The sequence below is a fragment of the Saccharopolyspora sp. NPDC045839 genome (assembly GCF_056431645.1).
This window is the reverse complement of sequence record NZ_JBWKKH010000030.1, coordinates 39,745-97,415: the sequence shown is the minus strand read 5'-3', so window position 1 is coordinate 97,415 and position 57,671 is coordinate 39,745. Positions and strand designations below refer to the sequence as shown.

49 protein-coding genes and 1 pseudogene (1 of these 50 running past the window's edge) are annotated in these 57,671 nt (G+C 66.4%); 27 read left to right on the top strand and 23 right to left on the bottom strand.

Annotation, left to right across the window (positions count from 1 at the left end):
* From AC07EQ_RS32495 to AC07EQ_RS32470, 6 genes are all read left to right on the top strand, one after another.
* Window positions 1-362 carry the final stretch of a LacI family DNA-binding transcriptional regulator gene (locus AC07EQ_RS32495; protein ID WP_478391651.1) on the top strand. The gene continues 706 nt to the left of window position 1, outside the view, so only the last 362 of its 1,068 coding nucleotides appear in the window; its start codon lies off the left edge, out of view; it ends in the stop codon at window positions 360-362.
* Between the two features lie 49 nt (window positions 363-411).
* On the top strand, window positions 412-2,040 hold the full coding sequence (locus AC07EQ_RS32490) for an FAD-dependent oxidoreductase (RefSeq protein WP_478391650.1): 1,629 nt from the start codon (window positions 412-414) through the stop codon (window positions 2,038-2,040).
* Window positions 2,041-2,128: 88 nt separating this feature from the next.
* On the top strand, window positions 2,129-4,258 hold the full coding sequence (locus AC07EQ_RS32485) for a hydantoinase/oxoprolinase family protein (RefSeq protein WP_478391649.1): 2,130 nt from the start codon (window positions 2,129-2,131) through the stop codon (window positions 4,256-4,258).
* A gap of 142 nt (window positions 4,259-4,400) precedes the next feature.
* A complete protein-coding gene (locus AC07EQ_RS32480; protein WP_478391648.1) occupies window positions 4,401-5,057 on the top strand; it encodes a hypothetical protein in 657 nt (218 codons plus the stop codon).
* A gap of 30 nt (window positions 5,058-5,087) precedes the next feature.
* Complete coding sequence (locus tag AC07EQ_RS32475; protein ID WP_478391647.1) at window positions 5,088-6,356, top strand: TRAP transporter large permease subunit; 1,269 nt, start codon at window positions 5,088-5,090, stop codon at window positions 6,354-6,356.
* Window positions 6,357-6,383: 27 nt separating this feature from the next.
* Window positions 6,384-7,367, top strand: a complete 984-nt coding sequence (locus tag AC07EQ_RS32470) for a twin-arginine translocation signal domain-containing protein (protein WP_478391646.1) — start codon at window positions 6,384-6,386, stop codon at window positions 7,365-7,367.
* Between the two features lie 61 nt (window positions 7,368-7,428).
* On the opposite strand, the gene AC07EQ_RS32465 is transcribed toward AC07EQ_RS32470, so the two are convergent.
* The 3 genes from AC07EQ_RS32465 to AC07EQ_RS32455 form a co-directional block, all read right to left on the bottom strand.
* Window positions 7,429-8,157, bottom strand: a complete 729-nt coding sequence (locus AC07EQ_RS32465; RefSeq protein ID WP_478391645.1) for an alpha/beta hydrolase — start codon at window positions 8,155-8,157, stop codon at window positions 7,429-7,431.
* Window positions 8,158-8,859: 702 nt separating this feature from the next.
* Window positions 8,860-9,384: a DUF4232 domain-containing protein gene (locus AC07EQ_RS32460; RefSeq protein WP_478391644.1), complete on the bottom strand. Its 525-nt coding sequence runs from the start codon at window positions 9,382-9,384 to the stop codon at window positions 8,860-8,862.
* Between the two features lie 317 nt (window positions 9,385-9,701).
* Complete coding sequence (locus AC07EQ_RS32455; RefSeq protein WP_478391643.1) at window positions 9,702-11,123, bottom strand: MFS transporter; 1,422 nt, start codon at window positions 11,121-11,123, stop codon at window positions 9,702-9,704.
* Between the two features lie 312 nt (window positions 11,124-11,435).
* Here AC07EQ_RS32455 and AC07EQ_RS32450 point away from each other — a divergent pair, with 312 nt between their 5' ends.
* The 3 genes from AC07EQ_RS32450 (at window position 11,436) to AC07EQ_RS32440 (ending at window position 15,003) form a co-directional block, all read left to right on the top strand.
* A complete protein-coding gene (locus AC07EQ_RS32450; RefSeq protein WP_478391642.1) occupies window positions 11,436-12,569 on the top strand; it encodes a glycosyltransferase family 4 protein in 1,134 nt (377 codons plus the stop codon).
* A gap of 83 nt (window positions 12,570-12,652) precedes the next feature.
* Entirely contained in the window at window positions 12,653-13,678 is a 1,026-nt protein-coding gene (locus tag AC07EQ_RS32445; protein WP_478391641.1) for an NAD-dependent epimerase/dehydratase family protein, read from the top strand.
* Window positions 13,675-15,003, top strand: a complete 1,329-nt coding sequence (locus AC07EQ_RS32440; RefSeq protein ID WP_478391640.1) for a D-arabinono-1,4-lactone oxidase — start codon at window positions 13,675-13,677, stop codon at window positions 15,001-15,003. The genes AC07EQ_RS32445 and AC07EQ_RS32440 overlap by 4 nt, the downstream gene beginning before the upstream one ends.
* Window positions 15,004-15,101: 98 nt before the next feature.
* Here AC07EQ_RS32440 and AC07EQ_RS32435 read toward each other — a convergent pair whose 3' ends face one another.
* Both AC07EQ_RS32435 and AC07EQ_RS32430 read right to left on the bottom strand, forming a co-directional pair.
* Window positions 15,102-15,809 carry a DUF4232 domain-containing protein gene (locus AC07EQ_RS32435; RefSeq protein ID WP_478391639.1) on the bottom strand — a complete coding sequence of 236 codons (708 nt, stop codon included), beginning with the start codon at window positions 15,807-15,809 and terminating at the stop codon, window positions 15,102-15,104.
* Between the two features lie 408 nt (window positions 15,810-16,217).
* The gene (locus AC07EQ_RS32430) at window positions 16,218-17,054 is read right to left on the bottom strand and encodes a LysR family transcriptional regulator (protein ID WP_478391638.1); all 837 of its coding nucleotides are present in this window, start codon (window positions 17,052-17,054) and stop codon (window positions 16,218-16,220) included.
* Between the two features lie 95 nt (window positions 17,055-17,149).
* Between AC07EQ_RS32430 and AC07EQ_RS32425 the strand changes: the two genes are divergently transcribed.
* On the top strand, window positions 17,150-17,875 hold the full coding sequence (locus AC07EQ_RS32425; protein WP_358611268.1) for an SDR family NAD(P)-dependent oxidoreductase: 726 nt from the start codon (window positions 17,150-17,152) through the stop codon (window positions 17,873-17,875).
* Window positions 17,876-18,053: 178 nt separating this feature from the next.
* On the opposite strand, the gene AC07EQ_RS32420 is transcribed toward AC07EQ_RS32425, so the two are convergent.
* From AC07EQ_RS32420 to kdgD, 8 genes are all read right to left on the bottom strand, one after another.
* A complete protein-coding gene (locus AC07EQ_RS32420) occupies window positions 18,054-18,278 on the bottom strand; it encodes a hypothetical protein (RefSeq protein ID WP_478391637.1) in 225 nt (74 codons plus the stop codon).
* Window positions 18,279-18,579: 301 nt separating this feature from the next.
* Window positions 18,580-19,038, bottom strand: coding sequence for a RidA family protein (locus AC07EQ_RS32415; RefSeq protein WP_478391636.1), 459 nt, complete (start codon window positions 19,036-19,038; stop codon window positions 18,580-18,582).
* An 89-nt stretch (window positions 19,039-19,127) separates the two neighbouring features.
* Window positions 19,128-20,777, bottom strand: a complete 1,650-nt coding sequence (locus tag AC07EQ_RS32410) for a M24 family metallopeptidase (protein WP_478391635.1) — start codon at window positions 20,775-20,777, stop codon at window positions 19,128-19,130.
* A gap of 49 nt (window positions 20,778-20,826) precedes the next feature.
* Complete coding sequence (locus AC07EQ_RS32405; protein WP_478391634.1) at window positions 20,827-21,606, bottom strand: ABC transporter ATP-binding protein; 780 nt, start codon at window positions 21,604-21,606, stop codon at window positions 20,827-20,829.
* 20 nt (window positions 21,607-21,626) lie between these two features.
* A complete protein-coding gene (locus AC07EQ_RS32400; RefSeq protein WP_478391633.1) occupies window positions 21,627-22,652 on the bottom strand; it encodes an ABC transporter substrate-binding protein in 1,026 nt (341 codons plus the stop codon).
* A 21-nt stretch (window positions 22,653-22,673) separates the two neighbouring features.
* Window positions 22,674-23,525, bottom strand: a complete 852-nt coding sequence (locus tag AC07EQ_RS32395) for an ABC transporter permease (RefSeq protein ID WP_478391632.1) — start codon at window positions 23,523-23,525, stop codon at window positions 22,674-22,676.
* 245 nt (window positions 23,526-23,770) lie between these two features.
* On the bottom strand, window positions 23,771-25,393 hold the full coding sequence (locus AC07EQ_RS32390) for an aldehyde dehydrogenase (NADP(+)) (protein ID WP_478391631.1): 1,623 nt from the start codon (window positions 25,391-25,393) through the stop codon (window positions 23,771-23,773).
* Between the two features lie 51 nt (window positions 25,394-25,444).
* Entirely contained in the window at window positions 25,445-26,371 is a 927-nt protein-coding gene (kdgD, locus tag AC07EQ_RS32385; protein ID WP_478391630.1) for a 5-dehydro-4-deoxyglucarate dehydratase, read from the bottom strand.
* A gap of 110 nt (window positions 26,372-26,481) precedes the next feature.
* Here kdgD and AC07EQ_RS32380 point away from each other — a divergent pair, with 110 nt between their 5' ends.
* Window positions 26,482-27,384 carry a LysR family transcriptional regulator gene (locus tag AC07EQ_RS32380; protein ID WP_478391629.1) on the top strand — a complete coding sequence of 301 codons (903 nt, stop codon included), beginning with the start codon at window positions 26,482-26,484 and terminating at the stop codon, window positions 27,382-27,384.
* A 179-nt stretch (window positions 27,385-27,563) separates the two neighbouring features.
* On the opposite strand, the gene AC07EQ_RS32375 is transcribed toward AC07EQ_RS32380, so the two are convergent.
* The 3 genes from AC07EQ_RS32375 to AC07EQ_RS32365 all read right to left on the bottom strand — a co-directional run bounded on the left by AC07EQ_RS32375 (window position 27,564) and on the right by AC07EQ_RS32365 (window position 30,030).
* Window positions 27,564-27,989, bottom strand: coding sequence for an SsgA family sporulation/cell division regulator (locus AC07EQ_RS32375; protein WP_478391628.1), 426 nt, complete (start codon window positions 27,987-27,989; stop codon window positions 27,564-27,566).
* 353 nt (window positions 27,990-28,342) lie between these two features.
* Complete coding sequence (locus tag AC07EQ_RS32370) at window positions 28,343-29,140, bottom strand: inositol monophosphatase family protein (protein WP_478391627.1); 798 nt, start codon at window positions 29,138-29,140, stop codon at window positions 28,343-28,345.
* Complete coding sequence (locus AC07EQ_RS32365; RefSeq protein WP_478391626.1) at window positions 29,137-30,030, bottom strand: DUF5919 domain-containing protein; 894 nt, start codon at window positions 30,028-30,030, stop codon at window positions 29,137-29,139. Before AC07EQ_RS32365 ends, AC07EQ_RS32370 begins: the two co-directional genes overlap by 4 nt.
* A gap of 527 nt (window positions 30,031-30,557) precedes the next feature.
* On the opposite strand from AC07EQ_RS32365, the gene AC07EQ_RS32360 reads away from it, so the two are divergent.
* Together AC07EQ_RS32360 and AC07EQ_RS32355 are read left to right on the top strand one after the other, a co-directional pair.
* Window positions 30,558-30,869, top strand: a complete 312-nt coding sequence (locus AC07EQ_RS32360) for a hypothetical protein (protein WP_478391625.1) — start codon at window positions 30,558-30,560, stop codon at window positions 30,867-30,869.
* On the top strand, window positions 30,866-31,135 hold the full coding sequence (locus tag AC07EQ_RS32355) for a hypothetical protein (protein WP_478391624.1): 270 nt from the start codon (window positions 30,866-30,868) through the stop codon (window positions 31,133-31,135). Before AC07EQ_RS32360 ends, AC07EQ_RS32355 begins: the two co-directional genes overlap by 4 nt.
* Before the next feature lie 269 nt (window positions 31,136-31,404).
* Here AC07EQ_RS32355 and AC07EQ_RS32350 read toward each other — a convergent pair whose 3' ends face one another.
* The 6 genes from AC07EQ_RS32350 to AC07EQ_RS32325 all read right to left on the bottom strand — a co-directional run bounded on the left by AC07EQ_RS32350 (window position 31,405) and on the right by AC07EQ_RS32325 (window position 39,445).
* Window positions 31,405-33,318, bottom strand: coding sequence for a ThiF family adenylyltransferase (locus tag AC07EQ_RS32350; RefSeq protein WP_478391623.1), 1,914 nt, complete (start codon window positions 33,316-33,318; stop codon window positions 31,405-31,407).
* 115 nt (window positions 33,319-33,433) lie between these two features.
* Entirely contained in the window at window positions 33,434-34,312 is an 879-nt protein-coding gene (locus tag AC07EQ_RS32345; RefSeq protein ID WP_478391622.1) for a cytochrome P450, read from the bottom strand.
* Between the two features lie 458 nt (window positions 34,313-34,770).
* Window positions 34,771-35,967: a cytochrome P450 gene (locus tag AC07EQ_RS32340; RefSeq protein WP_478391621.1), complete on the bottom strand. Its 1,197-nt coding sequence runs from the start codon at window positions 35,965-35,967 to the stop codon at window positions 34,771-34,773.
* Window positions 35,964-37,094, bottom strand: a complete 1,131-nt coding sequence (locus tag AC07EQ_RS32335; RefSeq protein ID WP_478391620.1) for a terpene synthase family protein — start codon at window positions 37,092-37,094, stop codon at window positions 35,964-35,966. Before AC07EQ_RS32335 ends, AC07EQ_RS32340 begins: the two co-directional genes overlap by 4 nt.
* Before the next feature lie 82 nt (window positions 37,095-37,176).
* Complete coding sequence (locus AC07EQ_RS32330) at window positions 37,177-38,442, bottom strand: phenylacetate--CoA ligase family protein (RefSeq protein ID WP_478391619.1); 1,266 nt, start codon at window positions 38,440-38,442, stop codon at window positions 37,177-37,179.
* Window positions 38,443-38,470: 28 nt separating this feature from the next.
* The gene (locus tag AC07EQ_RS32325) at window positions 38,471-39,445 is read right to left on the bottom strand and encodes a 3-oxoacyl-[acyl-carrier-protein] synthase III C-terminal domain-containing protein (RefSeq protein ID WP_478391618.1); all 975 of its coding nucleotides are present in this window, start codon (window positions 39,443-39,445) and stop codon (window positions 38,471-38,473) included.
* Window positions 39,446-40,448: 1,003 nt separating this feature from the next.
* Here AC07EQ_RS32325 and AC07EQ_RS32320 point away from each other — a divergent pair.
* The 7 genes from AC07EQ_RS32320 to AC07EQ_RS32290 all read left to right on the top strand — a co-directional run bounded on the left by AC07EQ_RS32320 (window position 40,449) and on the right by AC07EQ_RS32290 (window position 45,843).
* Window positions 40,449-41,426 carry a hypothetical protein gene (locus tag AC07EQ_RS32320; RefSeq protein ID WP_478391617.1) on the top strand — a complete coding sequence of 326 codons (978 nt, stop codon included), beginning with the start codon at window positions 40,449-40,451 and terminating at the stop codon, window positions 41,424-41,426.
* Window positions 41,427-41,481: 55 nt separating this feature from the next.
* A complete protein-coding gene (locus AC07EQ_RS32315; protein WP_478391616.1) occupies window positions 41,482-41,865 on the top strand; it encodes a GntR family transcriptional regulator in 384 nt (127 codons plus the stop codon).
* Window positions 41,866-41,882: 17 nt separating this feature from the next.
* On the top strand, window positions 41,883-42,737 hold the full coding sequence (locus AC07EQ_RS32310) for an ATP-binding cassette domain-containing protein (protein WP_478391615.1): 855 nt from the start codon (window positions 41,883-41,885) through the stop codon (window positions 42,735-42,737).
* Between the two features lie 324 nt (window positions 42,738-43,061).
* Window positions 43,062-43,418 (top strand): hypothetical protein, encoded by a 357-nt coding sequence (locus AC07EQ_RS32305; protein ID WP_478391614.1) that lies wholly within the window; start codon window positions 43,062-43,064, stop codon window positions 43,416-43,418.
* Between the two features lie 231 nt (window positions 43,419-43,649).
* Window positions 43,650-44,078 carry an SsgA family sporulation/cell division regulator gene (locus AC07EQ_RS32300; protein WP_478391668.1) on the top strand — a complete coding sequence of 143 codons (429 nt, stop codon included), beginning with the start codon at window positions 43,650-43,652 and terminating at the stop codon, window positions 44,076-44,078.
* Between the two features lie 182 nt (window positions 44,079-44,260).
* Entirely contained in the window at window positions 44,261-44,881 is a 621-nt protein-coding gene (locus AC07EQ_RS32295) for a helix-turn-helix transcriptional regulator (protein WP_478391613.1), read from the top strand.
* 326 nt (window positions 44,882-45,207) lie between these two features.
* Window positions 45,208-45,843 carry a DUF742 domain-containing protein gene (locus AC07EQ_RS32290; RefSeq protein WP_478391612.1) on the top strand — a complete coding sequence of 212 codons (636 nt, stop codon included), beginning with the start codon at window positions 45,208-45,210 and terminating at the stop codon, window positions 45,841-45,843.
* On the opposite strand, the gene AC07EQ_RS32285 is transcribed toward AC07EQ_RS32290, so the two are convergent.
* Entirely contained in the window at window positions 45,737-46,951 is a 1,215-nt protein-coding gene (locus AC07EQ_RS32285) for a PTS transporter subunit EIIC (protein WP_478391611.1), read from the bottom strand. The genes AC07EQ_RS32290 and AC07EQ_RS32285 overlap by 107 nt on opposite strands.
* Window positions 46,952-47,563: 612 nt before the next feature.
* On the opposite strand from AC07EQ_RS32285, the gene AC07EQ_RS32280 reads away from it, so the two are divergent.
* From AC07EQ_RS32280 to AC07EQ_RS32250, 7 genes and pseudogenes are all read left to right on the top strand, one after another.
* Complete coding sequence (locus tag AC07EQ_RS32280; RefSeq protein ID WP_478391667.1) at window positions 47,564-48,481, top strand: glutaminase; 918 nt, start codon at window positions 47,564-47,566, stop codon at window positions 48,479-48,481.
* Between the two features lie 393 nt (window positions 48,482-48,874).
* Window positions 48,875-50,293 (top strand): type VII secretion integral membrane protein EccD, encoded by a 1,419-nt coding sequence (gene eccD, locus AC07EQ_RS32275; protein ID WP_478391610.1) that lies wholly within the window; start codon window positions 48,875-48,877, stop codon window positions 50,291-50,293.
* Window positions 50,294-50,337: 44 nt separating this feature from the next.
* Entirely contained in the window at window positions 50,338-51,696 is a 1,359-nt protein-coding gene (gene eccB / locus AC07EQ_RS32270; protein ID WP_478391609.1) for a type VII secretion protein EccB, read from the top strand.
* 11 nt (window positions 51,697-51,707) lie between these two features.
* Window positions 51,708-52,001, top strand: a complete 294-nt coding sequence (locus tag AC07EQ_RS32265) for a hypothetical protein (protein ID WP_478391608.1) — start codon at window positions 51,708-51,710, stop codon at window positions 51,999-52,001.
* Between the two features lie 24 nt (window positions 52,002-52,025).
* Window positions 52,026-52,316: a WXG100 family type VII secretion target gene (locus AC07EQ_RS32260; RefSeq protein WP_478391607.1), complete on the top strand. Its 291-nt coding sequence runs from the start codon at window positions 52,026-52,028 to the stop codon at window positions 52,314-52,316.
* Window positions 52,317-52,421: 105 nt separating this feature from the next.
* Window positions 52,422-55,601, top strand: a complete 3,180-nt coding sequence (locus tag AC07EQ_RS32255; protein ID WP_478391606.1) for a hypothetical protein — start codon at window positions 52,422-52,424, stop codon at window positions 55,599-55,601.
* A gap of 2 nt (window positions 55,602-55,603) precedes the next feature.
* Window positions 55,604-57,671, top strand: a pseudogene (locus AC07EQ_RS32250) (hypothetical protein); the annotation flags it as partial.

Here is a 57,671-nt window from a genome sequence, read left to right as displayed (position 1 = left end):
CCGCCCGGCCCGGCGCCGACATCACGCCGACCTGGGCGCGAGCCCGGGTTGCCGAGGGGGTCACCGCGTTCGTCGCCGAGGAGACCGACACGGGTGCCGCGTGGCGGCAGTTGCTCGCGGCTGTCGAGGGCGCCGGGCTCGACGTGCCGGGCGAGGTCTCCCTTGCACTGCTCGGTTCTCCTCCGGCCGACCTCGCCGGACGGCCGCAGCCCACCGGCTTCGACGTTCCCCGGGCCGAGCTCGGAGCGGCCGCGGTTCGGATGGCCACCGTGCTGCTAGCCGGCGAGGAGGCCGCCGAGCCCCTGGTGGCCTGCACCTTCCGCCCGGGTCGCACGGCCGGCCGGGCGGCCGTTCGGCCTTGAGCCGCAACCACATCCGACGCATCACACGTGCCCGAGGAGGCAGCACCACATGCCCACTCCCATCGCCACCCCCGCGGAGACCGAAGTCCTGATCGTGGGCGGCGGACTCGGCGGTGTGGCCGCCGCCCTGGCCGCCTGCCGGGCAGGGCGCACCGCCGTTCTGACCGAGGAGACCGACTGGGTCGGTGGCCAGCTCACCGCCCAGGCCGTGCCGCCCGACGAACACCCGTGGGTCGAGCAGTTCGGCGTCACCGCCTCCTACCGGGCGCTGCGCGAGGCCATCCGCGCCCACTACCGCCAGTGGTACCCGCTGCGGGCGCAAGCCAGGGACCTGGTGCGGCTCAACCCCGGCGCTGGGCGGGTCAGCAAGCTCTGCCACGAGCCGCGTGTCGCGCTCGCCGTGATCGAGGCGATGCTCGCGCCGCACCGCGCCGCCGGGCGGCTGACCGTGCTCACCGAGCAGCGGCCCGTCGCCGCCGAGACCGAAGGCGACGCGGTCCGGGCAGTCACCGTCGAGGACGTCCGGGACGGCACCCGCCACACCATTGCGGCCCCGTACATCATCGACGCCACCGAGACCGGCGATCTGCTGGAGCTGGCTGGTGTCGAGCACGCGATCGGCGCCGAGGCGCGCAGCGAACACGCCGAGCCGCACGCCCCCGAGATCGCCGATCCCCTCAACCAGCAGGGCATCACCATCTGCTTCGCGCTCTCGCATTATGACGGCGAGGACCACACCATCGACCGGCCCGCCAACTACGAATTCTGGCGCTCCTACCGGCCGGACTTCTGGCCCGGTCCGCTGATCGGCTTCCTCGCCCCGGACCCGCGCACCCTCGAAGCCGTGCCGCGCACGTTCCAGCCGAACCCGGACGATGATCCGCTCGACGTCGACGCCGACCAGAGCGCGGACGCGGGCGACAAGGAGCTCTGGGCATTCCGGCGCATCCTCGCCCGCAACTTGCACCGGCCCGGGGCCTTCGACTCCGACATCACCCTGGTCAACTGGCCGCTCAACGACTACTGGCTCAAGCCGCTGCTCGGGGCCGGCGAGGAGACCGCCCGGCAGGCGCTCGCCGACGCCCGGCAGTTGTCCCTTTCCGTCCTGTACTGGTTGCAGACCGAGGCGCCGCGTCCAGACGGGGGAACGGGTTTCCCCGGCCTGAAGCTCCGGCCCGACGTCACCGGCACCGCAGACGGTCTGGCCAAGGCCCCCTACATCCGCGAATCCCGCCGGATCAAGGCCGTCACCACCGTTACCGAGCGCGACGTCGCCATCGAGCTGGTCGGCCCCTACGGCGGCACCCGCCACGCCGACTCCGTCGGTATCGGTGGCTACCGCATCGACCTGCACCCGTCCACCGGCGGCGACAACTACATCGACATCGGGTCGGTGCCGTTCGAGATTCCGCTGGGTGCGTTGCTGCCGCGCCGCATCCGCAATTTGTTGCCTGCCGGCAAGAACATCGGCACCACCCACATCACCAACGGCTGCTACCGCCTGCACCCCGTGGAGTGGAACGTCGGCGAGGTCGCGGGCGCGCTCGCCGCGCACTGCCTGGACGAGGGCGTGCAGCCGCACCAGGTGCAGGAGGAGGAGAAGAGGTTCGAGGAGTTCGCCCGCGTGCTCGACAGGGCAGGTGTCCAGCGTCACTGGCCGAACGTCCGCGGCTACTGAAAAGACCGGCCGGGACAGTTCCTTCCGCCCGGAAGCACCCCACCCGCGTCATTCGCTCGACCTGCGTACGACACAAGGAGGTGTCCCTATGACCCGGCACCGCATCCGCGTCGGCATCGATGTGGGTGGAACCTTCACCGACGCCGTGGCGGTCGACTCGGCCACGCTGGCGCTCGTCGCCCAGGTCAAGGTCCCCACCACCCACCACCATCCCGACGGCGTCGCGCACGGCATCGTGGCGGCGCTGATTCGGCTGCTCGAAGACGTCGGCTGCGTCCCCGAGGACGTCGCTTTTCTCGCGCACGGCACCACTCAGGCCACTAACGCCCTGCTCGAGGGCGATGTGGCCCCGGTCGGGCTGCTCGGCATCGGCACCGGCCCGGGCGCGGTCTCCACCAAGCGCCTCGCCGCCCTCGGAAACCTCGAACTCACCCCGGGTAAACGGCTGCCGTTGCACTACGCGCACGTCCGGGATCCCGACGATCCCGCGGGTGTCCGCACTGCTCTCGAGCAGGTCACGGCCGCCGGAGCCGAAGTGCTGGTCGCCAGCGAGCCGTTCAGCGTCGACCTGCCCGACGGCGAACAGGCGGTGCTGGCGGCCGCAGGCTCCTACGGGCTGCCCATGACCGCCGCGCACGAGATCACGTCGTTGTACGGGCTCCGCAAGCGCACCCGCACCGCTGTGGTCAACGCGGCCATCCTGCCGAAGATGCTGGCCACCGCGGACCTGGTCGACTCGAGCATCGCTGCGTCCGGTATGACCGCTCCGCTGATGGTGATGCGTTGCGACGGCGGGGTGATGTCGCTGGAGGAGATGCGGCGGCGTCCGCTGCTGACCGTGCTGTCGGGCCCCGCCGCCGGAGTCGCCGGCGCTCTGATGCAGGAGCGGGTCAGCGATGGCGTGTTCCTGGAAACGGGTGGCACGTCCACCGACATCAGCGTCATCCGCCGCGGCAAGGTCGCGGTCCGGCACGCCACCATCCTGGGCAAATCCTCGTACCTGTCCGCATTGGACGTGCGCACCGTCGGTGTCGGCGGCGGCTCGATGGTGCGGCTCGCCGGTGGCGGGGTGCGCGCGGTCGGGCCGCGCAGCGCCCACATCGCCGGGTTGCCGTACGCCTGCTATGCGAGTCCAGCGGATTTGCGGGACGCGAAGCTCGTCGCCATCAGCCCGTTGGACGGCGACCCGGGCGACTACGTGGCCCTCGAAGCCGCGGGCGGCCGCTTCGCCATCACCATGACCTGCGCGGCCAACGCACTGGGCCGAGTCCCAGAAGGCGACTTCGCCGCGTGCGAACCGGAGGTCGCTCACACCGCGTTGGCACCGCTTGCCGAGGCACTGGACACCGACGTGGCGGGTGCCGCGATGCGGGTCTTGGATGCGGGGGTGAAGCAGGTTCAAACCGTCGTGGACGCGGTGGTCCGCGACTACCGCCTCGACCGCGACACCGCCGTCCTCGTCGGTGGGGGAGGGGGCGCGGCCGCCGTCACCCCGCACCTGGCTGCCAGCACCGGGCTGACCGGCCGGATCGCCAAGCACAACGAAGTGATCAGCCCGGTCGGTGTGGCTCTCGCGCTGGTTCGGGAGCAGATCGAACGGATCATCCCCGGCGCCACCCAGGAACACATCCTCGGCGTGCGCAACGAAGCCGAAGCGGCCGTCGTCGCGCAGGGGGCCGCACCCGGCGCGGTCGAAGTGGAAGTGACCGTCGACCCGCAGACCAGCACCGTGCGGGCCATCGCCACCGGCGCCACCGAATTGCGCACTCAGGACCGCGCCCGCCGCGCCGACGACAGCGAACTCCTCTCCGTCGCCGCGGCCAGCCTCAAGACTGATCCGCGGAAGGTCGAGGTGCTTGCCGTCACCGACGCCCACACCGTCTACGGAACCTTGCAACGTCGCCGCTTCCGCAAACCGCACCACCCAGTGCGCGTCCTCGACGCCGACGGCGTCGTGCGCCTGCACGCCGCCAACGCCCGTGTTGCCACGACTACCGTGGGGCAGGCACCGGAGCTGCTGGCGGAGCTGATCCGCGAGACCACGACCTACGGGGACGGCGGTGTCCGAGCGCCGTCGCTGCGTCTGCTGCTCGGCTCGCGGATCGCCGATCTTTCCGGCGTGCTCGAGGCGGGGCCGCTGCTGGCCCTGGCCCGCAGCGAGCTGCGCTCGCGCACGGTTGACGAGCCGGTGGTGGCGGTGCTGGAGGTACGCTCATGACCGCACAGTTCCGCCTCTCCGCGATTTGCAGTGGTGGTTGCGTTCGGCCCGAATCTCGCGTTTCGGGGTTTCTTATGGCTGGTTTGCGTCACGGTCCCCTGGGGTGCGGTTGATGAGGGCTGAGGTTGAGAGAAGGTGTCTCATGGCTGGTCCGCGAACCGCGTTCCGCCGCTCGCGCTTGGCCGATCTGTCCGCCGCACGCCGGGATTCGCTGGCCGCGGAGTGCGAGCGGCTGGCAGCGCTCACCGACGCCGAACTCGCCGCCCGGCTGCTGGCCGGCACTCCCACCCACGAGGCGCGCGACTCGGCAATGCTGGCCCGCTGGGCGGAGGTGTCCACCGGGTTCGGTGCCGAACTCGCCCGCTCCGGCGCCGGGCTCGACGACCCGCCGAGGGTGATCGAGCGCGACGGCGGGCTGGACCGTCGGCTGATGGCCCGCTACCGGTCCCGACCAGTGTCCACTGTGGAGCTTTACGTTGACGCGCTCGCCCTCGGCGAGGAACTGGTCGTGTTCCTCGGTTGGCAGGCGTGGTTTTCGCCCGGCTCGTTGCGCGCGACCGCGCTGGCCCACGAAGAGGCGCACGCGCGCCTGCACGACACTGCAGTCCGCCGAGCGCTTCGCCACCGCCTGGGGCACATCTCCCTGCGCCTCGGCCGCTTCCGCATCCTCGGCCACGTCGCGGGTGCCGATGAGGTCGCCGCGCACGGGTACGCCGGCGCCGCCGTCGGCCTGGGCCGGACCCCGATCCTGCTCACCGCCGCGCTGACCGGCGCGGTCCTGGCCCTCGGAGAGGACTGAGGCCCAATGGGAGTCGTCATCCTTGTGCTCATGCTTGCCGGCGTCGGGCTGATGCTCGCCCGCAAGCTGCCCACCGCTTTCGCCCTCGTCCTGCTCGGGGTGGCCATCGCGATCGCGGCGGGCGCCCCGTTCACCGGCGAGGACAGCATCATCGACACCGTGCTCCAGAAGGGCTCGGCGGCGCTGGCCTCCACCATGCTGGCCGTGCTGATCGGCTCGTGGCTGGGCAAGCTCATGGAGGAAACCGGCATCGCCGCGACCCTCGTCCGCAAGATCGTCGAGTTCGGCGGCGACCACCCGACCATCGTCGCGCTCGGAGTGCTGGCCGTTTCCGCGCTCGTCGGTACGGTCACCGGCTCGGCTCCCGCCGCGATGATGGCGGGCATCGTCGGCATCCCCGCGATGATCGCCGTAGGGGTGCCCAAGACGACCGCGGCCGGGACCATCCTCATGGGGATCGCCGTCGGCGTGCCGTTCGAGCTGCCAGTCTGGCAGTTCTTCTCCACCGCCCTGGAACTGCCGATCGACACCGTGCGCGGCTTCATGGTCAAGCTGTTCCCCTTCGCCCTGCTATTCGCAGTTCTGTTCGTGCTCGTGGAGACCCGGCGCAAGGGAGTGGAGCACTCCTGGTCGCTGACCTCGGGCGTGGCCCGGCCGGAGCGCCGCGGGCGCGGGCGCGCCCGCCGCATGGGCGACGCGCCCTGGTACGCGCTACTCGCCCCTGCCATCCCGCTGGTCCTGGCGCTCGGCTTCGACCTCGCGATCATCCCGTCGATGCTCGCCGGTGTGCTCTACGCGCTGATGACGACGACAAGGCCGGCCGAGATGAACCAGCGGATGCTGCGCACGCTCTACGCCGCCTTCGAGGTCGCTGCTCCACCCATCGTGCTGTTCGTCGCCATCGGCATCCTGCTTGCGGCGGTCAAGCTGCCCGGCGCGATCGAGGCGCTCAACCCGCTGGTCGGGGCCGTCGCCCCGGGGCACCCGGTCGTCTTCGTGCTGGTCTTCACACTGCTGGTGCCGCTGTGCCTGTACCGGGGGCCGCTCAACGTCTTCGGCCTCGGCGCCGGGATCGCGGGTGTGCTGATCGCGGCGGGCATCTACCCGGCGGTCGCCGTGCTGGGCCTGACCGCCTCGTACAATCAGGTTTTCGGCGTTTCCGACCCGACGAGCACCCAAACGGTGTGGGCGGCGCAGTACTCCGGCGTCAGCCCGCAGCGGGTGATGCTGCGCACCCTGCCCTACGTGTGGTGCGTCGCGCTGGGCGGCTTGTGCGTCACTGCCGCCACCTACCTCTGACCCACCGTCCGAAATGGAGTCTCCTTCATGGAACTGGACCGTCGTAGTTTCCTGCGCACCGCGACGGCGGGCGGCGCCCTGCTCGCAGTTGGCGGCGCCCTGCCCGCATCCGCCGCCCCCGGTCGCTTCCCCGACTACCGCCACGTGCGTACCCTTCTCAAGCCGGAGCAGCTCAAGTACAACCCCACCGGCGAAATCATCTTCCCCTGCGTCCGCGGCGTCTACGACCGGCTGAGCAACCGGATCGGCCGCTACTACCTCTACTACGCCCCACACGACGCCCCTGGTGGCATCTGCCTGGCCTACGCCGATTCGCTGGAGGGCCCGTTCACCGAGTACCCGCACAACCCGATCGTCGCCAACGAGTGGCAGCCGCACTACAGCGTCAAGCACGTCTCGTCCCCGCACGTGCTGTGGCACCGCGAGGCCCGGGAGATGTGGCTGTACTTCCACGGCGACAACAACACGACTCGCCTCGCACGCTCGAAAGACGGCATCCACTTCACCTATGACAAAGCCGTGCTGACCACCTCGATGATGCCCGCGGGCACCACCGAGACCTCCTACGCCAGGGTCTTCCGCCACCACCTGCCCTCCCGGGGTGCCCGCTACGTGATGGTCTTCATGCGCAACACCACCGCCAACCACCGCGACATCTGCTGGGGCTGGTCGCCCGAGGGCCGCAACTGGACCTTCGACCACGAGCCGCTGATCGACCACGCCAAGGTCGGCGCGGTCAACGTCGGCGGCCCGCACTTGCTGCACAAGAACGGCAGCACGTACGTCGTCTACAACAGCGACAAGGAGAGTGGCGGCAACATCCTCATCACGGAGGTCGGCAACGACTTCTCCCGGCGCGACCACCTCGGTGTCTTCTACGACTCGCGTTCCACCGCGCCGGAAAACGGCCGCGCGGCCGCGCCGGCCTTCGGGACGGACAGGGGAGTGCCGTACATGATCTACGAGGCCGGGGAGCGGTTGTCCGGCGTTATCGCCATGGCCCGCGGTTGACTGCAGCCCGCATGGCGGGCAACGTCCGAAGTGGCCATTCGTCACTCGAGGAATGCTGTTTTTAGTGGGCAGCCTGGCTGAGAAGCCACGACACCGTCACGTCGATGACTTCGCTCCCCATGTCCCGGAAGCCATGTCCGCCGCCTTGAACGCGGTGCCAGTCCGTGCGCAGCCGCCGGGCTGCCACTTCATGGGCCACCTCGTAGGAGACGTGCTCATCCGCATCGCCATGCACGACGAGCGCCGGTATGTCGCTCGCGAGAAAGGCAGCTCGCGGGTCGAGCTCCGCGAACTCTTCGAAGAGCCGCGCGCCCAGTTCGAACCGTCCCTCGATGTCGAGGAAACCCCGCTGCTGCAAGGAGGTCAAGTCGCCGTAGAGCTGCCGCCCGCGCGGCAGCTCCGGTTGCAGGAAAGTCCGACGTAGATCGAGCACCGGCTGCCACAGCACCACCGAGTCGATGGGCAATTCGCCCAAGGAGAGCGTGGTGCTCACCGCGCCGAAGCTCGACGCCACCACCGACACCGGGTGCCCCGCCGACTCCACGGCCGCCTGCAAATCCAACCGCTCTCCCGCGATCGTCATGTCGCGTGGCCTGCCCTCGCTGCGGCCGTGCCCACGGAAAGAGAACCGCAGCACCGAGAACCCCGCAGTCGCAAGCCGATCCGCCAGAATCGGGAACAGTCCTTGCTCTCCGAGGTCGGCGGTGATTCCGTGTGCCAGTACCACAGCATCCGCACCGCCCTGATGCCACACAGCCTCAAGGCGGACACCGTCGGGCGTGGTGATCACAGGTGAACCTCGGTCCGGATTGGACCGGCCGCTGCAACCACTCTCGTGCAGGCAAGGATGGAGAGGTCTTCTGCGGTCGCGATCCGGGCGATGCCCGCCTGTCGTACGCTGAGCCCCGCTGCCACTGCAGTACCTCCCTGCCGAAAACGCGGATCAGGCATTGAGACTGAATGACACATGCCGCGTGGATCAAGCCCCTGGTCGATTTTTGTCCAACAGGACTAATAAGTATTGGCGACTTGACAAAAGCGGTGGCGACGACGGCTCCGCCCACTCCCACAAGTCCTCTGGCGCCAACGCCTGATCATCTGAGCATCCCAAGACGTGATCAGCACCAGAATCAGGCGCACCGATCATTTTGACGGACGCGTTCGCGCCGCTCGTCGACGAGTCCTGCGTAGTGCTCGGCGTTGACTGGTAGGAGGTCGAAGCGAACCTGGCACGCAATCCGCCGGTCGCTCGACTGAGGAAGCTGATGGGAAGGCTTCCAGGCAGCAGATGCGGTTCCTACTGCCTGGCGCAGCACAGTCCTGTCTGGACTGTCCCTATCGTCAATCTTCCGCGCCACGCTGCGAAACGCTTCCAGCACACAACATGAACCGCTAGTAAAAAGCCGCCGCCCGGATGGGCCGTGGCATTGCGAAGGCCCGCACCTCTAGTGGTGCGGGCCTTCGGCTCAGGCATCGGTGCTTGGGGTGACGCTCAGCCCGCTGCGCTCTGGGTGATCGGGGTGGCGTAGGGCGCGGAACCCTTGATCGGCTCACCGGCCGGCCACGCGGCGACCTCGTGGGCGCCCTGACCGTTCGGAACACCGGGGAGTTCGAATTCGACCGAGGCGGGAATCACCGGGTTGGGGGGATTCGCGGTCCGCTGCGAGATCCGCGAGATCCCGAACATGGACCCGTCCACGATGACCGGTTCCCCCGGGCTGTCGTCCGACTCCACCACGACCCCCGGGACCGGGCCCGATTCGCTGTACAAGCCCACCTTGAGGGGAGGCCCCTGCAGCGTGCACTTGGTGGTCGGGTTCGCTGCGGTGTACTTGATGAGGAACGCTTCGAACTCACCGGGTTCGGCGAGGTCCTTGGTCACCGTGACGTTGATGTCGTCGCTGGTGCACGGGGCGTCGCCGGGGTTGGCGACCGCCGAACCAGCGGTCAGCGTGGAAAGGCCGGCGGCACTTGCGACGGCGGTCGTGGCGATGATGCGGCGGAACTTGGCGGTCATGATCTGCCTCCTGTTCGATCGTCTTCTCACAACGCAGGACGTTCACCGGCCGCTCGGGATGCTCGCGGGTGCGATTGGTCACCGAAAAGCAACCTCGGCCGATCTGCGACGTCGTTCGTCCAGTGCGCTGGTCACGCACGCAGCCGGGCGGGAAGCAAGGGGAGTACGACTTGTTCGCGTCGGCCGAAGTTTCCTTGACGTCAACGGGATCCGAGTTCCGAATCCCACGATGGAAGCGCTAAAGGGGCACCCCGGTGCCGCCGCCTCGTCCGGCAGTAGGGGTTCCCGATTTTGCCTAAAATTGGGGTATCCCTGCGTCAGCCGACACCTGCAGGGCGCGGCGGACGGATTGTGCGCACGGCGTCGCCGGCATGCGGGTGGAGGCGTAACGCCCCGGCGGTGGCGATCAGCGCGGTCAGCCCGAGCAGGGTGAAAGCCACGGTGTAGGCGGCTCCGCCGCGGGCACCGAACACCAGCTCACCCAAGGGCTCGCCGAGCCGCAGGGCCACCGTGGCCACCGCGATAGCCAGCCCGGTAGACAGCTGCTGCGTGGTGGCGGCCAGCGTGTTGGCATCGCGCATCTGCTCGGGCGGGACATCGCTGAGCCCGATCGTGGCGTAAGCGGTCAGCCCTACCGAGCGGGCGACCCCGGACAGCAGGGCCAGCCCGGCGAGCATCGGCCACGGGGTGGACGAGGTGGTGAAACCGAGACCGGTCGTGCACAGAGCGAGGGTGATCGTGGCGGCGAGCAGCACCGGCCGGAAGCCGAAGCGGTTGAGCAGCGGAGTGGTCGCCGGTTTGATCGCCAGATTACCGACGAAGATGAACAGCACCAATGCGCCCGAGCTGGTCGCGCTGTAGCCGAACACCTCCTGGCACATCAGCGAGAACAAGAACGGTGCGGCTCCGACCACGATCCAGAACAGGAACCCACTGGACTGGGAGAGCCGGAAGGTCGGCACGCGCAGCGTGTGCAGGGTGACCAACGGGCTTGGGGTGCGCAGCAGGTGCCGGCCGGCAACGGCGAGCACGGCGAGGCACAGCGCGGTCAGAGTGGCGGTCACCGGCCAGCCCGCGTCGGTGTCCGAAATCAGGTGCGCGGCATAGGTGATCCCGCCGAGCCCACCGCAGGTGAGCAGCAGCCCGAGCCAGTCCAGCGGCCTCCGGGCGGTGCCGCTGTCGGCTTCCCCGATCAGCTTCCAGGCCACGGCAAAGGCGAACACACCTAGTGGCACGTTGATCAGGAACAGCCACTGCCAGGACGCATACGTGGTGATCAGTGCGCCGGCCAGCGGTGCGACGACCGGTGCCAGCAGACCGGGCCACACGATGTAGGCCATCACCCGCAACAGGTCCGGTTTATCCGTCCTGGACAGCACGACCATTCGCCCGACCGGCACCATCATCGCGCCGCCGACGCCCTGCACCACCCGCATGGCCACCAGCACCGGAAGGCTGCCGCTCGCCGCGCAACCGAGCGAGGCCAGTGTGAAGATCGCTATGGCGGCCAGGAATACCGGCCGGACACCCAATCTGCTGGTCAGCCAGGCGCTCAGCGGGATCAGCACGGAGAGGGTGAGCAGATAGGCCGTCATCACCAGGCCGACTGCGGTCGGTGGGACACCGAGCGACTCGCCGATGCTCGGGGCGGCCGTGGTGACGATCGTGCCGTCCAGGTTCTCCATGAAGAAGCAGCCGGCAACCAGGAATGCGGTATTCCGGTGGCGGGCGTCGATCATGGCTGTCCGAGTCCTCAGGCGTGCATTTTCATGGGATGGCGAACGCGCACCGCGCCTCGATCCGCTCACGAGCCTCGGTGCTGACCGTGACATCACACTGTCCGGCCCTGTCGGGGAGACAGACAACACGGCGCGAGTCGGGCACGACAGAGATCCGGTGGAAAAGGGCAGAGAATAGTGCACTTTTTCCCTGGTTCGCTGGGCTTGATGCGCTGATCCCGAGTAGGAAGTGAGGACCGCCGACCGCAGCGCTCTTGGGCCGCACGGCATCCGGAGGTCATCATCGCCAGTCAACGCGCCGCACGCATAGTTGTGCACGATTACCTGGGACATCCCTTCCAAGCCGAACTAAGCCGCGAACTGGCCCGGCGAGGACATCGTGTCCGCCACGTGTACTGCTCGACGATCGCAGTCGGACAGGGGAAGTTGCGGGTCGGCGAAACGGATTCCGACCGCCTGTCGATCACCGGCATGCCTCGGCAAGGACACCGCGGTTCGGGTTCCGGCACGTACGGGCAGGACGTCGGCGGACTCATCAGAGACTTCGCGCCCCACGTGGTGATTTCGGGGAATAGCCCGGTCCCGGTTCAGCGGCACATCCAGCAAACCTGCGCTGAGCGGGGAATCCGGTTCGTGTACTGGTTGCAGGATGTCTACTCCGCGCGCGCACCCAGCGGCGAGACCGGCCACCACGACGAGTGGGAACGCACTGCACGGTGCGAGAAAGCCACTTTGCTGAGCAGCGATGCGGTTGTCGCCATCGCAGAGCCGTTCGCGGTTTTCGTTCGCCAGTGCGGGGTGCCGCCGGAGAACATCACGGTGATCGAGAACTGGGCGCCGCTTGCGGAAATGGAATGCGACGGCGACGACTGGGCGCCGGCGAGGTCCGACCGCAGCTCCGGAAAGCACATCTTCCTCTACTCCGGCACGCTGGACGATCGCCACGGCGCAGACCTGCTGGTGCGGCTGGCGAAGGCCTGCGACGCCCGGCACAGCGGCGTCTTGTACGTCGTCAGCGAGGGAACTGGCCGCCTTGCCTTGGAAAGGGCGCGCCAACTGGGAATACGTCGGCTGCAGTTGTACGACTTCCAGCCCTACGACCGGGTCCCGTCCATGTTCGCAGCGGCTGACGTGCTGCTCGCTGGGCTCAGCACAGAAGCGGGTCAGATGTCGGTTCCCTCGAAGGTGCTGGCCTACCTTTGCGCCGGGCGCCCGGTGCTCGCTGCCATCCCTTCGGCGAATCGTGCCGCGCAGCTGCTGGAGGAAACCGGAGCGGGGCTCGTAGTCAACCCAGATGACCCGGATGAGTACGTGGCGGCAGCGTTCGCCCTGCTCGCTGACTCCGCACGTCGTCAGCGCATGGGTGAGGCAGGACAGCAGTACGCCCGCCGCGCTTTTGCGATCGAACCTATAGCCACCCGCTTCGAGGAGGTTCTCGTGCCCTGACGGCCCGCCGAAACTCGCCAGGCAGGCCTGCGGATGGCCGGTCGAACTGTCGAAGCAGTCGCCCTTGTCCAGATCGATTACACATGTTCATCCTGACCAGGGAGTTGGTTGCCATGAGTGACCACAGGAGTTCAGCCCTCGTAGCCGGTGGGGGAGGTTTCATCGGCGGGCACTTGGCCGCTCGACTGCTGCGCGAGGGCTACCGCGTACGAGTGGTCGACTGCAAACCGGTTGACGAGTGGTTCCAGGTGCATCCCGACGCGGAAAACGTCGTGGCCGACCTATCGCTTCTCGACGCAGCGCGTGCGGCGGTCGACGGGATGGACGAGGTTTACAACCTAGCCGCCGACATGGGCGGCATCGGTTTCATCGAAGGCAACAAGGCGCGCTGCATGTTGTCAGTGCTGATCAACACGCACCTGCTCATGGCCAGCCGTGACGCCGGCGTGGACCGATTCTTCTTCTCCTCCTCCGCCTGCGTCTACGCCGCCGCCCACCAGGTCGCCCCGGATCTCGAACCATTGCGGGAAGAGATGGCTTATCCGGCGATGCCCGAAGACGGTTACGGGTGGGAGAAGCTCTTCGACGAGCGCATGTGCCGACACTTCGCTGAGGACTTCGGCCTGCGCACCCGGGTAGCCCGCTTCCACAACATCTACGGCCCGCACGGAACGTGGGACGGCGGACGCGAGAAAGCCCCGGCCGCGATCTGCCGGAAAGTTGCCGCTGCGGTCATCAACAACGACGACGAGATCGAGATCTGGGGCGACGGGGAGCAGTCCAGGAGTTTCACCTACATAGACGACTGCGTCGAGGGCATTCGCCGCATCATGCGCAGCGACTGCGACCAGCCGCTCAACCTGGGTAGCGACGAGCTTGTCACCATCAACGAACTCGTCGATCTGGTCCAGGAAGTCGCTAGCAGCTCACTGAAACGGCGCTACAGCCTTTCCGCTGCCCAAGGTGTGCGGGGACGAAACAGCGACAACACGCTGATCCGCGAACAGCTCGGCTGGGCACCATCCGTCTCGCTGCGGGAGGGAATGTCCGAGACTTACAGTTGGATTTACAAGCAGGTCGGCTACGCCTCGCACAGGTTCCTGCCATGACTGGCATCGCAGAGCGCCCCGACGCCCGATCGATGTGGACGAACTGGGCTGGGTCCGCCCGATGCACCCCGGCCCGTCGCGTCAGCCCGCGTAGTGAGGACGAGTTGGCCCAGTACGTGCGAGACGCATGTGCCACCGGTCAGCCGCTGCGCCTCGCCGGATCCGGGCACTCCTTCGCGCCGCTGGTCAGCACGGATAGCACCATCGTTGATCTGCACGAGTACGCCGATGTCATCGCGGTGGACCCCGTCGGCATGACGGTCACGGTCCAAGCCGGCACACCGCTCTGGCGCATCAACGCCGAGTTGGACCGGTACGGACTCGCGCTCGAGAACATGGGGACCATCAACGTTCAAACCGCGGCCGGCCTGGTCTCGACGGGGACTCACGGTTCGGGCACCCGATATGGCTGCCTGTCGAGTCAGATCGCGAGTATGCGGCTCATCACCGGACACGGGGAACTCGTGGAGTGCTCGGCGACGTCCGAACCAGACGTGTTCTCGGCCGCTCGTCTGGGCTTGGGCGCACTGGGGGTTATCTCTACGATCACATTTCGTTGCGTACCGGCATTTTCGCTCGGCCTTGAGGAGAGAACGGAGCCATTCGCCCGGCTGATCGGGCACCTGCCCGAACTCATCGCGAACGTTGATCACCCAATCTTCTTCTGGCCGATGTGGAGCGACTCGGTACACATCCGGGCCATGTCGCGCACGACGGCGCCGCGCAGGCCCCCGTCGCGGTGGCAGGCCTGGCGAGATCACTATCTGGCGGGCCATGTCGGGCTGCATGGCGTGCTCCGGACCCACCGGCGCAATGCCGCGCTCGTGCCATTTGCTTCCAAAGTCCTGACGCGCCGCCCGCTTCGGTCGTTCGTCGACGTGAGCCATCGGGTTTTCACGTTTCCACAACGCGTCCGGGTGGTGGCGATGGAGTACGCCGTGCCACTTGAGGCGTTGGGGCAGGCGTTGCAGGAATTGCGTCGAGCACTGCCGTCGGCCGGCGAGGTGGTTTCGCTGCCCCTGGAGATACGGGTAGCGCCCGGAAATGACATCCCACTCAGTCCGGCTTACGGGCGCCCAACCGGTTACGTCAACTTGGCGACTGATGCGCACAGCCCGCACGACAAGATATTTCATTGCGCCGAAAGGGTTCTCGGCGACTTTGATGGTCGCCCGCACTGGGCGAAGCTGCATTCTCACACCGCGCGCAGCCTCGCACCCCGCTATCCACGCTGGCATGACGTGCAACGGATCCGCCAATCTCTTGATCCGGAAGGAATCCTGATCAACCCCTACTTGGAGCAGGTCCTCACTGGCACGGCTTGAGTGCACAACCGCGGGCTGACCCCGCGGGCGATGCGGTGCGGGGGCACCCGTGACCAAGTATCCCGGTCACGGATGCCCCCGCACCGGCGTTTACCGGATCAGAAGACGGTGACGCCTTGGGTGGTGGGCTGCAGGGTGCCGGCCTTCATCGACTTGAGCGGGAACTCGGCGTAGAGACCGCCGTTCTCGGTGCTGGTGCCGTCGGTGCCGACGATGTTGGCGTTCACCGGGCCGTCGACGCCCGGCACGCTGACGCTGAAACCGGTGGCGACCACGGTGTTCGGGTCCGCCTTGTCGCCGCGCTCGACGAGTACGCCGGCGAACGCGGTCTCGCCCGGGTTGAGCGTGACCTCCGTCGGGCCGCCCGGGATCTCGACCTTCTGAACGGGCACTTCGGTGTGCGCCTTGCCGGACATGTCGACCGGGGCGATGTCCGCCCAGCCGTTGACGTGGCAGTCCTGCTTCGACTTGTTCGTGACGGCCATCAGCAGGACTCCGGGGCGGTTCGGCTGGACGGTCAGGTCGACCGCGAAGTCCGATGCCGCGCACTCGGTGGTGGACTGGTGGCCGCTGCCCGCCCCGCTGGACTCGCGGGCCGTCTCGCCGGTCGTCTTGCTGACGGATTCGTTGGCCGGCTGGGGGTTCGAATCGCCGGGCGCGATCCCGGCGGCCGTTGCCGGCGTGTTCACGGCCCCCAGCGTAGGTGCGGCGGGGGCCGACGCCGGCTGGCCGCATCCGGCGAGCAGCAGCGCCCCGCTGAACAGTCCGGCGATTGCACCCAGCGTCCGGGTCCGGTTGAGCATCATTCTTGATCCTTTCGTGCCGCGCATTGAGCGCGTTGTGGTCTTCGTTCCTGAAGACGTGCGCCTTCCGGTGCGGTTGCCCATTGCACCAAAGTTGTTCCGGGGCGCGCCGCCGACTAGACTTTTCGTTCCTCCGATCTTGCCCTTTAGGGCAACGGGGGTTCGACGAGAGATCACGGTCTGCGACACCCACACGCACGTCGACTTACCGGCGCACGGTCCGCGCATCCTTCACGAGCTCGGTTCGCGAATCCCGACCCAGGGTTGGAGTTCCGCAACCAAGACCGTGCGCCAACCATACGCAGAACAAAAATCGTATGGATAGCAAGGATTATCGGTATGCCGCCGGGCGATTGCGGTGCCGCAACAGGAACTCCGCGAACGGCGGGGCGGGGCTGCGGGAGCGAAGGCTCAGAGGCGTGTGGCTACGCGGACTAGATCGGCGAGTGCTCGGGAGCGGCTGTGTGGCGGCCAGGCGATGACTGTCGTCACGGTCGGCGCGTCTAGAACCGGCACGGCGGCCAGGCCTTCGAGCAGGTTGGCGCGGCAGGATTCGGGCATGACCACGGTGGTGCGGCCGAGCGCGATCAGCTGGAAGAGCTGCGTTTGGTTGCGTACTTCCGCGCCGGGGCCCTCGGGATAGGCGCCGCCGGGGCCGGGCCAGCGGGCAAGCGGGAGGTCCGGCAGTGAGCTGACATCCGCCGTCCGGACGTGGGATCTGCCAGCGAGCGGATGCGAGGTGGGAAGAATGGCGACCTGTCCCTCGGTGTTCAGAATTTCGGTGTCGAGTTCGGCCGTCGAGTCGAAGGGTTGATGCAACAGCGCCACGTCGGCCTGGCCGTCATGCAGCGTTTGCTGGGGCTGGGATTCGCAGAGCAGTAGGTCGACGGCGACGGCACCCGGTTCGGCGGCGTACGCGTCGAGCAGCTTCGCCAGCAGTTCGCCGGAGGCGCCGGCCTTGGTGGCCAGGACGAGCGAGGGCTGACTCGTCGCGGCACGCTGGGTGCGCCGCTCGGCTGCGGCAAGCGCGCCGAGGATCGCCCGGCCTTCGGCCAGCAGCAGTGATCCGGCTTCGGTGAGCGAGACTTTGCGGCTGGTGCGTTCCAGCAACGCGACTCCGAGCCGTCGCTCAAGCTGAGTGATCGTCCGCGACAGCGGCGGCTGGGCGATGCCCAGGCGCTGGGCGGCCCGGCCGAAGTGCAACTCCTCGGCGACCGCAACGAAGTACCGCAACTCCCGCGTCTCCACCCGTTAAGGCTACCGCCCGATCCATATCAGCTGGGTATCGTTGGCTGACTCAGACGGTGTTGGTTCCCCGCCGGTGCCCGGCCACGATCAAAGGCATGAGCGAACAGACGATTGCGCTGGTCACCGGCGCGAACAAGGGAATCGGATACGAGATCGCGGCCGGGCTCGGCGCGCTGGGCTGGAGCGTCGGAATCGGGGCACGGGACGAGCAGCGCCGGGAGGATGCCGTGGCGAAGCTCCGCGCGGCCGGCGTCGACGCGTTCGGTGTGCTTCTCGACGTGACCGACGACGCGAGCGTTTCGGCCGCCGCTGCACTGATCGAGGAGCGCGCTGGGCGGCTCGACGTGCTGGTCAACAACGCCGGCATCGCTGGGGCATGGCCGGAGGAGCCCTCGACCGTCACGCCGGAGAGCATGCGGGCGGTGGTGGAGACCAACGTGATCGGCGTCGTCCGGGTCATCAACGCGATGCTGCCGCTCCTGCGCCGCTCCGAGCGTCCGCGGATCGTGAACCAGTCCAGCCACGTCGCTTCCCTGACCTTGCAGACCACGCCGGGCGTCGACCTCGGCGGGGTCAGCGGGGCCTACTCACCGTCGAAGACGTTCCTCAACGCGGTCACCATCCAGTACGCCAAGGAGCTGAGCGGCACCAACATCAAAATCAACAACGCCTGCCCCGGCTACGTCGCGACCGATCTCAACGGCTTCCACGGAACCAGCACGCCCGCAGAAGGCGCCAAGATCGCCATTCGGCTCGCCACGCTGCCGGACGACGGCCCGACCGGAGGGCTGTTCGACGACGCCGGGATTGTGTCCTGGTGAGACGTCCCACGAAGTCTCTGGGCTGTCGAAGACCTCGTATGGGTGTCGCGCAGCGGGACGCGAAAGAATGTGCGGCATCCCGTTGCGTTCCCCGCGGGATTCCTTCAGAACCCTGGAAACCGCAGCGAAACGGGGGCGCGTCCACAACGGACGCGCCCCCGCACCACGCACCGGATCACTACTTCGGCTGCACCCACAGCAGGTGCTGGCCGTTGTGCAGGTTCTCGCAGCGCCAGCCGACCCAGCGGCCCTGCGGGAAGCCCGCGTTGCCCGCGTTGGCGCAGGCGTGGTACGACGGGTAGACCCCGGCCGGGACGAACGTGGCTGCGGACGCCACACCCTGGGTGGCGGCGGCGACCCCCAGGGTGAGCAGGGCGGCCGCGGCCAGCTTTCGAATCATCATCGAGCTCCATTCGCATCGAGACGGAGGTGACGTCGAAAAAAGAGGGAGATTCGACGCAGTGCCTGTGAGCCTAAGCAGCGGCATCAGTCGTGACCAGGTCATCCGAGGCGATGGGGCGTGCGCGACCCGTGAATGTTGCCCAAAGGCGCAAGTTGAATATTCTTGGATGTGGGCGTGCCAGTTGAGCTCGCACGTGGTGACCCGGACTTTTCGCGGTGAGCAACGTATTGGGTGCTGGCCGGCACTGATTCTTGTGCGATCACTCGTCAACCAAGACGGCGAGACGCCCAACCCTTGCGGTCTAGCTGCGAAGGGCGATCGTGGCGTCGAGTTCCACGAGCGCACCTTGGGGGAGCACGTGGGCCGGCAGGGCGGTTCGTGCGTGGCGACCCGCGTCGCCCAGAACGTCGAGCAACAGCTGCGAAGCCCCATCGATCACCGTCGGCTGGTCCACGAAGTCTCTTGAACTCGTGGCCCAGGCATTGAGCTTCAGTACCTGCTGCACGTTGCCGAGGCCGACTGCGTCATGTATGCGCGCCAGTAGGTTGAGCGCAGAGGTTCTCGCAGCGGTCACTCCGTCAGCCACGGTCGCATCGTCTCCCAGACAGCCTTGCAGGATCTCGCCCGAGGCGGTCCGTGAGATTTGGCCGGACACATAAAGGAGATCGCCGCATCGTACGGTCGCCTCATACGCGTAGCGGGGCGCACCGAGCACAGGGAGCTCGATGGACAGCGCTTTGAGACGCTCTTGCACAGTCATGTTGCAGCCCAATTCGATATGCCGGACAAGCGACGCGGGTTGGCCCCGCGTTGGACCCGCTCCGCGCGCACGATTCGGCTGTTCAGCCGTCATCGTTTGCTCACGATGTAGGTCCGGTCGCGTCCGATGTACCAGAGGTCCTCGGTGCCGATTGCCGCGTTCTCGTAGCGCCACGGGATTTCGGCGGCACCATACGAGCCGACTTCAAGGACGTGCTTGTAGCCAGGCCGGAGTTCGTTCGCGAACGACTCCTGCTTGCCCATGAGGTGGCCGACGTTGCGCTTGCGGTATTCGCTGTTGAAATCGACGTCCGCTCCGAGCATCCCTATCGCGACCATCCGGTCCAGGTGGGGCGCCAGGTAGCGCAAGGTTCCCTCGTGCACGTCCTCGCACACCACGCCGGGCTTGAGCTGCCCGATGATGCCCTCGCGCACCACGTCGAAGAAGAAGCTGTACGCCTCCTTCGCCGCCGCGGTGCGGGGCAGGGAGCGGGCCATGTCGGAGGTGGCGACGGTGACCCCGTCGACAACGATGCGCACCCCGGCGTCGAGCTGGATGCAGGTCGTCTCGTCGTTGATCGGGTAGTCGACGGGTGGGCCGGGGAAGAGCATCCGGTTGGACGAGTGCAGGTTGGTGAAGTAGGGCTCGATGCCGAAGGGGATCTCGTTCACCGTGCGGAATTCGGCGATCTTGTCGAGGTACACGGCGTTGATGTCGAGTTCGGAGAACGAGCGGCCGGCGCCCAGGCCTTCCTCCGCCCAGGCCAGGGCCTCCTCGATGGCGAACACGCTCGCCCGGGCGGCGAGGACCTGGAACGCGAGGTCCTCGTGGTCACGGGTGTCCCGCCAGTGGCCGAGGTCTGTCGAGACCGGAATCAGTTCCGCTCCCTCGCGCTCGAGTTCGCGGGCGAGGCCGACGCTGATCCACTCGTCCTCGACACCGGTCCGCACGCCGCCGGCCAGCGCTTGGACGGCGGCGCCGATGGACGGGAACCGGCCGACGGGAGACTCGGAGACCCCGGAGGCTCCATCGGGTGCCAGCACGACCAGCCTGTCCGAACCGGCAAGCCACAGGGCGGCTGTTCCGTCCGGCTGCGCGAACCCGGTGGCCTCGGTGAAGTTGGGCGGTGCAGCGAGGAGCAGGGCGTCGAGGGAGCGGTCGGCGGCGAGCGTTTTCAGCGCCGAGAACCGGCTGTCCTGGCTGGCGGTGAACTCCTCCGCCAAGCCGGAGAGGTGTTCGACGTTCTCGATCAGCCGCCGCGCGGTGTGGACGCCCGTCTCGCGCCAGGCCGCGAACCTCGCCAGGACCTCCTCGAGGTCGAGTTCGTATGCGGTGACCGGGGTGGAGTCCTGGTCGGAGACGACGAGTTCGACGGAGCCGGAGAGCGTGCGGAAGTGGCTGTAGACGACGTCGGCCGCGAGGCGCACCGCCGTGCCGCCGGCGAGTTCCTCGACCAGGCTCGTCAGCGACGCCGAGGCGGGAGTGTCGGCGACGATTCGGGGGTCGATCGTGACCCAGGGTGCGTAGAACTTGATCTGGTCCTTCGGGACTCCGGCTGAGAGGGCGTTGCCCTGCTCTTGTTGGCGCACGAGCAGGTACTGGCCGTTGTCGGTCTGTGCGATCAGTGGTGCGACGAGCGGGTAGGAGTCGAGGCGGATCGCGGAGAACAGCAAGCTCTTGCGTGCATTGAGACCGTAGGTTCGTTCGACCTGCGAGGCGTCTGCGGTGAGGCTCAGCATTGGTATTCCCTGATGTCGATTTCGGGTCGGGAGGCCGGGCTGGCGGCGGTCAGCTGATTCCGGTCATGACACCGATGTGGGATTCGATTTCCGTTGTGTAGTCGGAGAAGGCTGCGGAGAACCGGTGCTCCTTGCCCCGGGGCCGCGGCAGGTCGATCGCGATGTCGGCGACGATCCGGCCGGGGCGGCCGCCTACGACGACCACCCGGTCACCGAGCCAGACCGCCTCGGAGATGCTGTGCGTGACGAACAGGACGCTGCACCCGGTGGTCTGCCAGATGCGCTGGATCTCGAAGTTCATCGAGTCGCGGGTCATGGCGTCGAGCGCGCCGAAGGGCTCGTCCATGAGCAGCAGCTCGGGGTGGGAGACCAGCGCGCGGCAGATGGCCACCCGCTGCTGCATCCCGCCGCTGAGTTCGTAGGAGTAGTGCTCGGCTTTGCCGCCCAGCCCGACCATCTCGAGCAGTTCGTGGGCGTAGCGGCGTGACTCGTCGGTGCGGGTGCCGCGGAACTCCAGGGGCAGGAGCACGTTGTCGATGTTGTTGCGCCACGGCAGGAGAACGGGGCTTTGGAACACCATCGCGATGTCCTCGATCCCGTCGCGGATCGGCCGCCCCTTGACCAGGATTTCGCCCTCGGTGGGCTCCTGCAGACCGGAGATCGTCTTGAGCAGCGTGGTCTTCCCGCTTCCCGACTGGCCGACGATCGAGACGAACTGCCCCGGCTTCACGTGGAAGTCCAGCCCCTTGAGCACTGTGTTGTGCTGGCCGTCCCGGGATCGGTAGGTCTTTCCCACGTTGTTGACCGAGATGGCGTACTCGTTGTTCATTGTGACTCTCCGTCCGGCCGTCACGGCGCCGGGATGGTCTCGTTGCGGTGCAACGGTTCGAGGTAGGCGTTGCTGTACACGTCGGCGGGCGTGAGGTTGCTCGCCGGGTTCAGGCCGAGGAACTGCCGGGCGACGTCGATCATTTTCTGGACGCTGGCGTCGTCCATGACGCCGAACTGGTTCGCCGACTCGCCGGTTCCCCAGTTGAGGGCGCATTGCTCGCCGATGGCGAGGGTGATGGTCTTGGTCTCGAAGCCCGAGACCTCTTTCTGGAAGTCCTGGGCGGCTTCGTCCGGGTGCTGGCACGCCCACAGGAAGCCCTTCTGCATCGCGCGGTTGAACCGCCGCACCTGCTCGGGATCGGTCCTGAGCTTCTCGTCGGAGACGACGATCCCGTTGCCGTAGAGGTCGATGCCCAGGTCGGACCACTTCAGCACAACGGCCTTCCGGTCGAGCGCGTCAATGGCCGGCTCGTCGGAGACGTACAGGGCGAGGTTGGCGTCCCACTGACCGGCCAGCAGTCCGGGGATCTTCGATCCGCTCGAGGCGTGGACGACGTTGACATCGCCCTCCTTGAGCCCGAGCTTGCTCATCGCGTACGGCCACATCGCGGTCATCGCGCCTGCTCCCTCGGTGGCGACTGTCTTGCCCGGGAGATCGGCCCATCCGTTGATTCCGGTGCCCGCGAGGGCGACGACCGCGTAGGCGGACCTGGCCTGCAGGAGGTTGACCTGTTTGACTTCGGCGCCCCTGCCCTGGCTGGTGATCGTGGCGCCGAAGTCCGCCCAGCCGGCGTCGACCTTGCCGGTTTCCACCGAGGTGACCGTGTTGGTCGAACCCGACCCCGGCATGACCGTGAGGTCGATGCCTTCCGCCTTGAAGAAGCCCCGCGCGACAGCCGAGATGAACGGGGCGTGCTTCGGCAGGTAGGCCACGTCGAGCATGAGGGTCATCGAGTTCTTTCCGCTGCCGCTCGTGCAGCCCGACAGGGCCACGAGCAGCACCGCCCCGACGATCGCGGCGATCTTACGAGTGGAGTTCCGCATTCGAGTCTCCGATCCCCGCGGTCACTTCGCGTGGTTCTTCCACGGGACCAGCTTTCGTCCCGCGAAGTCGACGATGAAGAACAACGCCAGGGCGATGGCGGCGAGCACGATGAAGGCCGCGAACATCGACGGCAGGTCGACCTGGCTGTTGGCGAGGAGGATGACGTATCCCAACCCCTTCGAGCCGGCGATGAACTCACCGACGACCGCCCCACCCACCGCGAGCGAGATGGAGATCTTCGCTCCGGAGAAGATCGATGGGATCGCGTAGATGAACTCGATCTTCGTCATCTTCTTCCACTGCGACGCCTTGTTGATCCGTGCCAGCTCCTGCAGTTCGTGGGGTACCGAGCTCAGGCCGTCATAGGTGTTGATCACCAGCGGGAAGAACGCGATGGCCATCGCGACGAACGCCTTGGACTCGAAGCCGAACCCGAACCACACGATGAACAGCGGTGCGAGCGCAACCTTGGGGATGGTGTCGATCGCGATGAGCGCGGGGTAGAGGAAACTGCGTACGGTCGTCGAGTAGTGCAGCGCCGCACCGCACAGAACCCCGAGTGCAGTGCCCAGCGCAAAACCGGCAAGCGCCTCCTGCAACGTGACGAAGGTGTTGCTCGCGAAGTACCCGGGCCGTTCGATCAGCTCGGCGAATGCCGAGATCGGCCCGACGAGCAGGAATTCCGGCGGATCGAAGATGATCACCAGCAGCTGCCAGACGACGAAGAGCCCGACGATCCCCGCGACTGCCTTCACGCCGGCCGCGATCGAGTCACGGCTGGGTCTTCTCGGCCGGGGTGCTGCCTGTCCACCGAGCGGTGCTTCGGGCGAGGACTGGCGCAGGCCGTCCGAACTGACTTCAGGAGTGGCCATGGCGGGAGCTCCCATCAAAAGGCGCGCCGTACGCGGACAGCGCCGCGGGACGAGCATCGACGACTTCCGACTGCGGATGTGGACGCCAGTGGGAGCCCGTGGCGGGAAGAGGAGGCAGTGACGACGTGAACGATCGCGATGTCATTAGGTCCTCACAACATTGGAAGGGTTGCGACCGGGCGGTCGCGGGAATGGTCGGCGAGGGCCGGATCTGGCCGGGGGTAAGCCGTCACTGGGCCGACTGGTCAATCGGCGCTGTCGGCGGCGAGGGCGTCTCGACCGGGTTCACCGTCGAGTCGACGCCACACGCCAACCGGATTGTCGTCGCGAACCTCGGCCGGCAGCAATGCCGCCGGCACGTCTTGATAGGCGACGGGTCGCAGGAAGCGCTCGATCGCGAGCGTTCCGACCGAGGTGCTGCGCGGGTCTGTCGTGGCCGGGAAGGGGCCGCCGTGCACCATCGCGTGTCCGACCTCGACTCCGGTGGGCCAGCCATCGAACAGGATGCGACCGGCCCGCTCCTCCAACAGCGGCAGCAGCTTCGCGGCGAGTGGATGATCGGCCTCATCGGCGTGCACGGTCGCGGTGAGCTGACCTTCCAGTGCGCATACCGCTGCGGTCAACTCGGTGGTGTCCGCGCATCGGACGAGCAGCGACGTCGCGCCGAAAACCTCGGCCTGCAGCTCCGGATCGGCGACGAACCGGGCACCGTCGACGGTCAGCAGCCGGGCGCAACCACCAGCCGCACCGCCGGACTGGCTGCCGCGTGCGAGCTCATCGACGCCGTCCCGGGCGGCAAGGGCATCACCGGCGGTGGCGTAGTGGTCGGCGATGCCGGTGGTGAGCATGGTGGCTCCGGGGTTGGTGGCGACGGCGTCAACGGCAGCCTTGGTGAACGCGTCGAGGCCCGGTCCCTCGACGACAAGCACCAAACCAGGGTTGGTGCAGAACTGTCCGGCGCCGAGAATGAGCGATCCGGCGAACGCGGCACCCAGCTCGGCTCCGCGGGATCCGAGGGCCGCGGGTAGCAGCAGCACCGGATTGATGCTGCTCATCTCCGCGTACACCGGGATCGGCACCGGCCGGGCCGCAGCTGCGGCCGCGATCGCCAGCCCGCCTCGGCGGGACCCGGTGAACCCCACGGCGCGAATCCTCGGATCTCTGACGAGTCGGGTACCGAGATCGGTTCCACTGCCGACGAGCTGGGAGAATACGCCCTCAGGCATCCCCGTGTCAGCTGCTGCGTCGGCGATCGCCCGTGCCGCCAGCTCCGCGGTACCCAGATGTGCCGGATGCGCCTTGACAACGACCGGGCACCCCGCGGCCAGTGCCGACGCCGTATCGCCCCCAGCGGTGGAGAAGGCCAACGGGAAATTGCTCGCGCCGAACACCGCGACCGGGCCGAGCGCGATCCGGCGCTGCCGGATATCGGGGCGTGGCAGCGGGACGCGGTCGGGCCGTGCCGGATCGATCCGGGCGCCCTGCCAGGTCCCGGCCCGCAGCTCCGCGGCGAACAGGCGCAGCTGACCGCTGGTGCGACCGACTTCGCCGGTGAGCCGCGGACGGGGCAGCGCGGTCTCGGCGTGAGCGCGCTCGACCAATGCCTCCCTGCGCTCGTCGAGCAGATCGGCGACGCGCTTGAGGAACTCGGCACGCCGCTCGGCGGTGGTCGCCCGGAACACCGGAAACGCCTGCGCTGCTAGCGCGCAGGCTCGCTCGACCTGCTCGACCGACGCCGCCGGGTAGGCGGGGCCGAGAGCCGCGCCAGTACGGGGATCGGCGGACCGGACTTCCTCGCCCGTGCCGATGACGGGTTCAGCTCCGAGCAACATGGCGCCGGTCGCGCAGGTCTGTGGGGGAGCGGACACGAGTGTCTCCTTCCGCTTCATCGGGGTCGGTAGCGAAATGTCAGGCGGTGCTCAGCCGGCGGCGGTGCGCGACATCTCGACGACGTCGACCAACAGCGCATTCTCGGCGTCATCAAGGTCGGTCAGGGGCGGACGTACCGGGCCGGCCGGGTGCCCGATGAGATTCATGCCGGCCTTGACGATGCTGACCGCGTAACCCGCCTTTCGGTCACGAATCGCGGTGTAGGGCAGCACGACGTTGTCGAGCAGTCGGCGCACGGTCTCCCTGTTTCCTGCCCGCACCGCGCGGTAGAAGGTCAGGGCGAACTCGGGCAGGAAGTTGAAGATCGCCGAGCTGTAGGTCGTGACACCCAACTCCAGGTACGGCAGCGCGAACGTCTCCGCCGTCGGCAGCCCGCCGATGTACACCAAGCGGTCACCGAGACGCGAGTGAATCCGGGTGATCGCCTCCAGGTCACCGACACCGTCCTTGAAACCGACCAGGTTCGGGCAGGCGTCAGCAAGCGTGGCCACCGTCTCCGCTGTGTACACAGCGTTCGCCCGGCTATAGAGCACCACGCCCAGCGAAGTGGACTCGCAGACCGCGCGCACATGAGCGCTGAGGCCGTCGGGGGAGGCCTCAGTGAGGTAGGGCGGGAACAACAGTAGGCCGTCGGCGCCGGTCGCCTCGGCATCGCGGGCCATCTCGACCGCCTGCGCGGTGCCGTACCCCGCTGGGGCGAGGACCGGGGTGCCCTCGGGTGCGCTGCCGGTGGCCGCCCGGACGACGCTGGCGACTTCCTTCGGGGTCAGGGAGAAGAACTCCCCAGTCCCACCAGCCGCGAACAAGCCGGCGACCTCGTACGTGCCGAGGCGGAGAATGTTCTCCCGGTAGGCGGGCTCGTCGAACGCCAGATCCCCGGTGAAGTGGGTGACCGGGAACGAAAGCAACCCGGAGCCGAGGCGCTCGGCGAGCTCGGTCGGGGTGAAGGCGGGCATGAGCATTTCCTCCTGGAGGCATCCACTAGGGCGATTGGGATCCACCGTAAGAACCAAAACGATGCACGTCCAACACTGTTTCAGCATTGACTGATACCTATAATGAATCCGTGTTTACGCTGAGCCAGCTGGAGAGCTTCGTCGCTGTCGCCGAGACCCTGCACTACGGCCGCGCGGCGGAACGACTGTCGATGACCCAGCCCCCGCTGTCCCGGCGGATCCAGCTGCTGGAGCGCGAGCTGGACGTCGAGCTGTTCGACCGGGCCGGCCGGGCCGTCCGGCTCACCGCCGCCGGGCGGGCGTTCCTGGGCGACGCCCGGCGCATCCTCGGGCTGTCCGAGCAGGCGACGCTGTCGGTGCGCCGGGTGCCCGCAGGCGAGATCGGGACGGTGGCACTGGGTTTCACGGCGTCGTCGGCGCACTCGGTGCTCGACGCCATCGTCGGCGCCATTCGCACCCGACTGCCGGGCGTCGACCTGGTGCTACGCGAGCGGGTTTCCGGAATCCAGCTGGAGGAGCTGCGATCCGGGGAACTGAACCTGGGCCTGGTCCGCCCCCCGGTCCCCGGTACCGGGCTGGAGCACTGCTTGCTGCACCGGGAGGCCTTGCTGGCCGCGATCCCGGCCGGGCACCCGCTGGCCGCGCCGGGGCGGGTGCCGCACGTGCGCGACCTCGACGGTGAACCGTTCGTCATGTACTCGCCGACCGAGGCCCGCTACTTCTACGAGGTGCTGGTCGGCGTCTTCCGCGGCGCCGGGATCGCGCCCAGGTACGTGCACCACCTCAGCCAGGTGCACACGATCCTGGCGCTGGTGCGAGCCGGATTGGGGCTCGCGCTGGTACCGCGGGCAGCCGAAGCGCTCGGACTGGACGGCGTCGTGCTGCGCCCGATGATCGGGATCGAGGGCGAGCCGGTCGAGCTCGTCGCCGCGTGGCGGGCGAACGACGACAACCCGGCCCTGCACGCCGTCCGGGACCTGGTGATCGACGTGGCCAGCCGAGGCTTCTCCTGATCTAGTAGCGGTACAGCGACGTGTGTCAACGGCGACGAATTCTCCGTATGCAGCGCTGCGCCTCCGGGCTGGGTGGATTCCCGGCTCGGAGACGCAGCGTGGTGGGGTTTTCAGGTGTTCGACGCCGCCAGGTCCCGCGGCTGGCCGCCTGGCGTGCGGCGCTTCGGAGAATTGGGCCACTACTGGTTGTGCGGGAGCAGCCGGCTCAGCGCCTCGTCGACATTCATCCACCGGTGTTCGTCACCGGGAGCGACCGCGTCGTAAGTGTCGTTCAAGAAGTCCACAAGCTGATCAGCATTCACTTCGAAGGTGGCCTGCCCTGACGGCGAGCTGAACGCGATCACGGCCAACCCCGGACGGTCCAGTCGAGGGCCGATTCGCACATCGCCTTCGCCTGCCTCAGCGACCAGCCCGTCGGCCAGCAGGTCGCGGGCGATCACCCAATCCACCTGACCGGCCTTACCCACGTTGAGCTTCATACAGATCTCGTACGGATTGCGGCTGTCGTACCGCAGCTCCACGCCAACCGGCGCGATCACTCCCGCCGGGGCTACCAGGTTGAAGACCATGGTGGCGAGCACCGTGCTGTGATCGTTTGTCCTCATGTCCGCACTCCCGAGCATCGGTTTTCGCTTCCGGGATGCCAGCATGCCCAACCTGGGTTCATGCCTTCTTCACGATGTCTACAGGCCCCTGGTGCCACCCTCGGGCTCCCATGAGGAACCTTCACTCGCGCCGAACCCAACGGGACTCGAGGCGTCCCGGTAGCAGGCGCCGAACCCAACGCCTAGCTCGGGAGCGCTGGCTGCGGGCCGGGTCCGAGCGCTCGCCCCGCGGGATTCCTTCAGAACCCTGGAAACCGCAGCGAAGCGGGGGCGCGTCCACAACGGACGCGCCCCCGCACCACGCACCGGCTCAGTACCGCGGCGCCTTGATCCTGTAGAGCGCAATTCGGTAGTTACGAGCGAGCGTCGCTGATCAGCTGAAGCAGTGCGTCCGCGATGCCCGGTGCGACGGCGATGGTTTCTCCGGCGCTGAAGGTGTGGGGGCTGCCCGCAGCATCGGTAACGGTTGTTCCTGCTTCGCGGGCGATGAGGACTCCAGCTGCCGTGTCCCAGGGCTTGTTCGAGAGAAGGATGCATGCGTCGGTGCGTCCTTCAGCGGCCCAGATGAGATCAAGGGCTGCGGAGCCGAACATGCGTACGCGTTCGATGTTTTCGGCGAGGGCCTGCGTCAGCGCGAAGCGGACCCGGTTCTTCTCGGCGGCACCTGTGCCTACCGCGTAGTCGCCGATCGACACGATGGCCTTGCTGAGTTCGGTTGTCCGACTCGCATGCATGCGCTGGCCGTTCACGAATGCCCCTTGACCCTGGACGGCGTGGTAGTGAAGGCCGAGGAAGGGCGCGGAGATGACGGCGATGGTGGGTGTGCCGCGTTCGACCAGGGCCAACGAGACTCCGCACAGGGGGAGGCCGCGGGCGAAGTTCGAAGTTCCGTCGATCGGATCGAGCGTCCATATCCGCTCGGCGGCTTGGTCGAGCGAGCCCCCACCTTGCTCCTCGCCGAGAAAGTCGATGTCGGGCGCAGCGTGGTCGAGATACGCGCGAACTTCACGCTGTACCTGGATGTCGAGGTCGGTGACCAGATCGCGGTCACCCTTGGCGTGGATCTGCCCGGGGGGCATGGTCGTGAGGAGATTCTTCCCCAGGTCAACGGCTTCGTTGGCGATCGTGAGCAGTTCGTTGATGCCGGTCACGCGGTGACTTCCTTCGAGCGGTTCCACATTGATTCGAAGACCTGGGTAAAGGTCTCGAAGAGCCCGGGTGCGCCTAGCTGCTTCTCGGTGACGAAGGTGGGCGATTCGACCCCGCGCGCCTCAGGTAGGTACGGCTGGACCACGCATGTCAGGTCATCTATCACCACGATGTTGAACCGCACCGGCTCGTCATAGGTCCGGATGCGGAGGTTTCCCTGTGCATCCGGCGAGAGTTTGCCGTAGACCCGTTGTAGAGCCTGGATGTTGAGCGTCGTCAGGGTCGAGAGCACCCCCGGCGGGTGGCCTTCTTCCTGCTCGCGTGCCTTGACATGTTCGCCTTCGGGGTCGAGGAACAGGCACTCGACTACGGTTCCCGACTCCAGCTGCTCCAGCAGGCTTTTATCCGAATACTGCTGACACAGCAGATTGAGGGAGAGCCCGACCATGCTGATTTTCTCGGCATCGTCGAAGAGTTTGTGCGGTGGCATCTCATGTGTGAAGGCGGGACGGGTCGCGAACACCGCTGTCACATCAGCCATGCCTGGCGTGTGGGTTGAACTTGGCGGCGCGGCGTCGAGTCCCGGGGCTGTTGCGCTTCGGGGTAGTAGCGGTTCCGGAACGAATTCGATTCCGCCGCTATGCGTTTCGAACAGCTGCGCTGCGCTCCACTCGGGGAACATGGCTTCGAGAATGCGACAGTGATGTGCGTATGGCAGGCCGCGAAGCTCACCAGAGAGCCATCGATAGAACTGCGCCTTGCTTGGCCCGCTGCCTACTAGGTCCTTATCGATCTCCTTGGCGGTCCTGTTGTACTCCTTGTTGAACGCGGCATGCCCTTGCAGATGCCGTTTCCGAAGCAATGCCTTCAACACGATCGCCTTGTCGGCCACCCGTTGTCTCCTCCGTCGGTCCCTGGCGCGAGACGAGACTACCACCAAGACGAGACAAAGACGAGACTTGACGATTCGTAGATGCTCAAGATGAGTCCGTCGCGGTGTCGTGACGAGACGATCACCTGGCCGAATCTTCTGGTGTCACGCCAGACAGGCGGACTGAAGCAGCAAGGAAGCCAAGAGTTATGAGGAGAGTCAGGGGACCTCGACCGCGCGTGGGTCGAGCATCGTGTGCGGTCGAGCCGGCATTCAAGGGTGCGTGCCTCCGATGACGGCGGGCCTGGATGACGGCGGCGTTGTGTCGCCGAAGTTGATCCACGATTGGGAAACCGCCTATCGCAGGTACGGCGCCACGTCGAACATGGCCGCACGCTCGCGGACGGTCGGTAAGGAAGTTGCGGCGGAGATGGCGTCAGCCTCTCGCGGGTGCTGGCGGCTGTCGAGCCGGCTACTGAGGCATTTGAAGACCAGGCGCGTTACTGGGAGAGCCGCCTGGAAAGTGATGAAGGGAGGGTGAGCTGACGGTGCCGATCTTTGTCACGGTGCAGCCGGACAGTGGGACATATGCGGAGTGTCTGATCTACGCGACGGGGACGCCGATGTTGGCGATTCATGATCCGTCGGCGAGCGTGATGGTCACGATCGGGCAGGACTCGGGATCGGCGTTGCGGGCTGCGCAGTTCGCGGCGCAGTTGGTTCGCGCTGGCCAGCAGTTCGTGCACGAGGCGCGGCGGTGCGCTGGTTTGACGGGTATCACCGCTGCTGGCTCGCTGAACACGGCGCCGCTGGATATGGAGGCTCCGGCAAGTTTGTGGCCGCGTGAGGACCTGTCATGACTGATCCGCTTGGACGGCCGTTGCCTGCGGAGTTCCTGAACGGTGTGGCGTTGCCGGTCGGCAAGCCGAAGCGCTTGTTGGTCGTGGACCGCACTGGGATCGAGGCGCGGGTGTGGCCGGATTTCAGCACGGTCGATGTGCTCATCGATTGTGCGACTCCGGTCATCTACCCGATGGCTCGGCGAAACCTGTTGCGGCTCAACGAAATGATTGCGGCCGCCGTGGCTGAGTTCGAGGAGCTCGACGAGCGGGAAGGCGGGGGCTGAGGTGTTGATCAGGTTCCTGCGTCGTCGTCGGAAGAACCGCGAATGGCGGCGGATGCGTCGTCGCCGAGTGCGTGTCTACCTGTAGAGGCTTGGTCAGCCCGCCTCCCTAATGTTCAACGGGCTGACCACGGTTGGCGGGGCGGTACTCCCCGGACTGCCCCGCCAACCATCCAAGGATGGAATCACCACATGTGGTGACCGGCTTGTCGCGCAGGCCACCCAGTTCGCAGGTGCGCGGACTACCGGGGCCTGAGTTCAGCGTGAGTTTGCTATTCGACCCACTTCACCGACGTCGCCAGCGGACAGCGCGCCACTCTCGTGGTCGGTGGTCTGGTTCCCTTGCCGACACGCAGGACCGCCAGCACGGCATTGTCGCCGGGGGTGTCTTTGGTCGAAGGGGTCCCGAGTCCGCTGAATTCTCCCAGCAACGGTTGAGCCGCGTATCCCTGCTCGACCAGGGCCAGCCACAGTCGCATCAACGTCTCACCCGCGTTGAGGCGGTCAGCTGCGCTCTGACGTGGGCCGCGCAGCACGAGTAGCGCGCCGCAATTGCGCAGCTGCCGGGCACGTCTGTGCTCGACGACCCCGGCCAGCACGCGGCGTCTGACCACGTCCGGGATCGCCGACCCCGCCAGAGCCGATGCAATACGTCCGGCGACACCGGAGATTCCGAGCAGGTCGTGAGGTGTACCGAACGAACTGAGGCCGAATTCGGTATCGGCCCGCTTGCGCACCCACGCCCACAGTTCGTCCTCGTGGCCGATCAACGTGGACCTATCGCGTTCGGTCCGGCCGAGGAGCCTGCTTCGGGCTTGCGAGCTGCTCATCGTCTCCAGCTCGACATTTCGGTCGGCACACAGCTTTTCGGCCTGCTTCAGGGTCGTGCAGTCGATCGGGGTCGACAGCATGTCGCCTCGGTGCGTCGAACGTGCCCCCAGAACACCCTGGCGGGTCAAGAAGTCATCACGCAGGCGATCGAGGCGGAATCGGCCTGCGAACCAGCTCTGGTCCGTGAGCGCACCGTCGTGCGCCTCCCACTCGCCGTGCGAGAGATAAGAAAGAGCTCCCAGCGCGCATCCGAGGTTCTCGGCCCAGCCCAGCTCGTCCGGATGCACTGCCGGCCAGCGTTCCCCGTTGCGCGCGAGCCGGACGGTGTGGTGGTCGACGATTTCGAAACGCCACGGCTGGGAGTTGTACGTGGAGGGAGCGAGACGGGCGCCGTTCAGAACAGCGGCGAGTTCCGGGGGCAGTTCGCGCTCCCGTTGCCCGCTCCGCACGGGCCGAGAACCGCCTTTTCGCGTCACCTGGCGAACGGTCCACAGAGTTCGGGCGAGTTCCAGCGGCATGCGCACCCGGTGTGCCAACGCCGCGGCTCTCGGCATGGCCGCAGCATGGAGGTCCACCGTCACGACGGGTTTCACCCGTCGGTTCATCAGCAAGTTGAGCACAACCCTGCTGCCGAGCGCACCGAGACCCATCACGCAGTAGGAAATCTGCGGCCAGGTACCGCCGTTGGCCAGCCGGTCGGACATGACCGGGAGATAGTCGCTGGGGAAGTGCGTCCTGCCGAACCAGCGCACGGAGTCCCACAGACGGTTGTCCCGGTGCGCTTCCGCGGTCGCCTTCCCGTGGAACGGCAGCGGGTTGCGGCGGTAGTCGAAGACGAACACGGCCGGTTTTCCGCCCCAGTCGACTCCGGCGACGACGGGAATGCCGCGTCGGGCGGCGCGTTCGTGCAGCTGGTACTTGACCCACGCGGACATCGCGGGATCGATCGCGTCGAAGGCGACATGCGCGCCGTCGAGCGCCTCGTCGAGGTTTTCCAGGGTGAGACCGTCCGGGTAGGTGCGCACCTCGGCGGTGGGACTGATCGCGACTACCCGGCGGGCGAGCACCTCGGGTTTCGGCAGGCCGACATCAGCGACCACGCACGCCTGCCGGTTGAGGTTCGACACGTCGAAGCTGTCCGGGTCGGCGAGCCGGAAACGGGTGACGCCCATTCGCGCCAGCGGTTCGACCACGGCACCCCCCACGCTGCCGCAGCCGGCCACCAGCACGGTCGCGGCCCTGAGTACCGCTTGTTCACGCTCGGTGAGAATGTCCAGGTTGCGGCTCACGGCCTCGGCGCCGAAACTCGCCGTGCCGGCGGCGAGCGGATCAGGCCCTCTGAAATTCGAATGCACGATCTTTCTCCAGCGTTCGCCGGAAGTTCATCTTCCGTATTTCCTGAAGTTTCGCCGTTACGTAGCGGTAGCTTTGCTGATCGGTACGACAGCAGGCAGTTACGGACGGAGTCCGCTACCCGCTGTGGGTCGCGCTCTTGAAGCGCACCGGGAGGCTCCTGAGGCAGCGCACTTTCCCCTGACGCCATTGCAACTCGCGGGGGTGGACTGCAAGTTCGATGTTGATCGGTGCGTGTAGCAGCGCAGTCACGACGGTCTGTGTCAACAATGTGGCGAGCGGGGCGCCGGGACACCGGTGGATTCCATGGCCGAACCCGAGGTGGTGGTTGGGGTGTCTGTCTATAAGGACAGTGTCGGGTTGTGTGAAGCGTCGCTCGTCCCGGTTGGCGCTGGCCAGGCACAGAAAGACTTGATCGCCCTCTTTGATGGTGTTGTCTCCCAAGGTGAGTTCTTCGGTTGCCACACGGTGGACGGGGGCCAGGGCCGGGCCCTCGTAGCGCAGTATTTCCTCTATCGCTTTGGGTATCGTGCCCGGAGATTGGTAGAGGAGTCGGCGGCGGTCTGCGTGACACAGAAGATGCAGGAGGGTGCTGGAGATCAGGCTGATGCTGGTATCAAGGCCTGCAACAAGAAGCAGCATCACCATGGTCAGGATCTCGGTCGCGTTTAGTCGGTCGGTATCGGCGGCCAGGAGTTTGCCGATTAGTCCGTCGGTCGTTGCTTGTTCGGGGTTCTGCAGGAGCCAGGCCGTGTATTCGCGCAGCGCTTTATGGCCATTGGCGCTGACGCAGCGCGCGTTATCGTCCAGTTGCTCGGTCCAGAGATCATGGGACCAACGCACGATCTTGTCTAGATCGGCCTTGGGCACGCCGAGAAGTTTGCCGATAGTCAAGGCGGAGATCGGTTCCGCGATCTCCGCTACGGCATCGACCACCCCGCGCTTCGTGACGGTGCTGATCAGTGAGCGCGTTGTGTGGTCGATGAACGGGCGCATGAGTTCGGCTTGGCGGTGGGTCAAGTAGCGGGCGACGCTCTTGCGCAGGCGAGTGTGCTTGGGCGGATCCGTTGTGAACAGACTCTGGGGGAACGCGGCGCGCGAAATGTGCTGCTGTAGGTCGGGGTCGGCTGGGCACCTGCCCTTGGAGGGGTCGCTGCTGAGCCGAGTGTCTGTGAGGGCCTGTACGGTTTCTCGATACCGGGCTACAAACCAGGTGCTGTCGGAGATCCGGTGCACAGCGCCTGTGCTGCGTATTTCGGACAGCAACTGGTGGAGGTCACGGAGTTGTGTGAGGCCCTGGGGGAACCCTGCAGGAAAAAGGTTTCTGCGCTCGGATTGTGGAGGCCTGTCGGATGGGTGTTGCAGCATCGGTTGTTCACTCCGTCATGGCAGCATGGGATAGGGGAGATGACGCCACAGCGTGCTGTATGGGCTCCTTGAGAGTGGGCGTGGTGTTACCAGGTGACGGGTAGTGAGGTGGGGGCGCGTAGGATCGATCCGGAGCGCCAGGTCACTTCTTGATCCGGGACTGCCTTTTGGAGGCCCGGTATGCCCTCGATGAGCGTTTTGAGAGCGACCTGGATTTCCATGCGTGCCAGGCTGGCACCGACGCAATGGTGTGGCCCGTGGCCAAACGCGAGATGGTGGTTGTCCGGCCTCGTGAGCTTGAGGGTCTCCGGGGCGGCGAAAACCGCTTCGTCGCGGTTGGCCGACGGAATGGAGACCAGCACGGCGTCGCCCTTGCGGATGAGCACGCCGCCCAGCGAGACGTCTTCCGTGGCGATGCGGGCGAAATCGGCTCCGTTATTGAGGGGGGTGTATCGCAGTAGTTCTTCGACCGCTTTCGGGATGGCTTCTGGGTGTGCCAAAAGCCAGTGCATGTGCTCGGGGTAGGTAATGAGGAGGTAGACGAAGTTGGCGATCTGGCACGTCGTCGTCTCCCAGCCCACGACCAGGAGGGCCGTTGTGATGTCGAGTAGCTCGGCGTCGGTGAGTCGCTCGCCGGCTTCGTGCGCGCTGACGAGCGTGCCCAGGAGATCGTCGGTTGGGTTTTCGCGGCGGGCGGCGATGTGCTGATTGATGACTTGAGCCAGGTCCTGACGCGCCCGGGTTACGTCCTCGGCTGTATGGGAGGTGCTGGTCATCACCACGTCGGCAGCGGCTACCAGGCGGTGGGTGTCTTCGGTGGTGATACCGAGTAGTTTCAGCAGGACGTTGATGGGGAGGGGGACAGCGAAGTCTGCGACGATGTCGCAGGGCGGGCCGTCGGCCACCATGGCGGCTACGAGTTCTTGAGCGATTTTCTTCGTATGCGCGCGGAGTTGCTCGGTACGTCGCTTGGTGAGACTGGGGGCGATCAGTCGCCTCAGTCGAGTGTGCTCGGGCGGGTCCATAGCCATGATCGAGGTCTCTTTGGCAGGCCGCGGTCGCATGCGGGGTACGTCTTTGCCTGCGGCGGCCGCACGACTGAACCGGGGATCACAGAAGACCAGTTTCGCGTCCTCATAGCGGGTGACCAGCCATCCCCTTCCTCCGTAAGGCATCTGCACCTCGACCACGGGCTGCGTGGATCGCAGCGACGCGTACTGGGGTGGGACTGCGAGCGCGGGGGGTGGCTCGAACGGGTAACGCAGTACGTGCTCGGTGTTCATCGGGTGGCCTCTTCCACCCGCGGATGGATGATCGTGCGTTCCGTGTCAATGGTGACCAGGCCACCACCGATCTCTGACCAGTCGTGGTCAACGCCGTGGTACCGCGGGGAGCATCGCGTATAGAAAGCGGTTCCGGACGCGATGTCTCCCAGGCACTCCAGGTAGCGCAGCAGGCCACTCGTGAGCTCCGGATGTGTTGCGATGAACTGTTCGCGGCAGGCGATGAACTCTTCTTCTGCCGATTCCACCAGACCCACTACCTTGCGGACCGCGTCACTGATCCGCACATGCTCCGTGTTGCACTGCGCCGCGATGGAGTTGGTGAGATCCTTGCCTGCCATGTACTCCTTCCGGAAGGAGTACAAGTCATTCACGAGGGAGGTATATCGGCGAAGGATTCGCCATATTTTGGAGAAGGCATCGGCGTGGGCTTCGATTTCACTGTGGAGATCTATTCCCAGCATGAACTCAAGGACGGGGAAGTCGACGTCGATCCCTACGTTGACATCCCTGCGCTCGAGAGTCTCATCCAGGGTCAGATATCTGCCGCTGCCCCTGTCGGACGCCTCGGCCTTCCAGGCTTCCATGGTCCCTTGCAGTGCACGGGCGATGCGCACGCGGATCGAGGGCGGTGCCGAACGGCACAGGCGGTACCAGACGTCTGACAGGCAGCGTCCCAGGACAAGCACATCGGCTGTGTCGGACGATGGCTGGTTCCTGTCGAACTCCTGCCCGTCTCCGTTCAGGATTTCAATGGCCCGGTCCAATGCCCGATTACGCGTGGCCTCATCGGCGTCCCGGAACGGCCCTGGCGCGCTGTGAACATCGTCGGTCATCACCATCCAGCCGCCCAGGTCACAGATGATTCTGAATGTATCTACGTTTCCGCACGTGAATTGGTGAGAAATCCACACATCTGCGAAGCCCTGCGCCAGCCACAAGTCGATATCCCCTCGCGGCGCACAGAAAGGGGCCCAATTCCGGATTTCCGGGAACCCTTTGATCCAGGCCCTCGTCTCGCCCAGGGTGCGCGCAGCGCCTGAGTGCTGCCGCAGGGGAAGCCGTGTCTTGAGGTCGGGAAGGTAGTACTGGTCCTCGCCGCAGTCGAAGAGGGTCGTCCTGGCCATTTTTTTCCTTGTCTTATTCATTTTTCCCGTGGCGGGTTTTTCTTCGCCGAGGAGCAGGAAACTGCCCGTCCAGGGCTTCGTCCTATGGAGCCACGCGCTCGTCGAGCAGCCGGACGATCTTGCCGCTGCGGGGGTTCACCTTGATCATGTCGGCCGGGACGAACTCGACCACCAGAGGGTTGATCAGCCCGGCGCGCACGTGTTCGCCGAACATCGGGCGCAACTCTTCGAACCGCGCGGCTATCGCCTCGGCAAGCGGCTGCGGATCGTCGACCTGTCCACCGATCCGCAGCACCAGTTCGTCCTTGGAGTCCCGGCGACGTTGCACCGCCTGGAATCCCGCGATGGGCTGGTCGCCGGCCAGTTCCTCGATCACCACACGCAGATCCTCCAGGTAGACGGTGACCGGACCGACCCTGGCTCCGTCGTCGGCGCGGCCCAGCAGGCGGAACCGGCGATCGTCGTAGTCGACCCACGCAGCGCGGTCACCGACCGGATACCGGATGAGCGGCATCAGCCGCCGGACGAGGTCCGTGGCGAGCAGCCTGCCGGGGCGGCCTGGTTCCCTGATCGGATCACCGGTTTCGTCGTCGACGATCTCCACCAGTTTGTGGAGCCGGTGGACACGATGCACGCGCGCGTCCGGCTCGTCCTGGACGGGCGCGGCCAGCACCCCCGCGTCCACCGAGGCGTACCCCAGCGAGCGGACAACGGCGTTGGGGAACGCCTCGGTGATCAGTCGGCGCTGATCCTCGTAGAACGCCTCCCCGCCGAAGAGGAAGAGGTGGACCGCGGGCGCCGAGTCACCTCGCGCGGTCAGCCGCGATGCGACTTGGCTGGCCGTGGTGGGCGTGGCCAGCAGCACGGTCGCCTCCTGCTCGATGATCAGGTCCGCCATGACCTCAGGCGACGGGCTTCCCGCGATCGGCAGGTGCACCACGGGGACGCACGTCTCCTGCAGGCACAGGACGTTGAACAGGAAACTGGCGTACAACTCCCCGGCGTAAAAGAGGTTGGCAACCCGGTCACCGGTCCGCAGTCCCGCCGCCGCGTACCCGTCGCCCTGCAGCCGGGCCATGGCGTGCAGTTCCGCCCTGGTGTACACGGTCAGTTTGGGGCTGTTGGTCGTCCCACCGGTTTTGAACACGACACCGTCATTGTGGCCAGCCGTCAGCACCCGGTTGTCCTGCACCGTGTTGGCCTTCCAGAAGCCGATGTGGTCGACGATCGGCAAGTCCTCCGGCCGGATCGGTCCGTCGGCGGCAACACCGGCGTACAGGTCCCGGTAATAGGGAGAATTGCGGCGGGCGAAGTCGACCAGTTCGGTGAGATCCGGTTCCAGCATCATGTGTCCCCTTCGTCGGCGAAGACGTCCGTCATTCCGTGATCTCCAGGAGCGCGCAGATGAAGCGGAAGCCGGCACCGATCCCGATCACGAGGACGGTGTCCGAAGGCTCGAGGGACTCTTCCCGGAGGAAGTGGTCCAGGCCGAGGAGCTGGTCGCACGGGCCGACATGGCCCAGTGTCCGGTGCAGCGGCCAACTGGTCCGGTCGCTGGGTATGCCCAGGGGCTCGAGGAGGAGAACGGTCAGCTGCGCCAACCCCAATCCGGTGACCGCGAACCGGGAAACCTTGTCGAGCGACACGCCGGCTTCCTGGAGGACCTGCTCGACCGCGGTGCGGGCGGCTGCCTGGAGAGTGCCGACGTGGGGCAGGACGCCGACCGTCTCCGCCTGTGTCATCATGCGGCTTCCGTCTTCCGCGGGGATGGTGGGCGTGGCCAGGTCTTCGAGTTCGGGCACCGCAGTGCAGGAGGTGGCGACCAGCCGGGCCCGCCCGGCTCCCCGGCTCAGCACGGCGGCAGCGGCGCCATCGGACAGGAAGTGCCCCAGCCCTGGCAGCCACCTCGGCCAGCGCGGCGCGACGAACCGGCCCGCCGCCGTCACCAGCGCGGAGGTGGCGGAGGGATCGGCGGCGAGGTGCGAGGCGGCCAGCACGAGTCCCGCAGCGCCACCGCAGCTGCCCGCGCCCGCCTCGACCGCAAGCGCCCGGGAGGCACCCACAACCCGCTGTACGTAACAGGCGGGCGCGTAGTGCTCCTGGTCATCGAAGGCGGCGTGGATCACCGTGGCGATGTCGGCACCCTCGTGCCCGGAGCGGCGGAGGGCGTCGGTCGCTGCGCTCGCGGCCATCTCCGCGGCGGTGAACCCGTGCGAGGCGGTAAAGGACTCGAAGTCGGACATCTCGAGTGCTTGGCGGTCGATCGTGCCGTCACCAACGAGGTCGGTGGCGCTGGCGCGGGGCGGCAGGTACCGGCCGGTGCCGCTGACGAATATGTCGTTCCAGAGCATGGTGTTCTTCTTTCGTTGCGGATCACGCCGCTTCACGCAAGTATTGTTCCGAGAAAATGAGTGACATTGATCGCCGATTCGCGTCTGGCGGCATTCAGAGAATTGTTTTTAGGTGCTCCTCGGTCTCCGCGTCCGGTCACATGCTCCGTTTTCGGCCTGCGGAAATCGGTCTACCCTGGGTGTTGCGTCTGGGGTATTGATTCTGTCGCCAACCGGACCCAAATGTTGTTGATCGTAAATTCCGTGGCGAATTCTGACTCTTTTGCCGACAAGGGCGATACCGATCAGTAATGACCGTGCCCTTATGGACACCCGAGACGTGTCCATTCGGGCAGGCGAGATCGTCGAAGTCGGTCCGGGCTGGTCCCGGCAGCCCTTTGGGCGGGATTCTGGTGCGGTCGGCGGCGATGCGTTGCAGGGTGCAGGTGAGGTGATCTGAGTGATGCCGGCCAGGGGAATGCCTGATCAATTAAGTGGATCACCCGGATATGGCCGGTTGGCCGGCGTCATGGTCGACCTCGACACGCGCAAGCCGGTCGGCCTTGTCGACGGCCGTAACGGTGAGGACCCGGCCGTCTCGCTCGCCGCCGGGCCTGGCTCGACGGCCACGTCGAAGACCGATCCGAGCATCACGAGAAGACCGCGCCAGAGCCCGGATTTGACGCGGATGGCGTCGATGAGTGTCATCGGAGAAATCCGGTCGAGCGGTCGGTTGGACCACTCGGTTATCGGTGGGCGCAGGCCAGGGCGAGGTCCACTGTTGATCAGGCGGACTTCCCGGCGGTGCGTTCGGTGGCGGTTGGCCGGGCGGCATCCGCCTTGCTGGAGCTACGTGCCGAAGCATTGGGGAAGCCCCTCGGTTGCTTCGTGAGGCGACGCGTTTTAGGGGCCTTGCTTCTCCGGGGCTGGACTTCTCCCGCAAAGAACTATATAACTAGTGAAAGTATTTTTTGGAAGACATTGCGCTCGCATACATGCGCAGGGACAACGTGGAGGTAGCGGCATGACCTGGGTGGCGTGGCGGCAGCACCGCGCGCAGTTGTTGCTGATGGCAGCGGTAATGCTGCTCGGCGTGGTCGCGGTCCTGGTGCTGCATACGAGCATGTTGCAGCAGATTCAGGCGCAGGGGCTGGAGCGGTGCCTCGCGGTGGGGGTCCAAGGCCCGGGGTGCGCGACCGGGGTGAGTGATTTCCGCGACGAGTGGTTCGATCTGCTCAGAGTCGGCCAACTCGTGATCGTGGTCCTCCCGGTGCTGCTGGGGGTGTTCAGCGGGGCGCCGCTGTTCGCCCGCGAGATCGAGCACGGCACCCACGTGCTGGCGTTCGCGCAATCGGTGAGCCGGGTCGGCTGGATGGCGGCCAAGCTGGTGATGCTGGTGGTGCCCTCGCTGGTCGTACTGGTGGTCCTGCAGTTGCTGGTGAGTTCCTGGGTCGCGGATGCCGGGCTGATGGGGCCGCTGGTGGACGGCCCGTTCTCGTTCCTGAACTTCGAGAGCACGGGGTGGATGCCGGCCGTCCACCTGCTTTTCGGCTACGCGGTGGGCGCGCTGCTGGGGGCGGTGCTGGGGCAGTCGTTGCCGGCGATGATCAGCACCCTGGCCGGGCTGGTGGCGGTGCGCGGTGCCGTCGGATTGGCGGGACCGGCTCTGATGCCGTCGCAGCTGCGGACCTCGGCCGACCCGATGAGTGCTCCCGAGTCCGGTGTGGACGAGGTGGTCCAGGTGGGTTACCTGGGTGCCGACGGGCGGACCATACCGGAAGGCGGCTTCAACGCCGCCGTGTGCGGTTCGCGGGGCGATGTTCCAGTCTCGACCTTCGACCCGGCTCAGTGCTATGCGCAGCACGGGGTGGTCGGCCAATATGCCGAGGTGGTCCCGGCCTCGTACGTCCCGATACTGCAGCTGATCGAGTTCGGCGTCCTCGGCGTGGCTGCGGTCCTGCTGTTGGGAGGAACCGCGTGGGCGCTGCGCAGACAGCATTGATGACGCTGCGTGGAGCGCGCGCCTTCGGCGATGGCCGCCCCTTATGCTGGGCGATATGATCGAGTTCCGGATCGACCGTCGCTCCGGGGTCTCCACGTACATGCAGATCGTCCAGCAGGTCACGCAGGCCATGCGGTTGGGCCTGCTGGGGCCCGGTGACCGGTTGCCCACTGCGCGCGAGGTGGTGGAGGCCACGGCGGTCAATCCGAATACCGTGTTGAAGGCGTATCGAGAGCTGGAGCGGGACGGCCTGGTGGAGGCTCGGCGCGGGGTCGGTACCTTCGTGACTCGATCGCTGGCAAGCGACCGCACCTCGGTCGAAGCCCCGATGCGACGCGACCTGGCGGACTGGATGAGCCGTGCCAGGAGCGGCGGGCTCACGGTCGAAGAGGTCGATGCGCTGGTCGCTGCCGTCCGTGACGAGTACTTCCCGACCTGAGGACTGGAACACCCATCATGAGCGCGCTGAGCACCATCGGTTTGTCCAAGCGCTACGGAGACCGCCGGGGGATCGAGGACTGCACGGTCGAGCTCCCCGAAGGCAAGGTGGTCGCGCTGGTTGGTGCCAACGGTGCGGGCAAGAGCACGTTCTTGGCGTTGGCGGCCGGCCTGGTCGAGCCGTCGTCGGGTGCCGTGCGGGTGTTCGGCGACGAGGTTCGCGGCCGCATCCACCCTGACGCGGCCTACCTGTCGCAACGTCGCCCGTTGTACGGCAACTTCACGGTCGCGGAGATGGTCCGCGCGGTGGCGAAGATGGACCGCCGCTGGTCGCGGCAGCGAGTCGAGGAGGCGCTGGCCGCGATCGACGGCCTGGACGTCGGCGCCCGGGTGGAATCGCTGTCCCCGGGCGTGCGCTCCCGGCTAGCACTGGCGCTCTGCCTGGGCCGGTTGCCGAGGTTGCTGCTGCTGGACGAACCGCTTGCGGACCTCGACCCGCTTGCCCGGGACGAGACCATCAGGTTGGTGATGGCCGACGTCGCGGACCGCGGGATGACGGTGGTGATCTCCTCGCACCTGCTCGGCGAATTGCGGGAGGTGTGCGACCACCTCCTGTTGCTGCAGGGGGGACGAGTGGAATTGGACGGCGACGTCGACGAACTCCTGGAGCAGCACCGCGACCTGGTGGGGCACGCCGATGCGGGGCCTCCGGAGATCGGGACGGTCGTACACGCGAGGAAATCCGGGCGGCAGCAGCGGATGCTGGTGCGCGCCCCCGGGGTACTCGCGCCGGGCTGGGAGTCTCGGCAACCGGACCTGGAATCGCTCGTGACCGACTACCTGCGCGCCGGCCGCGAGCGCGCGGGAGCCTGAGAACCGCTCGCCAGCCCCGCTGATCCCCGTCGCCGAGCCGGGGGTCGGCGGGGCTTCGTCGTTTTCGGGCCTCCGGCGGGGGATTCGTTGCGTGTTGCCGCGTCGGCTCGGCCCCCTGCGGGAGCCTCTTCCGTGCTGCTGACGCGATCGGCTCGTTCTGCTCCTGGTGAGGCGTCTGCTGGCGTGATCCAACGTGATCCATCCAGCAGTCGGTGCCCTTTCGCCCCGCTTTCCCAGACCCGGCCTTGTCCGCGATCCGCACCACTGCTAGTCTTCAGTCATTCCACTAGATAACTAGTGGAACGACTCAGAAGGGTAGTGAACATGGACTTCACCTTTGGCAAGCGCGAAATGATCGTTGGACTGCTGGCTGCGGGAGCACTTGCCGGCACTGGCGGCCTCGCTGCCGCGGCGCCAGCGGAGAACGTGCCGGAACTGCGGATCAGCTCGGCCGGCTACGCGCTGGAGTACACCGTGGTGAACGGCAATGGCGACGGCTTCTCCTCCGTCCTGGAGCCGAACTCCACCCGCGAGAGGCAGGCCGAGGGCTTCACGACGGTGCGGTTCTCCGTGAACGGCAAGGTCGTGAACGCCTATGGCCCGCTCGAGGCTGGTCGCACGCTGGTCTGCAATGCGGGCGGGACCGCGGCCGCGCCGAATGTGGAGTGCGCCTTCGCCTGACCCGGAACTGCGCGCCTGAGCGTGCAGTTTTGCCGGCGGAGTCCGGGAGGCGACTGCCACCCGGACTCCGCCGGCAGCGGCCGGCAGGTTGGCCTGCTGAGCTGTTCCACGGCTTGCGGCGGGCGGTCGTCGGTGGCTTGCGACGAGCTGAAGACGTCGTGAAGAAGCTGTAGATCCAGGACGGCCATGCTGTGTGTCGTGCAGGACCCGACATTGAGGAGCACAGGCATGATGAGCAGCCAGAACCACAAGACGATCCGCTCTACCGCGGTTTTCGAACTGACGGCCCCGGCAGGCGTGAGGACGCCGGTTGGGGTGGAGCTGCGGTACGACAGTCGTGAGCCGTACGCGGTGAACATGAGCTTCCGCGCGGGGATGAGTGGTCAGGTCGACTGGTTGATCGCCCGAGACTTGCTGGCGGACGGGCTGGTCATTGCGAGTGGCGAGGGTGACGTGCAGATCATCCCCCAACCCGACAACCAGGAGCTCGTCGTCATCGCGTTGAGCTCGCCGTCCGGGCAGGCCACCTTCGAAGCGCCCGCTGCCGAACTGGCGGAGTTCCTGGACGAGACCTACGACGTCGTCGCCCCCGGTGGCGAGAACCACTGGATGAGCTTCGATGAGGAACTGAGTCGACTACTGCAGAATGATATGCACTGATCGACCTGAACCGAAGCCGTGTGGTGCCAGTTCGACGTTTTATGCCGCGGAGCGGTTCGAGGCGGCACTACGGGGTGTGCGGATTTACTTGTTCCCAGCTGATCTAGAGAAGACGTAGAGACGTTGTGGAGTCGGCGCCGGCAGATTGTTCGGTGCAGAGATAGAAACCACGGGAGTGTGCGATGGAACGAGTTCGCGTGGCCGTGCTTGCCTCAGATGCCATCACGCATGCTGGTCTTGCAAGCCACCTCGACTCTCGCGCCGAGGTGTTGGTGGTGCCGAATCGAAACCTGGTCGAGGTGGACGTCGTCGTCCTGGCCGCCGAGCGGCTGACTGATGGCGTGACCGCCTTGCGCGCCTTGGGCGCCGAGTTCGAGCGTCGTGCAGTCCTGGTGATCGACCAGCTAGATCCGGCTGGTCTGCTTGCGGCGGTGGAATGTGGTGCGGCGGCGGTGGTCCCGCGCAGTGCCGCCACCGCGGAGCACTTGATAAAGGTCATCCAGGTCGCCGCGACCGGAGGTGGAGTGCTGCCGCCGGAATTGATCGGAGAGCTGCTCCGCGAGTTCGCTCGTCTGAAGCGGGACGTTCTGGCGCCGCGAGGAATCAGCGTTTCCGGGCTGACGCCTCGCGAGCTCGATGTCGTCCGGTTGCTGGCCGAGGGCTTGGATACCGTTGATATCGCCGAGAAGCTGGCCTACTCGGAGCGCACCGTGAAGAACGTCATCTACGGGATGACCAGCAGGCTCAATTTGCGCAACCGGCCGCATGCCGTCGCCTACGCGATGCGTGCAGGCGTGATCTGAAACGCGAGTGCTCATGGTCTCTTGCCCGTTCGAGCGCCGCGGCGGAGTACGGATGGGCAAGAAGTGCTGACATCCGCTCACTGATGTCGGAGAGTCTGATCGCTTCCGAACGAGAAAGCTTGCTAGGGAACGATTCTGCCACGGCAGTGGCCGATCGGCTTGTGATCGACAGATTTCGCACGTACCGTGCTGGGCGGCATCAGATGTTGTGGTGATCGACGCAGCCGCACTGCCACTGGCGGGCAATGCTCTTCCGGCACCCATCTGACCGGTGCGTTCCCACTCGCCGCTCGACGACATTCGAGCTTCATGATCCCGGAGTTGTCATGAGCTCGCACAAGAAGAACACCGGCCCCTCATTTCACCCGCTCGCCTTCGGCGGCTGGGGGAACTACCAGGAATGGGCGGACCACCAGTTCCAGCCACGGCCCGCCGCACCGGAGGCCGACGACGGAGATGCGTCCGAGTCCGGCCAGGAAATCCACGACCAACCGGCCGTGCCGATCGAGTCGGCACCCGATGCTCGCGAACCGAACCAGGCCGCTGCTACCGATCGCGCTGAATGCAACCCAGCGGAGCAGACCGGCATGACCGTTTTCGTCGAGGCCGAGGATTCGGGGTCCAGCGTGGCGACGCTGCGCCCGTACGTCCGCACCGGCGGACGCGCCGAGCCCGAGTACGAGTTCAGAGTGGAAACGCTGGTGTCGGCGACCTCGCAGCGGCTGGCGGGCACGTCGATCAACCCTGATCTGGACGAGATCCGTTCGATGTGCGCGTCACCGCATTCGGTTGCCGAGATCTCATCTCGCCTCGGGATTCCCCTGACCGTCGCTCGCGTTCTCATCGGCGACGCCATCAAGGCCGGACTGGTCGTCGTCCACGGCGGCGCGTCGACTCGCGGTGCAGGTCCTTCCCTCGAGACTCTGCGGCGGGTGTACGAAGGGTTGCTGAAGCTGGCGTGATGCTGTCGGTCCGGGGTGATTCGGTCGTCTTCTTCCGTCCGACCTTCACCAGGAAAGCCGCGAGGACGAACGAGACGGCGGCCGACACCGCCACACCCGTGATCACGCTCAGGTGGCCACCCCGCGGCGTGACTGCCATCAGTGCGATGATGCTTCCGGGAGAAGGAGTCGCGAACAGTCCTGCTCCGGTGGCGATGAAGGTGAAGATCCCCGCAGCGCCGCCTGCGATTGCCGCCAGGATCAACTGCGGCTTGGCGAGGACGTAGGGGAAGTAGATCTCATGAATACCGCCGAAGAAGTGGATTGCCAACGCGCTTGGCGCGCTGGCCCGTTCCGGTGCGGATCCGAAGCACGCGCAGGCGAGCAGAATACCGAGCCCAGGGCCGGGGTTGGTCTCCAACAGGAACTCGATCGCCTTGCCGTTCTCCGCCTGTGCGGTGACGCCCAGCGGGCCCAGGACGCCGTGGTTGATCGCGTTGTTGAGGAACAGCACCTTGCCGGGTTCGATGATCAGGGCTGCCAGGGGTAGCAGGCCGAGGTCGATCAGCGCCTGCACCCCGCCGGCCAGCGTTCTGGCCAGCCCGCTGATCGCGGGCCCGATCCCGACCATGCCCAGAATCGCCAGGCTGCCACCGATGATGCCCGCGCTGAAGTTGTCCACGAGCATCTTGAAGGCCGGACCCACGCGTGCGCCCACGGCTTGATCGAACCATTTCATCAGCAGTGCCGTAGCGGGGCCGAGCAGCATGGCGCCAAGGAGCATGGGGGTATTCGCTCCGACCACGAGGCCAAGTGTGGCGACCGCGCCGACGACGCCGCCGCGTTGCCCGTGGACCACCCTGCCCCCGGTGTAACCGATCAGGATTGGCAGCAGTGTGGTGATCATCGGCTGGATGATCACGGCCAGCGTCGCGTTGGGCAGCCATCCCTCGGGCATGAACAGTGCGGTCGCGAGGCCCCACGCGATGAACGCCCCGATGTTGGGCATCACGACGCTGGCCAGATGCCCGCCCCATCGTCGGAGTGCCGACCCGATCTCCCGGCTCGAAGAAGCTCCTTCGTTGCTACGTGACATCGCTGTAAGCACATCCCAGGTCGTCGTTGACATCGTGGCTTCTGCGGCCTTGGCGAGAAAGTCGGCATGGCGTACTCGGGTCGGCTTTGCGACCCGGACGCGTTTGGGATCTCCGCATTGAACACCACGTTCCACCGGGCCGGAACGGAAACGTCACGACAGTGCACTTCCTTCTCCGGCAAGTGTGCCCGTTCAGGCAGCTGGCGTATTCGCGTGCCGCGATAGCGCTCATGTGGGCAGGATCGACCGAGCTGCGTAACTGCGGATCACCTGATGTCCTCGCCGGTTTCCGCTCAAATCCGCCCAATTTGGCGGCTAGGTGCGTGCTGGCGCTAGAGGAGAGGAACAAGATTCTCGGACGGATCACGTAAATCGTTGCGACCGAGAGTGAGGTCGTGATCATGTGCTGGTAAGGTTGGCGGAAGGATCGTCTGCTGGTACGTTCCTGTTTCTGCGAAGGGGATTTCATCGTTAGCTCGGTTGTTCTTGTTGGGAGCAACGAGTGGTCGGCGTGAACACCGCCGAGATGAAGGGGTCCGTGTTGGCGCGCTACATCCGGCACGCGAGGAGAGTCCAGTGCGAGATGTGGCCAGTGCGTGCGTTCGCACGAACCTGCGCCAGTCCAATGAGGATATTGCCGAGCAGATCGCTGGGGAGTTGAGTCAGTTGCTCGAGCAGATCGCGGACGAGGTCGCGCCGCTGCGCGTGGCGGGGACGGTCGCGGATTACATCCCGGCGCTCGCGCGGGTCGACCCCGGCCACTTCGGCATCGCGCTGGCCGATCTCGACGGCGGCGTCCACGGGGTCGGTGACTGGGAGACGCCGTTCTCGGTGCAGAGCATCTCGAAGGTTTTCACCCTCGCACTCGTGCTGGCCGGCAGCGATGAGACGCTCTGGCAGCGCGTCGGCCGGGAGCCCTCAGGCAGTGCCTTCAACTCGCTGGTCCAGTTGGAGCACGAACACGGGATTCCCAGGAACCCCTTCATCAACGCGGGCGCGCTGACCGTCACCGATGAGCTGATCTCCCTGGTCGGCGACGCCACCGGGGAGCTGCTCGCGTTCCTGCGCGCCGAGAGCGGCAATTCGGCTCTGCGGGTCGACGAGGAGGTCGCCGCCTCCGAAGCGGCCCACGCGGACCGCAACCTGGCCCTGACCCATTTCATGGCGTCCTACGGCAACATGCGCAACCCGGTGGCGACCGTGCTCGACCACTACGTCCGGCAGTGCTCGATCGAGATGAGCTGCCGTGACCTGGCTCTGGCGGGGTTGTTCCTGGCCGCGCACGGTGTCCGCCGCGACGGTTCGCAGCTGGTCTCCCGCAGGCAGGCCAAGCGGATCAACGCGATCATGCTCACCTGCGGGACCTACGACGCCGCCGGGGATTTCGCCTACCGGGTCGGCATCCCGGGCAAGAGCGGGGTCGGTGGCGGGATCCTCTCGATCGTGCCGGGGCGGTGCGCGGTCGCGGTGTGGAGCCCGGGGCTGGACAAGCGCGGCAACTCCGTGGCCGGTGTGGCCGCGCTCGATCACTTCACCACGCTGACCGGATGGTCGGTCTTCTGACCGAATGCTCCACATCTACATCGCACCGCGCCGGGTGGACACCACCGAGGCGCTCGGCGAAGAGGACTGAGAAGCGGAAACGAAGAGCGGGAGCGGTCGCGGACCGCTCCCGCTCTTGTGCTAGTTGGAAGCACGGCCACGAGAATCCGGGCGGCGGCCGGTTGCCCGTTCGTGCAGGCTTCCTCGGCCGGTTTCGCGGCGTGGTGTTGGTCGGCGAGGGTTCGCGTGACGTACGACAACAGCCTTGAGCAGTAGTAATCGTAGAGATTGTGAGCGCGGACTCCGCACTGTTCGGCGGCCGCGTGGCGCGGGGCGGTTTCATCGCTTGCCCGGTTGCGCGCGGTCATCGTGGTTCTTCTGAACCAGGCACGTTCGGCGAAACGTGTGGTTGTCATGGAGGCGACGAGCACGGCGACCACAGCCCCGGGTTCCGGTGGGTCCAGCGAGATGTGCCGGCTGATCATCATCGGCCCGTCCTCGCGTGTGGAACTGGCCGTTCCTGCGCACGTGGCAATAGCCGACCTCATGCCGACGGTGCTCGGCCACCTCGATCCCACGCTGGCCACCTCGGGCATGGAGCACGGCGGCTGGGTGCTGCAAAGGCTCGGCGAGGAGCCGCTCGACGAGGACAAGGGCACCGCCGAGGCCGGGCTGTACGACGGCGACATGCTCTACCTGCGACCGCGCGACGACCAGCTGCCGGTAGCCGACTTCGACGACCTGGTCGATGGTGTCCACACCGGACTGTCCGGTCGCGGCGACACTTGGCGCCCGGCGTTCACCTACTACACCAGCATGACTACCGCTGCGATGTGCGCGCTGCTGGCCATCTTCGTCTGCACCTTCGCGGCGACGGGGACGGGGATCGCCATCGGTGCGGCCACGGTCAGCCTGCTGCTTCTGGCTGGAGCCGCCGGCATGTCGCTGTACGTCCGCGACAGTGGCGGGCAGGCGGTGACCCTGGCCGGGGTCGGAGTCTTCGCGGCGGCCGTGGCTGGGCTGGCCTTCCCCGGTGCCGATGCGCCGCCGGCGTGGATCGACGGGCCGGGGGTTCTGTCTGCCGGGGTGGCCATCGCTGTCTCTGCCGTGCTGGCCCGGGTGTCGCTGAAGACGGGCAAGCCGGCGTTCCAGGCGGTGGCCGCTGGTGGTGTGCTCACCGCGTTGGGCGGCGTGCTGACCGTGCTCGTCGGCCTGGACGGCGCGTCCACGGCCGCGATCGTCACGATCCTCGCGGTCGCGCTGACCAGGGCAGCCCCGAACATATCGGCATGGCTGGGCGGGCTGTCGGTGGAGCCGGTACCCACCACCCAGGACGAGTTCCAGGACGGCCTCGACCCGCTGCCGGGCGAGGGCGTCCTCGACCGCGCGTCGTTGACCGACACCCACCTGACCTCGATCCTCGGTGTGCTCGGCGGGCTGTGCACCGGGGGACTGATCGCACTGGGGTCGGTCGTGCAGTGGGACACGATCCTGCTGACCGCGCTGATCAGCGTGCTGCTGTTGCTGCAGGCCCGTGAGGTCGTCGGAATCTGGCATCGAGTATCCGCCCTGGTGCCTGCCGGGGTGGGGCTGACAGTGCTGATGCTCGGCTGGAGCGCGAGCATGCCGGTGGTCGGCCGGATGGGCGTGCTGCTCGGGCTGCTGTCGCTGTCCGGTCTCGCCGTGGCCGCCGCGCACACGTTGCCCGGTAAGCGCTTGATTCCGCGCTGGGGCCGGTGGGGCGACATCCTCCAGTGGATCTGCGCGCTGGCCGTGCTGCCCATTCTGCTCTCCGTGATCGGAGTTTATGGCTGGGTTGCTTCCCTGCTCTGAACCATTTTCATACCTACGGCCGTGCCGGGATTGGGAGGTGAGGGATGTACACCAGGCGGGACCAAGTGGACGCCTATTCCTTTGTCGCGGGCAGGCTGTCCTCGGCGATCTTGCGTACTGACCCGGACGGGCCGGAGCGCCCGCTGCGGCGCACCGGAGTCGGGCTCGCCGTCGGCATCATCATCGGGATCCTGGTGACCGCGATCGTCGCGGTGGTCAACCTGTTCACCAACATCGGTGGCGGCAACGACGGGTGGCGAGAGCCGGGAACGCTGATTGTCGCCGAGGACACCGGAAACCGGTTCATGATGGTCAACGGCCGGCTGCGGCCGGTGTTGAACCAGGCGTCCGCGCGGTTGCTCGTCGGCAGCAATCCCAAGATCGTCACGGTCAAGACGGCCGACCTCGCGGACGTGCCGCGCGGTGCGCCGATCGGGATCCTCGGTGCACCGGACGCGATCCCCACCGGGTCGTCCGACAGTCCGTGGACCGTGTGCGCGGGGGCCGACGAAAGCACCAAGCTGTCGGTGACGGTCGGCGCAGGACCAGCTGTCTCCGGCATGCGCGACGACCAGGCGCTGTTGGTCACCGCGGGCGGGGACATGTACCTGGCGTGGCAGGGCACGCGGCTGCGGATCGCGGCCGAATGGGTGCCGCGCGCGCTCGGGCTCGACCCGGCTCAGGCTCTCGCGGTGGATTCCTCGTGGCTCAACACGTTGCCGTCCGGTCCGGACATCGGCTCGCCGCCGGTGGAACGGGACGGGAGCAAGGCGGGGCCCAGCTTCAACGGGACGAAAACCGTGATCGGGCAGCTGATAGTCGTGCCCGAGGCGGTGGGGAACAACTACTTCGTGACCGCGGGCAACGGCCTGGTCCCGGTGACCTCGACCGTGTCCGCGTTGCTCAGCGCCGACCCGGCATCGCCCGCGCGAGAGGCCGTGCGCATCACGCCCTCGGAGCTGGCGACGCAGAACGTGCTGCCCGCGCCGGTGTGGCAGTCCGCGCTGCCGTCGCAGCCGCCGGACCGACCGGATCTTGCGGGCCGTGTGCCGTGCGTGCGGTGGGAGCAGTCGCAGGCGCGGTTGGTGACGGCACCGCCGCCGCAGGGCGATGCGCAAAGCAATCAGACGGCGGGGGTGGTGCGCGACGGCCGGGTGGCTGACCGGGTGGAGGTCATCCCCGGCGCCGGCTTCCTGGCGCGCACTCGCCCGGCGCCGGATGTTCCTGGCGCGGGTATTTACCTCATCACCGAAGCGGGAGCCAAGTTCCCGGTGGCCGACGCCGATGCGGCCAGCGCTCTTGGCCTCCCCGTAGAGACGGCTCGGCTGGTTCCAGCCGATCTGCTGGCACTGCTGCCAACCGGGCCAGTGCTCGAAAAAATCAATGGTGCTCAACAAGGATAGGAGAGATTCCCGTGGCGCCTAAATTCTTCTTCGACCCCGGCGTACTGCAGGTGGGTATCAATGCCTCCAGCGAAGCGGTCACCAACATGACGACGGTCAAGCAGAAGGTCTGGCAGCTGACCGACCAGATTAAACTGGTCAACGACTCGGGCTCCGGTGGTCTGCTGACCACCAAGTTCTCCGAATGGAACCACGCCTTCGAGAAGTTGGTGACCGAGCTGGACCGTCTCAACGCGAAGGTCATCGCAACCCGTGTTACGAACACGCAGGCCAGCGACGATGCCAACACCACCGCCGGCAGCTGATCATATTCAAGAAAGGGAATAGCCATGTCGCGATTTGACATCAACCATGACGGCTACATGGACCTCAACGAGCAACTCCGGCAGTGCCACATCGCGGCCGGGGTCATCATCGAGGAACTCAACCAGGGCCTGAAAAAGATTCCGGAAGGTATGCAGGGTCAGGCCGAGGTGTTGTGGGGTCCGCTCCAGGCTGAGTGGAACAGGCTGTACGCCAAGATGTCGGAGGCCTTCAACGACAATGTGACCAAGTCGTTCAAGGTGCACGAGATTTTCAAGGACGGCGACAACATGGGCGCCAAAATCATGTCCATGTAGTCCCGTTTCCCCTCGGCCGCGGGCCCGCTTCGGTGGGCCCGCGGTCATCCTCCTCATCAATTCCACGCCCCTCCAGTGACTCGCGTGCAGAAAGGACCCTCCGCCATGACTGACGACCCCGCGGGCGGCAAGTTTTCGGGGCGTGGCAACAACCATCGCCCGAACCGGCCGACCGGCGAGCCGCAGCCGGAACCGCGGCTGGATGGTCTGGGGCCGAACAGGGGGATGGTGCTGGCTCCCGGGCAGCACGGTCCCAACGCGCCGCAGCAGCCGCATCCGGACGAGACGTCTCAAGCGGAATTGCCGGATGACACCCCGGACCCGCATTTCACGCCGAATTCGAATTCGCACCCGCAGACTCCCGTGTCCCAGCCAGGGCATGTGCATGTGGACGGGACGCCGACGCACCATGTCGGGCAGAACCTTCCCGACGCGAGTCAGGCGATGCCCGGGCCGGCGATGACTCCCGTGTTCTTTCGAAGGAGTGTGGACGGGACGCCGGCGAACCATGTCGCGCAGCACGGTCCCGACGTGCAGGAGCCGGGGCCCCGGCCGGATGACACCCCGCACCGGACACCGCTCGACGAAGGCTTGACTTGGGTCAAGGAGGGCGGAGAAGAAAAACTCAAGTGGCTCGGTGACCCGAAGGATGCGCCGTTTCTCGACAACGGCCCATACGAAGTGCATCTCAATGCATCCGGCGAGCTTGGGCAGTACTACAACCCTGCGGACCGCAACGATGCTTCCAACGCGACCTACTATGAGCCATCCTCTGCTGACGACCGGGATCTGCACATTGGCGGCCACCCCGATGAATCCGGGTTCATGGCCATGCCCAACGGTGAGTTGCGGTGGGTCGGACCGAGAGACGACGTTCCGCTGACGCCAGACGGCCACGTGAGCCTCGGGGACAAAGGCGAAATCGTCGTCGACCCCCCTCCGGAGGTCTTTCGGACCGATTATCGCGAGCGGGAGCCGTTTGCCGGTGAGAGGTCGGAGTCCGGTGATCGGTCTGCGGGGGATCAGGCTAGTCATCACCGGCAGGAGCCGTTTACCGGCGAGAGGTCGGAGTTCGGTGATCGGTCTGGTGGCCAGGGGGACGCGCTCCCATCGGCAGAGCCGGCCGGTTATCGCGAGCGGGAGCCGTTTGTCGGTGACGAGCGATCGGATTTCCACGACCGGTCTGGTGGCCAGGGGGACGCGCTTCCATCGGCAGAGCCGACGACGATGGTGAAGCCGGTCCACTCGGTCCAACCGGGGGACGGCACGTCTGGTTCATCTGAGGAGTCGGGCCTGGCCTGGGTCAACGGCGACGGCACCTGGAAGCTCAAGTGGGTTGGCGACCCGAAGGACGCGCCGCTGCTGGACAACGGCCCGTACGAGGCCCGCATCGGAAAAGACGGCGACGTCCACACCCTCTACAACGGGCACGACGAGGGCGACCCGACCAAGGTTTTCGCGTCCGGCAAGCCAGGATCGGGCAATCCAGACGACGGAACCGCCGGACTGATCGTGATGCCCAACGGCGACCTGCGCTGGGTTGGTCCGCGGGACAAGGCGCCCTTGCTCGACGACGGCAAAGTCGCTCTCGGCAAAGACGGCAAGATCGAGTTCGACGGACCGAAATGCGCGCCGGACGGAACGAGTCGCACCGAAGGCACTCAGCATCCCCTGGTGATCCAGGATCCGAACTCGGACGGGCCGCCGCCAGGATTCCACGGCCTCCCGACCTACGGTTCGCTCCCCGGCGAAGGCCGACAGGGCGTCAAGCCTCACACGCCGCGCGATGAAAGGACTGGGGATGGCGGCGGTTCCGGTGGTTCTTCTGGTGGTCAGGGGAGTCACGGCAGGGGCGGTTCTGGGGGCCGGGAAGGTGACGGCAAGGGCGATGGTGGCGGTTCCGGTTCGGCTGGTGGTCAGGGGGATGGGCAGCTTGGCCGAGGCGTGGCTGTGCAAGCGCCGATGGCCAAGGTGGGTGACGGCAAAGGCAGCGGTGGTGGATCCGGTGGTTCGTCTGGCGGTCAGGGGGGTGTGCCGTCGGAGCCGGTGACGTCGGTGAAGCCGGTTGCCAAGGTGGGTGACGGCAAAGGCGGTGCTGGTGGTCAGGGGGGTGTGCCGCTGGAGCCGGTGACGTCGGTGAAGCCGGTCGCGAAGGTGGGCGATGGTAAAGGCGGCGGTGGTGGTTCTGGTGGTTCGTCTGGTGGTCAGGGGGGTGTGCCGTCGGAGCCGGTGACGTCGGTGAAGCCGGTCGCGAAGGTGGGTGACGGCAAAGGCGAGGGTGGTGGTTCTGGTGGTTCGTCTGGTGGTCAGGGGGGTGTGCCGCTTGGCCAAGGCGTGAAGGTGCAAGCGCCGATGGCCAAGGTGGGTGACGGCAAAGGCAGCGGTGGCGGATCCGGTGGTTCGTCTGGTGGTCAGGGGGCTGTGCCGCTGGAGCCGGTGACGTCGGTGAAGCCGGTCGCCAAGGTGGGCGATGGCAAAGAGGGCGATGGTAAGGGCGGCGGTGGTGGTTCTGGTGGTTCTTCTGGTGGTCAGGGGGGTGTGTCGCCGGAGCCGACGACGTCGGTGAAGCCGGTCGCCAAGGAGGGCGATGGCAAGGGCGGCGACGGTAAGGGCGGCGACGGTAAAGAGGGCGATGGTAAGGGCGGCGATGGCAAGGATGGTAAGGGCGGCGATGGCAAGGAGGGCGACGGTAAGGGCGGCGATGGCAAGGAGGGCGATGGTAAGGGCGGCGATGGCAAGGAGGGCGATGGTAAGGGCGGCGATGGCAAGGATGGTAAGGGCGGCGACGGTAAAGAGGGCGATGGTAAGGGCGGCGATGGCAAGGATGGTAAAGGCGGCGACGGCAAGGACGGAAAGCCGAAGCCGTTGCCGGCCGTCAAGTCCGCCGATGGCAAAGGCAACCTCCGATTCAACAAGGACGACTGGCTCAAGCTGCTGGGGGCGTTACACGATGTTGAGAACGGTCTGATCGACTACGCCACGATTTCCAGGTATGGCGAGCTGAACGGTACTTTCAGGGCTCAGCCGCGGGATACGCAGTGGGAACCTGCCAAAGATTTGAATGCTCGGGCGGCGGGATTCGGTGGCTCAGTGGAAACTGTCAATGAGGCGCTTCGGCAGAGGCTGAGCACAGTTGTCAACGCGATGCGGTGGGCCATCGAAGTATTTGAAAACACCGACGATCTGGCGAACTACAGTCTGAATGAATTCGTCACCGAATTCCCGGACCTTAATTCTGGTGGCGGGAAGATGAGTGGCGGCGGCCAAGGTTCTGGAGGGGTGTAGTCGTGGCGGATGACGAGAACGGCGGGTCGAACAGCAGCAACGACGAGTCGAATGACGGCTCGAGCAGCGGCAACGACGAATCGAAAGACGAGTCGAGCAGCGGCAACGACGAATCGAAAGACGAGTCGAGCAGCGGCAACGACGAATCGAAAGACGAGTCGGACGGCGAGGGCGGGTCAGGTGGCGACGACAGCAACGTCGTCGACCCGGACATCACCAATGGCCGGAATAACCTCTCCCGTGCGACCTACGAGGAGATTCTGTTCACGATTGCCGGCGTGGGCAAGGACCTGAACAAGATCCTGGATGCGGGCAGTGGGACGACGGGCTGGCTCCAGTTCGACACCGGGGACGGGGGGCGTGTTGCCACCTCCTACACAACCCAGAACTGGGCCGACAAGCCGTGGTTCAGGGTGGTTTACAACGACGCTTTGCTGGCGGACTGGCGCACGGCCGTCGGAGAGATCGACAGCTACATGCCGCAGGTCACGGCTGCTCGGGTCGGCACCATCGACTGGGTGCAAGCGGCTGACGGCGTGGGGATGATCAGACATTACGTGAACTGGCTGGACGGAGCGCGCGAGAAGACTGCGGGATGGATCAGCAGACTCGACAGCCCGGACGCGGAGTTCAAAGGCCGCGCGGCTTATGCCGTCCAAGGTCATGTGCGTCAGATCAACTTCCTGCTGGATGACCTGTACAAGCAGATTACTCACCGGAACCCGTCGCCGGCAGAAGGGCTCGTCGACGTGACGTCCGGACTGCTCCTGTTCGGCAACGAGATGGGGACGGCGTGGGACAGTGTGAGTGGCGGACTGGTCAACGCGATCGAGAACGCCCTCACCTTGGCGGTCAAGAACGTTTGGGCGTATGTTACGGGATCCGGCCTCGTCTCCGGCGACCCCAATTACATTCTGCCCTATTTTGAAGACGAGTCCGAGGGCATAGAGTACATCAACTACGTGCTGTCGTCGTATGATTCCAACACTACCTCGCAAAGCAAAGTCATTTCCCTTGATGAGGCGAAAGGATTTGGTAATCCACGTGGATTGCCAACTCCTCCACCTCCTTCAGAGCTTTCCTGGTCCCGTCAGCCGTTGCCGGAAGGTATTAAGAGTCTCAAAGCCGACTTGCGGTCGGAGTTGGGATGGTCCTGGATCAACAAGGCTGTCAGTGAGTCCGTGCGTGCCCAGTTGCAGCCGCTGAACGAAGCTGCCCGGAAAGCGGCCGCGCGGTTGGAAGAGGTCTTTGTCATCGCCAACCCGCCGTTTAAGGACTTGTTTGACAAGACGCCACCGACAATCGGCACCGCGGGCGGCGGTCCCGACGGTAAAGGTGGCGGTGACGGTCCTGATCTGAAATTCGATCCCGGCGGTAAAGGTGGCGGTGACGGTCCCGATCTGAAATTCAACCCCGACGGCAAGGGTGGCGGTGACGGTCCCGATCTGAAATTCGATCCCGACGGCAAAGGTGGCGGTGGATCTGGCGCGAATGGCGGGGTGAATTTCCCTGGCGGTGGATCTGGCGCGAATGGTGGGTTGAATTTCCCTGGTGGCGGGTCTGGTGCGAATGGCCCTGGTGGCGGGCCTGGCGCGAATGGTGGGGTGAATTTCAATGAACCTGGTGGTGGGTCTGGTGGTCCTGGGTTTGGGTTGAATACGCCTGGCGGCGGATCTGATCCGAATGGCGGGTTTAATTTCGACCAGCCTGGTGGTGGGTCTGGTGGTCCTGGGTTTGGGTTGAATACGCCTGGCGGCGGATCTGATCCGAACGGGGTGAACTTCAACCAGCCTGGCGGGGGCGGCATCGATCCCTTCGTTTCGGACCCGAACGGTCAAGGGTCCGGCGGACCGCCGCTGATGCCGTTCGGCGGGGTCCCGGGCAGTGGCGGTACGAATCCTGGATCGGGCGGGCGGTCGCCGGGCTTGGGATTCAACGCGCCATTCGGTGGTGGCCGTCCCGGCGACGGCGGCGTGAACCTGAACCGTAATCGTGGGGAGGGCTGGGAGCCGGAGGATCCGGCCGCGCAGTTCAATTCGCCGAAGTCCAATGTGCCGGAGTTTCCGGGTA

Excerpts from the sequence above, each read along its gene's own strand:
- AC07EQ_RS32490 (WP_478391650.1), top strand. The coding sequence starts at position 412 with ATGCCCACTCCCATCGCCACCCCCGCGGAGACCGAAGTCCTGATCGTG.
- AC07EQ_RS32485 (WP_478391649.1), top strand. The coding sequence starts at position 2,129 with ATGACCCGGCACCGCATCCGCGTCGGCATCGATGTGGGTGGAACCTTC.
- AC07EQ_RS32480 (WP_478391648.1), top strand. The coding sequence starts at position 4,401 with ATGGCTGGTCCGCGAACCGCGTTCCGCCGCTCGCGCTTGGCCGATCTG.
- AC07EQ_RS32475 (WP_478391647.1), top strand. The coding sequence starts at position 5,088 with ATGCTTGCCGGCGTCGGGCTGATGCTCGCCCGCAAGCTGCCCACCGCT.
- AC07EQ_RS32470 (WP_478391646.1), top strand. The coding sequence starts at position 6,384 with ATGGAACTGGACCGTCGTAGTTTCCTGCGCACCGCGACGGCGGGCGGC.
- AC07EQ_RS32460 (WP_478391644.1), bottom strand. The coding sequence starts at position 9,384 with ATGACCGCCAAGTTCCGCCGCATCATCGCCACGACCGCCGTCGCAAGT.
- AC07EQ_RS32455 (WP_478391643.1), bottom strand. The coding sequence starts at position 11,123 with ATGATCGACGCCCGCCACCGGAATACCGCATTCCTGGTTGCCGGCTGC.
- AC07EQ_RS32445 (WP_478391641.1), top strand. The coding sequence starts at position 12,653 with ATGTTCATCCTGACCAGGGAGTTGGTTGCCATGAGTGACCACAGGAGT.
- AC07EQ_RS32440 (WP_478391640.1), top strand. The coding sequence starts at position 13,675 with ATGACTGGCATCGCAGAGCGCCCCGACGCCCGATCGATGTGGACGAAC.
- AC07EQ_RS32435 (WP_478391639.1), bottom strand. The coding sequence starts at position 15,809 with ATGATGCTCAACCGGACCCGGACGCTGGGTGCAATCGCCGGACTGTTC.
- AC07EQ_RS32425 (WP_358611268.1), top strand. The coding sequence starts at position 17,150 with ATGAGCGAACAGACGATTGCGCTGGTCACCGGCGCGAACAAGGGAATC.
- AC07EQ_RS32420 (WP_478391637.1), bottom strand. The coding sequence starts at position 18,278 with ATGATGATTCGAAAGCTGGCCGCGGCCGCCCTGCTCACCCTGGGGGTC.
- AC07EQ_RS32415 (WP_478391636.1), bottom strand. The coding sequence starts at position 19,038 with ATGACTGTGCAAGAGCGTCTCAAAGCGCTGTCCATCGAGCTCCCTGTG.
- AC07EQ_RS32410 (WP_478391635.1), bottom strand. The coding sequence starts at position 20,777 with ATGCTGAGCCTCACCGCAGACGCCTCGCAGGTCGAACGAACCTACGGT.
- AC07EQ_RS32405 (WP_478391634.1), bottom strand. The coding sequence starts at position 21,606 with ATGAACAACGAGTACGCCATCTCGGTCAACAACGTGGGAAAGACCTAC.
- AC07EQ_RS32400 (WP_478391633.1), bottom strand. The coding sequence starts at position 22,652 with ATGCGGAACTCCACTCGTAAGATCGCCGCGATCGTCGGGGCGGTGCTG.
- AC07EQ_RS32395 (WP_478391632.1), bottom strand. The coding sequence starts at position 23,525 with ATGGCCACTCCTGAAGTCAGTTCGGACGGCCTGCGCCAGTCCTCGCCC.
- kdgD (WP_478391630.1), bottom strand. The coding sequence starts at position 26,371 with ATGCCCGCCTTCACCCCGACCGAGCTCGCCGAGCGCCTCGGCTCCGGG.
- AC07EQ_RS32375 (WP_478391628.1), bottom strand. The coding sequence starts at position 27,989 with ATGAGGACAAACGATCACAGCACGGTGCTCGCCACCATGGTCTTCAAC.
- AC07EQ_RS32355 (WP_478391624.1), top strand. The coding sequence starts at position 30,866 with ATGACTGATCCGCTTGGACGGCCGTTGCCTGCGGAGTTCCTGAACGGT.
- AC07EQ_RS32345 (WP_478391622.1), bottom strand. The coding sequence starts at position 34,312 with ATGCGCCCGTTCATCGACCACACAACGCGCTCACTGATCAGCACCGTC.
- AC07EQ_RS32340 (WP_478391621.1), bottom strand. The coding sequence starts at position 35,967 with ATGAACACCGAGCACGTACTGCGTTACCCGTTCGAGCCACCCCCCGCG.
- AC07EQ_RS32335 (WP_478391620.1), bottom strand. The coding sequence starts at position 37,094 with ATGGCCAGGACGACCCTCTTCGACTGCGGCGAGGACCAGTACTACCTT.
- AC07EQ_RS32330 (WP_478391619.1), bottom strand. The coding sequence starts at position 38,442 with ATGATGCTGGAACCGGATCTCACCGAACTGGTCGACTTCGCCCGCCGC.
- AC07EQ_RS32325 (WP_478391618.1), bottom strand. The coding sequence starts at position 39,445 with ATGCTCTGGAACGACATATTCGTCAGCGGCACCGGCCGGTACCTGCCG.
- AC07EQ_RS32320 (WP_478391617.1), top strand. The coding sequence starts at position 40,449 with ATGACCTGGGTGGCGTGGCGGCAGCACCGCGCGCAGTTGTTGCTGATG.
- AC07EQ_RS32315 (WP_478391616.1), top strand. The coding sequence starts at position 41,482 with ATGATCGAGTTCCGGATCGACCGTCGCTCCGGGGTCTCCACGTACATG.
- AC07EQ_RS32310 (WP_478391615.1), top strand. The coding sequence starts at position 41,883 with ATGAGCGCGCTGAGCACCATCGGTTTGTCCAAGCGCTACGGAGACCGC.
- AC07EQ_RS32305 (WP_478391614.1), top strand. The coding sequence starts at position 43,062 with ATGGACTTCACCTTTGGCAAGCGCGAAATGATCGTTGGACTGCTGGCT.
- AC07EQ_RS32300 (WP_478391668.1), top strand. The coding sequence starts at position 43,650 with ATGAGCAGCCAGAACCACAAGACGATCCGCTCTACCGCGGTTTTCGAA.
- AC07EQ_RS32295 (WP_478391613.1), top strand. The coding sequence starts at position 44,261 with ATGGAACGAGTTCGCGTGGCCGTGCTTGCCTCAGATGCCATCACGCAT.
- AC07EQ_RS32290 (WP_478391612.1), top strand. The coding sequence starts at position 45,208 with ATGAGCTCGCACAAGAAGAACACCGGCCCCTCATTTCACCCGCTCGCC.
- AC07EQ_RS32285 (WP_478391611.1), bottom strand. The coding sequence starts at position 46,951 with ATGTCAACGACGACCTGGGATGTGCTTACAGCGATGTCACGTAGCAAC.
- eccD (WP_478391610.1), top strand. The coding sequence starts at position 48,875 with ATGGAGGCGACGAGCACGGCGACCACAGCCCCGGGTTCCGGTGGGTCC.
- eccB (WP_478391609.1), top strand. The coding sequence starts at position 50,338 with ATGTACACCAGGCGGGACCAAGTGGACGCCTATTCCTTTGTCGCGGGC.
- AC07EQ_RS32260 (WP_478391607.1), top strand. The coding sequence starts at position 52,026 with ATGTCGCGATTTGACATCAACCATGACGGCTACATGGACCTCAACGAG.
- AC07EQ_RS32255 (WP_478391606.1), top strand. The coding sequence starts at position 52,422 with ATGACTGACGACCCCGCGGGCGGCAAGTTTTCGGGGCGTGGCAACAAC.